A 57,671-nucleotide genomic window follows, 5' to 3' on the forward strand; every position below is an offset into this window, starting at 1 on the left:
GACGGGGACGGGGACGCGCGACTCGGGGCGTTGGAGGTGTTGGTCGAGCGGTGGCCGGAGGATGGTGAGGTTCGCCCCCTGCTGTTCGATCTGGCCCGTTGCGATGAGGGCAGCGGAGTGCGCCTCGATGCGTTGAAGGTGTTGGTCGAGCGGTGGCCGGAGGATGGTGAGGTTCGCCCCCTGCTGTTCGATCTGGCCCGTTGCGATGAGGGCAGCGGAGTGCGACTCGGGGCGTTGAAGGTGTTGGTCGAGCGGTGGCCGGAGGATGGTGAGGTTCGCCCCCTGCTGTTCGATCTGGCCCGTGGCGACGGGGACGGGGACGCGCGACTCGGGGCGTTGGAGGTGTTGGTCGAGCGGTGGCCGGAGGATGGTGAGGTTCGCCCCCTGCTGTTCGATCTGGCCCGTGGCGACGGGGACGTGCGACTCGGGGCGTTGGAGGTGTTGGTCGAGCGGTGGCCGGAGGACGCAGACTGTCACGCTCTCCTGGTGGGCCTCGCAAGCGGTGATCTTGGGAGTGCCACAGGCATAGGGAGTCAAGAAACTAGGCGTACCGCGTTGCGCATTCTGGTACTCGCAAAGCCATCGTCTTCTGAGACAAAGACGGCACTCGATCGTGCGATTGGCGATCAGGATGAACAGTTCCGACGGTTCGCCGAGCAGGTTCGGCGAGGCTTGAGCTGACGAGGGGATGTCTTCAGCCCCTTGGCCTATGGGATACCTGAGGGGCAGACAGGCCCTAGAGGCCAGATGGTCCAGGTCAAATACGTTGCACCGCGCGGTCTGTAAATCTGCTGGCACAGCCTTCCCAGGTTCGACTCGTGGCGCCGCTACGAGGACCCTTTATCGCGCAGTCTGGCGATCGAAGCGTTACCTCACGCTGGGACACCCCGGGGCTCGGGGCAGATTCAGCGGCAGACAACGCCAACAAACGTCATTTTGCCTGGTCAGCGACGTAGCTTGGCAGTCCCCGCAGATGATGCGCGAAAGGGCGGCACCCCCGCACAGGATGCCGCCCTCTCTAGTGATCCGGAACCGCCGCCCATCGGTGAGGGTCGGTCGGGGACGGGCGGCGGTTCCGGGGTTCAGGTGAGGCCGTACGCAGGGCCATTCGGCCCGTACGCAGGCCCCGTTCAGCAAGCGCCGTAAGGCCCTACCGGTGATCGCTCCCCGCGGACTGCGAAGCCGCCCTTCCCGCCTCGAGTCGCGCCACCGGGATCCGGAACGGCGAGCAGGAGACGTAGTCCAGGCCCACCTCGTGGAAGAAGTGGACGGACTCCGGGTCGCCGCCGTGCTCGCCGCAGACGCCGAGTTTCAGGTCGGGGCGGGTTTTGCGGCCCGCTTCCGCCGCGAGCTTCACCAGCGACCCCACGCCGTCCCTGTCGATCGTCTCGAACGGGGAGACGCCGAAGATGCCCTTCTCCAGGTACGCCGTGAAGAACGAGGCCTCCACGTCGTCCCGGCTGAAGCCCCACACCGTCTGCGTCAGGTCGTTCGTGCCGAAGGAGAAGAACTCCGCCGCCTCCGCGATCTGGCCGGCGGTCAGCGCGGCTCGCGGGAGTTCGATCATCGTGCCGATCGCCAGCTTCAGGTTCGTGCCCGTCGCCGCCTCGACCTCCGCGACGACCTGGTCCGCCTCCTCGCGGACGATCTCCAACTCCTGGACCGTGCCCACCAGCGGGATCATGATCTCGGCGCGCGGGTCGCCCTTCGCCGCCTTGCGTTCCGCCGCCGCCTCCGCGATGGCGCGGACCTGCATCGTGAACAGGCCGGGGATGACCAGGCCGAGGCGTACGCCCCGCAGGCCCAGCATCGGGTTCTGCTCGTGCAGGCGGTGTACGGCCTGGAGCAGGCGTAGTTCGTTCTCGTGCGGCTCCTGGCGGGACTCCGCGAGGGCCACCCGGACGGAGAGTTCGGTGATGTCGGGGAGGAACTCGTGGAGCGGGGGGTCCAGCAGACGGACCGTCACCGGGAGGCCGTCCATCGCGGAGAACAGCTCGACGAAGTCCTGCTTCTGGAGGGGGAGCAGCGCCTTGAGGGAGTCCTCGCGCTCCACCTCCGTGTCGGCCAGGATGAGGCGCTCGACCAGTTCGCGGCGGTTGCCCAGGAACATGTGCTCCGTACGGCACAGGCCGATGCCCTGGGCGCCGAAGCGCCGCGCCCGCATCGCGTCCTCGGCGTTGTCCGCGTTGGCGCGCACCCGCAGGCTCCGCTTGCGGTCTGCGAAGGCCATGATCCGGTGTACGGCCTCGACCAGTTCGTCGGCGTCGTTGGCGCCCGCGTGCATCCGGCCCTCGAAGTACTCGACGACGGGGGACGGGACGACCGGGACCTCGCCCAGGTACACCTTGCCGCTCGACCCGTCGATGGAGATCAGGTCGCCCTCCTCCACCACGTGTCCGCCCGGCACGGTCATCCGGCGGCGCTTCGTGTCGACCTCGAGTTCCTCCGCGCCGCACACACACGTCTTGCCCATGCCGCGCGCGACCACGGCCGCGTGGGACGTCTTGCCGCCGCGGGAGGTCAGGATGCCCTCCGCCGCGATCATGCCGTCCAGGTCGTCGGGGTTCGTCTCACGGCGGACCAGGATGACCTTCTCGCCCGAACGGGACCACTTCACCGCGGTGTACGAGTCGAAGACCGCCTTGCCGACCGCCGCACCCGGCGACGCCGCGATGCCCCGGCCGACCTGCTGGACCTTCGCCTCCTCGTCGAAGCGGGGGAACATCAGCTGGGCGAGCTGGGCGCCGGTCACCCGCTGGAGGGCCTCGGCCTCGTCGATCAGGCCCTGGTCGACGAGCTGGGTGGCGATACGGAAGGCCGCGCCCGCGGTGCGCTTGCCGACGCGCGTCTGGAGCATCCACAGCTGACCGCGCTCGATCGTGAACTCGATGTCGCAGAGGTCCCTGTAGTGGTTCTCCAGGGTTGCCATGATCTGCATCAGCTGGTCGTACGACTTCTTGTCGATCGTCTCCAGCTCCGCGAGCGGCACCGTGTTGCGGATGCCGGCCACCACGTCCTCGCCCTGGGCGTTCTGCAGGTAGTCGCCGTAGACGCCCTGGTGGCCGGAGGCGGGGTCGCGGGTGAAGGCGACGCCCGTGCCCGAGTCGGGGCCCAGGTTGCCGAAGACCATCGAGCAGACGTTGACGGCCGTGCCCAGGTCGCCCGGGATGCGCTCCTGGCGGCGGTAGAGCTTCGCGCGGTCGGTGTTCCAGGAGTCGAAGACCGCGTGGATGGCGAGGTCCATCTGCTCGCGCGGGTCCTGGGGGAAGTCCCGGCCGGCCTCGGTCTTGACGATCTTCTTGAACTTGGTGACGAGCTTCTTGAGGTCGGCGGCCTCCAGCTCGGTGTCGACCGTGACCTTCTTGGCCGCCTTCGCCGCCTCCAGCGCGTCCTCGAAGAGCTCGCCCTCGACGCCGAGGACCGTCTTGCCGAACATCTGGATGAGGCGGCGGTAGGAGTCCCACGCGAAGCGGTCGTCACCTGCCTGCTTGGCCAGGCCCTGCACCGACTTGTCGGAGAGGCCGATATTGAGGACCGTGTCCATCATTCCGGGCATCGAGAACTTCGCGCCCGAGCGGACCGACACCAGCAGCGGGTCGTCGGCCTGGCCCAGCTTCTTGTCCATGCGCTGCTCCAGCGCGTCGAGGTGCGCACTCACCTCGTCACGCAGTGCCGCCGGCTCCGCGCCGCTGTCCAGGTAGACCTTGCAGGCCTCGGTGGTGATGGTGAAGCCGGGAGGCACCGGGAGACCCAGATTGGTCATCTCGGCGAGGTTGGCGCCCTTGCCACCGAGGAGGTCCTTGAGGTCCTTGTTGCCCTCGGTGAAGTCGTAAACGAACTTCACGCCCTCAACGCTCGCGGTCGGCTCGGCTCCATGGAGATCTTTGTTTTCCGACACGGGTCTCGACTCCTCGAGCTCGCGGTGGCTGCCCTGACGGCCAGGAACATACCCAGATCGAAGGCACCTGGGTACGTCCACTTGCGCGTCATACGCCTGTAACCACTCGTCCGCCACCGGATCGAAAGTCACAGCGTGGCAAGCGAAGACAGGCCGATGTTTTCACTTCTTGAACGCAAGAAGGTGCTCACTACCGTAAATCCCGCTCATACGAGCGGAAGTAAGCCCGTTTGATTTCGATCGATGAACGATCAAGGCGTGGCACTGAGTGCCACTCTTTGGAGAAGTGCAGTCGATCACGAACCGCTCATCTGAGCGCAACCCTTATCAGGGGTGGCGATAATCACGCTGCCACAGACGCCGGGATTTCACCATGCGGACGCGTATCCGGACCGGAACCCCGCCGGAAACAAGGTGGTCACACCGGTCATACCCCCAGCGCCAGCAGACGCTCCTCCACCCGCTCCGGCGCGTACAGGTGCTCCACCACCATCGCCCCCGCCCCGATCAGCCCCGCCCTGTCTCCGAGCCGTGAGGTGACGACGTCCAGATGAGCGGTGGAGCGCGGCAGCGCCCGCTGGTACAGCAGCTCCCGCACCCCCGTGAGGAAGGGAGTTCCGGCCAGATCCCCCGCGATCATCAGAACTCCGGGGTTGAGAAGCGTGACGACGGTCGCCAGGACGTCCCCGACCTGCCGGCCCGCGTCCCGCGCGAGCGCCGCCGCCCCGGGGTGTCCGGACGCCAGCAGGTCCCGCACATCCGAGCCGGACGCCGCCGGCACTCCGGTCTCCGCCAGCCGCCGGGCCACGGCGCCACCGCTGGCGACGGCCGCGAGACAGCCGTAGGAACCGCAGCGGCACAGCGCGTCGGCGCCGGCCGGGACCCGGATGTGGCCGAGGTCGCCGGCGCCTCCGTCGATGCCCCGGTAGACCGAGCCGTCGACCACGACTCCGGCGCCGATCCCCGTCGAGACCTTGACCAGCACGAACGCCGAGCAGTCGGGGTGTGCGGTGCGCTGTTCGCCGTACGCCATGAGGTTGGCGTCGTTGTCGACCAGTACCGGCACCGCGTCCGCGCCCGTGTGTTCGGCGAAGGCTCTCGCCAGGCGGCCCCGTATGTCATAGCCGTCCCAGCCCGGCATGATCGGCGGCTGCACGACCCGGCCGGTGTCGGTGTCGACGGGGCCCGGTACCGCGAGGCCGATCCCACAGACCTCGTCCGCGCGGTGGCCCGCCTTCTCCAGGAGCTCGGCGAACCAGTGGCCGAGTTCGCCGAGCACCGTGTCGGGGCCGTCCCCGATGACCAGCGTGCCGGCGTGTTCCGCCAGGATCTCGCCGGTCAGCGAGAGGACGGCGGCGCGCGCGTGTCGGGTGTCGAGGTCGGCGGCGAGGACGACGGCGTGCGAGTCGTCGAACTCGAGCGTGATGGAGGGCCGGCCGCCGAGCGGTGAGTCGACCGGGCCGCCGGCGCCCTCGCGCAGCCAGCCGGCGCGGAAGAGACGGTCGAGACGCTGGCCCACGGTGGCGCGCGAGAGGCCGGTGGCCTGCTGGAGCGCACCGCGAGTCGTGGCGCGGCCACGGCGTACCAGTTCGAGCAGTTCTCCCGCGCCGACCTGACCTCGACCGGTCATGTACACCCCCTTGTGTTTCTCAACCTTGCATTACATATTGAGTTTTGCGTGTTAAATAGACGTAACCCTACGGTAGCCACAGCCGAACCGATCAGTCGGCCATACGTCTTCGGAGAGCCCCGAGTGGATCGCAGTGCCCAGCTCATCGCCCGCCCGGCGGAGCCCGCCGTCGTATACGATCCGCCGCGCACGAGACGGTCCCTGCATGTCAGGGCGGCCCGAGTGCTGGAGGACAACTGGACCGGCCGGTCCACGGTGCCTTCGCACTCCCTGTACCCGCACCAGTGGTCCTGGGACTCCGCGTTCATCGCGATCGGGCTGCGCCATCTGTCACCGCTGCGGGCGCAGACGGAGCTGGAGACACTGCTCGACGCCCAGTGGGGCGACGGCCGGGTGCCGCACATCGTCTTCAACCCCTCCGTGCCGCTCGACGCGTACTTCCCGAGCCCCGACTTCTGGCGCTCCTCGACCGCCGGGAGCACCGCGGGCGCCCCGCGCACCGTACAGACCTCCGGCATCGTGCAGCCACCGGTGCACGCGCTGGCCGCCTGGCTGGTGCACCGCGCCGACCCGGGGCTGTCCCGGGCGCGCGGCTTCCTCGCCCGGATGTATCCCCGGCTGGCGGCCTGGCACCGGTATCTGCTGCACCGTCGGGACCTGGGCGGGGGCTCCCTCGCGTCCGTCGTGCACCCCTGGGAACAGGGTATGGACAACAGCCCCTGCTGGGACGCCCCGCTGAGCCGGATCACACCCGCCCCGGCCCGCACCTTCCGGCGCGCCGACCTCGACCACGGGGCGGCGGAGGACCGGCCGACGGATCTGGACTACGGACGGTATGTGCGGCTGGCGGCCGACTACCGGGACCGCGGGTACCGGGACGGGCCGGGCGCGGGCCGTGGAGTCGACGGGGGCGAGTTCGCGGTCGAGGACCCCGCGTTCAACGCCCTGCTCATCGCCTCCGAGCACGCGCTCGCCCGGATCGCGCGGGAACTGGGCGCGTCCGGTACGGCCCGGCAAGCGCGCGCGGAACGCCTGACGGCGGCGCTCGTCGAGCGGCTGTGGGATCCGGCGGCCGAGATGTTCCTGTGCCGGGACGTGCGGGGCGAGGAGGGACGGGGCGGGGCCGGACGTGGCGGGGCGCTGATCCCCGAGCGCAGCGTCTCCGGGCTGATTCCGCTGCTGCTGCCGGGCCTGCCTCGGGAGATCACGACGGCGCTGGTCCGCACCCTGAGCGGACCGCACTTCGGCCTCGGCGACACCACCCGCCTCGTCCCGAGCTATGACCTGCTCGGCGAGGCCTTCGACCCGCACCGCTACTGGCGCGGACCGGCCTGGTTCAACACGAGCTGGCTGGTGGAGCGCGGGCTGCGCACGCACGGCGAGCGGGCGCGCGCCGATGCGCTGCGGGCGACCGCCCTGGAGCTCGCCGAGTCCACCGACTTCGCGGAGTACGTCGACCCGTACGCCGGCGAGGCCTGCGGGGCGACCGGCTTCAGCTGGACCGCGGCGCTCGCGCTCGACCTGCTGCACAGCGACACCGCGGACACCGGACACACCACGGACACGGCACGCCCCGCGGGCACCACGGACACGGCACGCCCCGCGGGCACCACGGACACGGCACGCCCCACGGACACGGCACGCCCCACGGACACTGCGGCCACGGCGGACACCACAGACACCGAAGTCACAGCGGAAGCAGAAGTCACCACAGTCACGGCAGTCAAGGGAGGGGACCGGGGATGACGGACCGGCATCATCTGCTCGTGCACGGCGGGACGTTCGCCGCCGTCGGCGACGGAGGGGACATCAGCGGCCACCGGGGCGGCGGTTCCCCGGACGGGTTGTTCGTGCGCGACGCCCGGCACCTGAGCCGGTGGCAGCTCACCGTCGACGGCGCGGTGCCCGAGGCGCTGTCGCCGGTCGCCGACGGGGACACCGCGCGCTGTGTGCTGGTGCCGCGCGGCGGTCGCCAGGAGCCGCCCGCGTACACGCTCTTCCGCGCCCAGGCCGTCACGGACGGCGCGTTCGTCGAGTCGTTGCGGGTGACCAGCAATCGCCCGACGCCGACCACGGTCCGCCTCGCGGTCACCGCGGACGCCGACTTCACCGACCAGTTCGAACTGCGCTCCGACCACCGCACGTACACCAAGATCGGCGCCACCCGTTCCCGCCAGATCCTCGACGACGGCGTGGAGTTCGCCTACCAGCGCGGTGAATGGCGTTCCTGTACGACGGTGACGGCCGAACCGGCTCCGGACGGCGTCGAGGAGACCGGCACCGGAGCCCGTCGCCTGGTGTGGACGCTGGACCTGGAGCCGCACGGCTCGGCGGAGCTGACGCTGCGGGTGATGGCCCGCCCGCACGGAGACAGGCGGGCCCGGAGGGTGCCGCGCTCCCCGGCCGCCGTGAACGATCAACTCCTTTCCCTGGAGGGCGAGTTCGTTGAGGGCGTGGCCTTCCCGACGGGCTGGCCGGAGCTGGCCGCGGCCTGTGCGCGCGGTCTCGCGGACCTTGCCTCGCTCCAGGTCCCGGCGAGGGGCCCGGACGGCGAGGAACTGCGGGTACCGGCGGCGGGGGCGCCCTGGTTCCTGACCCTGCTGGGCCGGGACGCCCTGCTGACGTCCCTGTTCGCGCTCCCCTACCGGCCGCACCTCGCCGCCGCGACGCTGCCCGCGCTCGCCGCGACCCAGGCCACCGGGACCCACCCGGAGTCGGTCGCCCAGCCAGGCAAGATCGTGCACGAGGTCCGGCACGGGGAGCTGGCGCACTTCGGGCAGGTGCCGTACGGCCGTTACTACGGCTCGGTGGACGCGACCCCGCTGTTCCTCGTCCTGCTCGGCGCGTATGTCGAGCGCACCGGGGACACGGCTCTCGCCCGCCGTCTGGAGCCGAACGCCCGCGCGGCGATCGGCTGGATGCTGGACCACGGCGGGCTGACCTCGCGCGGCTATCTGGTCTACCGCGCCGACGAGGGCGGCCTCGCCAACCAGAACTGGAAGGACTCCCCCGGCGCCATCTGCTCGGCCGACGGCACCCGCGCGAGCGGCCCGGTGATGGCGGCGGGGGCCCAGGGATACGCGTACGACGCTCTGCGCCGCACCGCGTGGGTGGCGCGCACGGTGTGGCAGGACGAGACGTACGCCGCGCTGCTGGAACAGGCGGCCGCCGATCTGCGGGACCGCTTCCAGCGGGACTTCTGGATGCCGGACCGTTCCTTTCCCGCGCTCGCGCTGGACGGGGAGGGCCGCCAGATGACCGCGCTCGCCTCGGACGCCGGGCATCTGCTCTGGTCGGGGCTGCTGGACAAGGAGTACGGCGAGGAGGTCGGCCGGCGGCTGCTGGACCCGGACTTCTTCTCCGGCTGGGGCGTCCGCACGCTCGCCGCGGGACAACCGGCGTATCACCCCCTCTCCTACCACCGCGGTTCGGTCTGGCCGCACGACAACGCGCTGATCGCCCTGGGGCTCGCCCGCTACGGCCTGCACGACGAGGCCCGCTCGGTCGCCCACGCCCTGGTCGACGCGGCGACCGCGACCGGCCACCGTCTCCCGGAGGTCCTCGCGGGCTACGGCCGCGACACTCACGCGGAGCCGGTCCCGTATCCGCACGCGTGTGTACGGGAGTCCCGGTCGGCGGCGGCACCGCTGGCGCTGCTCACGGCGGTCGGGGGCGCCTGACGCCCCGGTTGGTGAGTGGTTTGCCCGGTGTTTGCCGAGCAGTGGGCAAAAGGGCTGAACACCGGACGGAGGCGAACCGTACGGAAATACGGTGGATCCGGTCCCCCTCGGACCGGCTCCACCGCTCCGCCGGGCTTCGTACGGAAGGACCTTCGGGTGCCTGTCTTCACGCGCTTTCGCCAACCGCCGGCCAAGGCCGACGACACACCCTCCGTCCCACCCAAGAGCGAGCAAGCGACAGAGACGGCGATCGGAGCGACGCCGGACGAGGCCGTACATGATGAGGCCGGAGCTGACGAGACCGAAGCTGACGAGGCCGGAGCTGACGAGGCCGCGCCCGCAGCTGAGGACGACGCCCCCGGCACGGGCAAAAGCACCCCCCTCAGAGTCCGTCTCGCCAACTGGCGTGCCTGGCGCGCCCGTTACCCCACCGCCGCCCTCGTCCTGCACTGGTCGACCACGGTGCTCGCCGCCGTCCTGGTGTTCGCCGCGCTGGTCATGCCGAACAGGATCGCCGCGCTGCAGCCCAACCGGTTCACGCGGCTGCCCGCGGAGGCGATCCTGGCGGCGGTCGTGATGCTCGCCCTGCCGCGGCGGCCGCGGGTGATCCTGGCGGCGGTCTCCGGGGCGGTGCTGGGGGCACTGACGATCGTGAACGTCCTCGACATGGGCTTCCTCGAGTACCTGGGCCGGGGCTTCAACCTCGTGCTGGACTGGGGCCTGTTGGACGACGCCCAGGCGTACGTCGAGGACTCGATGGGCCGGGCGACCGCCATCGGTGCCGCCGTCGGGGCCGTCCTCCTCGTCGTGCTGGTGCTGGTTCTGATGGCCCTGGCGACGGTCCGGCTGAGCAACCTGCTCTCGCGCAACACCCAGGCCGCCACCCGGGCCACCCTGATCGCCGGCACCGTGTGGATCACCTGCTCCGCCCTCGGCCTCCAGGTCGACGGCATGCCGATCGCCTCCGACCGGGCCGCCGGCGCCCTGAAGGTGCAGGCGCGGCGGGTCGTTGACACCGTGCGCGACGAGGCGGCGTTCCAGAAGGAGGCCAGGGCCGACCAGTTCGGCAACACGCCCGCCGACCAGCTGGTGCCCGACCTGCGCGGCAAGGACATGATCTTCACCTTCATCGAGAGCTACGGCCGCAGCGCGATCGAGGACCCGGGCATCGCGCCCGGCGTCGACAAGACGCTCGACGCCAGTACCGCGTCACTGGAGAAGGCCGGCTTCCGCGCCAAGAGCGGCTGGCTGACCTCGGCGACCTACGGCGGCAGCAGCTGGCTCGGCCACTCCACCACCATGTCCGGCCTGTGGGTCGACAACCAGCAGCGCTACCGCACGGTCACCTCCAGCGACCACCTCAGCCTCACCAAGGCCTTCCAGAAGACCGGCGACTGGGACACGGTCGGTGTGATGCCCGGCGTCCAGAAGGGCTGGCCGGAACAGAGCTTCTACGGCCTCGACAAGGTCTACAACGCCTTCCAAATGGGCTACAAGGGCCCGAAGTTCAGCTGGTCGACGATGCCCGACCAGTACGCGCTGGAGGCGTTCCAGCGCCTGGAGCACGGCAAGAAGCGCGACAAGCCGCTGATGTCGGAGATCATCCTGACCTCCAGCCACCAGCCCTGGTCCCCGATCCCGAAGATGGTCGGCTGGGACGAACTCGGCGACGGCTCGGTCTTCGGCCCGATCCAGAAGGCCGGCACCAACCCGTCGGACGTCATGACCGACTCCGCCCGCTCCAAGGAGGAGTACGGCAAGTCGATCCAGTACTCCGTCACCAGCCTCACCCAGTGGCTGGAGCGCTACGGCACCGACGACACCGTCCTGGTCTTCCTCGGCGACCACCAGCCGATCGCCCGGGTCAGCGGCAGCCACGCCAGCCGTGACGTGCCCGTCTCGATCGTCGCCAAGGACCCGAAGGTCCTCGACAAGATCGCCGGGTGGAACTGGACGGAGGGCCTGAAGCCCGCCAAGAACGCCCCGGTGTGGAAGATGAGTTCGTTCCGCGACCGCTTCCTGACGGCGTACGGCTCGACACCGCATCCGTCCAAGGACTGACCGCTCCTGGGCGGTCCGCGACCCGGTTCAGCCCCCGGAGGTGTCCAGTTCGGCGTCCTCGCCGATGCCCGCGCAGTCGTACGGGTCTTTCAGCCAGCCGTCCGGCAGCACCACCCGGTTGTTGCCGGAGGTACGTCCGCGGGGCCCGTCCGCGCCGACGGGCCAGGGCTGGTCGAGGTCCAACTCGTCCAGCCCGGCCCGCAGTTCGGCCAGCGACGAGGTAATGGCGAGCCGCTTGCGCATCTCGGAACCGACCGCGAAGCCCTTCAGGTACCAGGCCACGTGCTTGCGGAAGTCGATGACCCCGCGGGGCTCGTCGCCGATCCACTCGCCGAGCAGGGTGGCGTGCCGGACCATGATGTCGGCGACCTCGCGGAGGGAAGGCCGCGCGATGGCCTCCGTACGTCCCTCGAAGGCGGCGACCAGGTCCGCGAACAGCCACGGCCGCCCCAAACATCCGCGCCCCACGACCACGCCGTCGCAGCCGGTCTCCCGCACCATCCGCAGCGCGTCCTCGGCCGACCAGATGTCGCCGTTGCCGAGCACGGGGATCTCCGGGACGTGCTCCTTGAGGCGGGCGATGGCGTCCCAGTCGGCGGTGCCGCCGTAGTGCTGGGCGGCGGTGCGGCCGTGCAGCGCGATGGCGGTGACCCCCTCCTCGACGGCGATACGGCCGGCGTCGAGGTAGGTGATGTGGTCGTCGTCGATGCCCTTGCGCATCTTCATCGTGACGGGCAGGTCACCCGCCCCGCTGACCGCCTCCCGCAGGATCGCCCGCAGCAGGTGGCGCTTGTACGGGAGGGCGGAGCCGCCGCCCTTCCTGGTCACCTTCGGGACGGGGCAGCCGAAGTTCAGGTCGATGTGGTCGGCGAGGCCCTCCTCCGCGATCATGCGGACGGCCTTGCCGACGGTCGCCGGGTCGACGCCGTACAGCTGGACCGAGCGCGGCTTCTCGGTCTCGTCGAAGTGGATCAGCTGCATGGTCTTCTCGTTGCGCTCGACCAGCGCCCGGGTCGTGATCATCTCGCTCACGAACAGCCCCTTGCCGCCGCTGAACTCCCGGCACAGGGTGCGGAAGGGCGCATTGGTGATCCCGGCCATCGGCGCCAGCACCACGGGCGGCGCGACGACGTGGGGGCCGATCGAGAGCGGGTCGGTCATCAGGGGGCTCCGGAGCGAACGTACGACAGAGGGCAAGAGGCCATTGTCCCTCACTCGGCCGAGAGCTCCGTCAGCTCCGCCCGACCGAGGGCTCGCCGCCCCGCGTGAAGATCATGTAACAGTCATTAGTTAGACGCACTATCGAAGTCGGCGTACTCTGGAGCGCATGCCCGAGCTCAGCCACCGTCGACGGATGCTCGTGCTCGCGATCTGCTGTATGAGCCTGCTGATCGTGAGCCTCGACAACACCGTCCTGAACGTCGCCCTGCCCTCCATGCAGAAGGACCTGCACGCGAGCACGGCGGGCCTGCAGTGGACCATCGACGCCTACACCCTGGTGCTCGCCTCGCTGCTGATGCTGGCCGGTTCCACCGCCGACCGGCTGGGCCGCAAGCGGGTCTTCATGGCGGGGCTGGTCGTCTTCACCATCGGCTCGGCGCTGTGCTCCATCTCGCCGAACCTCGACGCGCTGATCGCCTTCCGCATGGTTCAGGCGGTGGGCGGATCGATGCTGAACCCGGTCGCCATGTCGATCATCACCAACACCTTCACGGACCCGCGCGAGCGGGCACGGGCGATCGGCGCGTGGGGTGCGGTGGTCGGTCTCTCCATGGCCGCCGGGCCGCTGATCGGCGGACTGCTCGTGGAGTCGGTCGGCTGGCGCTCGATCTTCTGGATCAACCTGCCGGTGGGTCTGGCGGCTTTCCTGCTCACCCTCCGCTACGTCCCCGAGTCCCGCGCCCCGAAGGCCCGCCGCCCCGACCCGGTCGGGCAGGTCCTGGTGATCGCGCTGTTCGGTGCGCTGACGTACGCGATCATCGAGGCGCCGAACGCGGGCCTGGTCGCGGTGCTGCCCTTCGCCGTGGTCGCGCTCGCCGCGCTCGCGGGCCTGCTCTGGTACGAGCCCCGGCGGGACGAGCCCCTGATCGATCTGCGGTTCTTCCGGTCGGCTCCGTTCAGCGGCGCGACGGTGATCGCGGTCTGCGGGTTCGCCGCGCTCGGCGGGTTCCTGTTCCTGTCGACGCTGTACCTGCAGAACGTGCGAGGCCTGGACGCCCTGCACGCGGGCCTGTGGATGCTGCCCATGGCCGTACCGACGTTCCTGTGCGCACCGCTGTCCGGGCGCCTGCTCGGGAGCCTCGGGCCGCGCGTGCCGCTGCTGATCGCGGGGGTCGCGATGACGGCGAGCGGTGTGCTGTTCGCCGCGTTCGAGGCCGAGACGTCGAACGTCACGCTGTTCGTCGGGTTCGTGCTGTTCGGCATCGGCTTCGGGTTCGTCAACGCGCCGATCACCAATACGGCGGTCTCGGGGATGCCGCGCAGCCAGGCCGGGGTGGCCGCGGCTGTCGCGTCCACGAGCCGGCAGCTGGGGCAGACCCTGGGGGTCGCGGTGATCGGCGCGGTACTGGCGGCGAGGATCGGCTCCTCGTCGTACCGGGAGACGTTCGTGTCCGCCGCGATGCCCGGGTGGTGGGTGCTCGCGGGATGCGGGTTCGCCGTGCTGGTGGTGGGGGCGTTGACCAGCGGGCGGTGGGCTCGCGGGACCGCCGAACGGACGGCGGAGCGGCTGTCGTCGACGGAGGTGCGTCAGGCCGCGGGGGTCGGCGCGCGGGTGCCGTAGGGCCCGTGGGGCGTAGGTCCTGTGGGGCGTAAGGCCCACGGGGCGTGGCCAGCGCCTGGGAGTCAGCCGCGAGTCGAAGCGGCCTCGCTCTCCAGCGCCAGCTCCAACTCCCGCTCCCCTCCCCCTTCTCCGTCCCCTTCCCTTTGCCTTTCTCCTTCCCGTTCCAGCGCGATCGTGTGCAGCCGCTCCAGGCGGCGCCGTGACTTCTCGTCCGAGGGCACGTACGTGACCATGCGCGGACCTGCCTCCGGTCCCAGCCACAGGTCGGTGTGGTCGACGACGACACGGCCGACGTACCGGTTGAGGAACTCCTTGCGCCGCACCCGGTGCGTGCCGACCTCGTGCCGCTCCCAGGCCTCACGGAAGTCCGGGGACTCCGCGCTCAGTCGCTTCAGCAGTAACTTCCAGGCGGGCTCGGCGAGATGCCCCGCCATCGTGGCGCGGAACCGGGCCGCCATCAGCCGCTGGGTCTGCTCCAGGTGCACGATCGAGGAGCGCCACTCCGTGTGCGTGTAGCAGAGGATCATGCAGTTGCGGTCCTCGGGCGGCACCGCCTCCAGGTCGCACAGCAGCAGCCCGTAGGTGCGGTTGTAGGCGAGGATGTCGTACCGGCTGTTCTGCACACAGGCCGGCACCGGCTCCAACTGCTCCAGCACCGTCCGCAGCGCCGGGGTGACCGTCGAGCAGCTGGTGGCCGGCGTCGGGTCCACGGCTCCGGCGAGCTGGAAGAGGTGGGCTCGCTCACTGGGATCGAGCAGCAGGGTGCGGGCGAGCGCGTCCAGGACCTGGACGGAGACCTGGATGTCCCGGGCCTGCTCGAGCCAGGTGTACCAGGTGACCCCGACCGCGGAGAGGTGGGCGACCTCCTCGCGGCGCAGTCCCGGGGTACGGCGTCGGCGGCCACGGGGCAGGCCGACCCGCTCGGGGGCGATGTGCTCGCGGCGGTGGCGCAGGAAGGCGGCGAGTTCGTGCCGCCGGATCTCCGACACGGCCGTACCGCGCGGGGTTTCGAGCGCCGTCTCCTGGGCCGTGGTCGTCATGTCCACCAGCCTGCCACCCCCACGGACCCTGTTTCCAGGTGGTTCCGCTACCAGGATAAGAAGACTCTGGTACCCCTCTCCGAGCGGTCCCAGGCTGATGAGCGTGACCGAAACCATCCCTTCGCACCAGGTCCGCTCCTCCTCCGTGACTCCACCCGCGCTCGGCGGACTCGGACTCTTCACCGTGCTGCTCGCTGCGGCACTGCCCCTCATCGACTTCTTCATCGTCAACGTCGCCCTGCCCACGATCGCCGCGGACCTCTCGGCGGGCGAGTCGGTCCTCGAACTCGTGGTCGCCGGATACGGCCTCGCGTACGCCGTCCTGCTCGTCCTCGGGGGCCGTCTCGGCGACCTGTTCGGGCGACGGCGGTTCTTCCTGGGCGGCATGGCCGCCTTCGGCCTGACCTCGCTGGCCTGCGGGCTCGCGCCCACCGCCTGGACCCTGGTCGCGGCGCGGATCGCGCAGGGCGCGGCGTCGGCCGCGATGCTGCCGCAGGTGCTCGCCACCATCCAGGCGGCCACCGCGGGCCCCCGCCGTGCCAAGGCGATGGGCCTGTACGGAGCGACGGCGGGCCTGTCCATGGTGCTCGGCCAGATCCTCGGCGGCGTCCTCGTGGCCGCGACACCGCTGTCGTTCCTTTTCGGCGCGGGCGGCGGCTGGCGGGCGGTGTTCCTGGTGAACGTGCCGGTCGTCCTCGTCGGTCTGGTCCTGGCGGCCCGCACGGTCCCGGAGACCCGGGCGCGGCGTCCGGAGCCGGTGGACGTCCCGGGCACGGTCCTGCTGGCGGCCGCGCTCCTCACGTTGCTGGCCCCGCTGACCGAGGGCCGGGCGGCGGGCTGGCCGCTGTGGACGTGGCTGTCGCTGGCGGCGTTCCCGTTCGTGGCGGCGGCCTTCTACGCGGTGGAGCGCAGGGCGGACCGGCTGGGCCGTACGCCGCTTGTGCCGCCGAGTCTGTTCGCGCTGGTGTCGCTGCGACGCGGGCTGGTGGTGATCCTGCCGTTCTCCGTCGGGTTCAGCGGCTTCATGTTCGTGATCGCGGTGGCCCTGCAACAGGGCGCGGGCCTCAGCCCCGTGCGGGCGGGCCTGGCGCTGGCTCCCCTGGCGGTGACGTTCCTGTTCACCTCGATCGCCGGACCACGGCTCATCGCCCGGTACGGCACCCGGGTGGTGACCGCGGGCGCCCTGCTCCAGGGCGTGGGCGTGGCCCTGATCGCGCTGGCCGCGTGGCGTTCCTGGCCGGACCTCGGCCTGCTGGCCCTGCTGCCGGGCGGCGCGGTCGCGGGCGTGGGGCAGGCGCTGCAACTCCCGGTGATCTTCCGGATCGTGCTGTCCGAGGTGCCGCCCGCGCGGGCCGGCGTCGGCAGCGGGGTGATGACCACCGCCCAGCAGTCCGCCCTGGCACTCGGCGTCGCCACGCTCGGCACCCTGTTCCTCTCCCTCGTACCGGGCCTGGGTATGCGGGACGCCCTGGTCATCACGCTTCTCGTGCAGCTGGCGGCGATCGCGCTGACCGGTCTGCTGAGCCTGCGCCTGCCGAGGACGATCGACTGAGGGCCGGAGACCGGGGCCCGGAGCCCCGGAGACCGACCCGGGGACCCGGGGACCCGGAGACCGGGGACCCGGAGACCGGGGCCCGGAGACCCGGTGCTGGGAAACCGGGGCCCGAAGGCCGGCCCCGAAGGCCGGGGCCCACAACACGAGTTGGCCGAGCCGCGAGAAACAGGTGAAGGAACCCCCGTTGATGTTGGTCTTGCTGCACACTCCTTGCTGCGCCGACAGACCCACAGGGCGCGGCCTCTGGAGGCAGCATGCTGGAGAGCAACACGAGCAAGGTGAGCCGCTGGGACCAGCACGGGCGCGAACACGTCGTGCGGGTGCAGCGTGCGGGAACGCAGCGCACGATCAGATGTGACACGTGCGGCTGGCGCAGACCGGCGCAGTTCCTGCCCTGGCTGAAGGCGGAGGAACATCTCACGGAGGCCCACCAGGCGACGGAGGATCCGTCGGCGACCTGACCCCTGGCCTGCCGGCGGTCAGCCCCCGTACGCCAGCCTCGCCCCCAGCACCACGAACGACCCCGCGAAGCTCCGCCGCAGCCACGTCATCACGCGCGGCCGGGACACGATGTGCCGGCGCACGGACGCCGCGAGCAGCCCGAGCGCGAGGAACACGACGAACGTCACCAGCATGAACACCCCGCCGAGGACCAGCATCCGCCCCATCGCGTACGGCTCCTCGGGGCTGACGAACTGGGGCAGGAAGGCGAGGAAGAAGATCGTCACCTTGGGGTTGAGGACGTTGATCAGTACCGCCCGGACGATCACCGCGCGGGAGCCGGACGGCTCGGCGCTCTGGTCGAGGTCGATCGCGCGCTTGTCGCGCACCATGACCCACGCCATGTACAGCAGGTACACCACACCGGCGTACTTCAGGATCTGGAACGCGGTCGCGCTCGCGTGCAGCACGGCCGCGACGCCGGTGACCGTGGCCAGCACGTGCGGCACGATCGCCAGCGTGCAGCCGAAGGCCGCGACGGCACTCGCGCGGCGGCCACGGGAGAGCCCGGCGGCCAGGGTGTAGACGAGCCCGGTACCGGGCGTCACGACGACGACAAGGGTGGTCAGCAAAAACGCGATGCTCATGCGTTCACCCTGGACATGCGTCGGCCCTTGATACAGGTCCACAACGGCACCCGTATCAAGGGCCAATTCAACAGCCGATCAAGCGGTCGGCACTCCTAGGACAGGACCTAGCAGCCGATCAGCCGGCTGGCCAGGTAGCCCTCGATCTGGTCCAGCGACACCCGCTCCTGCTTCATCGAGTCACGCTCGCGGACGGTGACCGCGTTGTCGTCCAGGGTGTCGAAGTCGACGGTCACACAGAACGGCGTGCCGATCTCGTCCTGGCGACGGTAGCGGCGGCCGATGGCGCCGGCGTCGTCGAAGTCGATGTTCCAGTTCTGGCGCAGCGCCTGGGCGAGGCCCTTGGCCTTCGGGGACAGCTCCGGGTTGCGGGACAGCGGCAGCACCGCGACCTTCACCGGGGACAGCCGCGGGTCGAGGCGCAGCACCGTGCGCTTCTCCAGCTTGCCCTTGGCGTTGGGGGCCTCGTCCTCGATGTACGCGTCGAGCAGGAACGCCAGCATCGCGCGGCCGACACCGGCGGCCGGCTCGATGACGTACGGCGTCCAGCGCTCGCCGGCCTCCTGGTCGAAGTAGGAGAGGTCCTGGCCGGAGGCCTTGGAGTGGGCGCCGAGGTCGTAGTCGGTGCGGTTGGCGACGCCCTCCAGCTCACCCCACTCGTTGCCGCCGAACTGGAAGCGGTACTCGATGTCGGCGGTGCGCTTGGAGTAGTGGGAGAGCTTCTCGGCCGGGTGGTCGTACCACCGCATGTTCTCCTCGCGCAGGCCCAGGCCGGTGTACCAGTTCCAGCGCTGCTCCATCCAGTACTCCTGCCACTTCTCGTCCTCGCCCGGCTTGACGAAGAACTCCATCTCCATCTGCTCGAACTCGCGGGTGCGGAAGATGAAGTTGCCGGGCGTGATCTCGTTGCGGAAGGACTTGCCCATCTGCGCGATGCCGAACGGCGGCTTGCGGCGCGAAGTGGTCTGCACCTGGGCGAAGTTGGTGAAGATGCCCTGCGCTGTCTCGGGACGCAGGTAGGCGACGGAGCCGCTGTCCTGGGTCGGGCCGAGGTGGGTGGAGAGCAGACCCGAGAACTGCTTGGGCTCGGTGAACTGGCCCTTGTTGCCGCAGTTGGGGCAGTTAACGTCCGCCAGGCCGTTCTCCGGCGGGCGGTTGTGCTTGGCCTCGTAGGCCTCTTCCAGGTGGTCCGCGCGGAACCGCTTGTGACAGGAGGTGCACTCGGTGAGCGGGTCCGTGAAGGTGGCGACGTGGCCGGATGCCTGCCAGACCTCGGGGGCCAGGATCACGGACGAGTCGATACCGACGACGTCCTCGCGCGATGTCACCATGTAGCGCCACCACTGGCGCTTGAGGTTCTCCTTGAGCTCGACACCCAGCGGCCCGTAGTCCCAGGCGGCGCGCTGTCCGCCGTAGATCTCACTGCAGGGGAATACGAAGCCACGGCGCTTGCTCAGGCTGACGATGGTGTCGATCTTGTCGGCGGCCACGGTGCTCTCTTCATTACGACGACGGGCGACGAAGCGAGATGCTTCAGGACGTGCTTCGGAGCATTGCTTCAGAGCGAATGCTTCAGGTTACCGGCGAGGGCTCCCCTCCAATCAAATCGGTCCGGGCTCCGAGCACCGCCACCCCCCTTCCGATCTGCTTTGTTGACAATCATTTCCACTTTAGTTGAAAATGACTGTCATGAACGTACGACGTCGCCTCATACCCACGGCCGCCGTGACCGCCGTCACCGCGCTGAGCCTCGGTACCCTCTCCGCCTGCTCCACCGACAGTGCCGCAGCGGGCAACACGGACAAGTTCGACGTCGTCGCGTCGTTCTACCCGTTGCAGTTCCTCGCCCAGCAGATCGGCGGGGACCATGTGAACGTCACCAGCCTCACCAAGCCCGGCCAGGAGCCGCACGACCTGGAGATCAGCGCCCAGCAGACCGCGCAGCTCCAGGAGTCCGACGCGGTGCTCTACCTCAAGAACCTCCAGCCCGCCGTCGACGACGCGGTGGGCCAGTCCGGGATCGGGACGAAGATCGACGCCGCCTCCCTCACCACGCTGGAGAAGCACGGCAACGAGGTCGGCGGCCACGCGGCCGAGCACGACGACCACGCGGACGAGGAACTGGCCGGCCTCGACCCCCACGTCTGGCTCGACCCGGTGCGCTACGCCCAGGTCGCCGAGGGCGTCGGCAAGGCCTTCGAGAAGGCCGACCCGGACCACGCGGCCGACTACAAGAAGAACACCGCCGCCCTGGTCAAGAAGCTCGGCGCCCTCGACACCCGGTTCAAGGACGGCCTGACGAACACGAAGACCAAGGTCTTCATCACCACGCACGCCGCCTTCGGCTACCTCGCGGAGCGCTACGGCCTGACCGAGGAAGCCATCAGCGGCCTCGACCCCGAGTCGGAGCCCAGCGCCAACCGCGTCAGGAACCTTGAGAAGATGGCGAAGGCCGACGGCGTCTCCACGGTCTTCTACGAGACGCTCGTCAGCGACAAGACCGCGAAGACCATCGCAGCGGACGCCGGGCTCAAGACAGACGTCCTCGACCCGATCGAGGGCATCACGTCCAAGTCCGCGGGCGACGACTACTTCCAGGTCATGGACTCCAACCTCAAGGCGCTGAAGACCGCACTGGGCGCCCAATGATCCCCACGGAGGACCTCGTGAGCGAGCCCGTCGTATCCCTGCGCGGCGTCCGCGCCGAGCTGGGCTCGCGCCCCGTCCTGCGCGGCATCGACCTCACCGTGGACCACGGTGAGGTCGTCGCGCTGCTCGGCGCCAACGGCTCCGGCAAGTCGACCGCGATCCGCACCGTCATCGGCCAGGTGCCGCTCACCGGCGGCGAGATCAGGCTGTTCGGCACCCCGCGCCGCGACTTCCGGGACTGGGCGCGCGTCGGCTACGTCCCGCAGCGCACCACCGCCGCGGGCGGTGTGCCCGCCACGGTCACCGAGATCGTCTCCTCCGGCCGGCTGTCCCGGGCCCGCTTCGGCGTGCTGCGCAAGGCCGACCGCGAGGCCGTACGCCGGGCCCTGGACCTGGTCGGCATGGCCGACCACGCCAAGGACTCCGTCAACGCCCTGTCGGGCGGCCAGCACCAGCGCGTGCTGATCGCCCGCGCCCTCGCCGCCGAACCCGAACTGCTGATCATGGACGAGCCGATGGCGGGCGTGGACCTGGCCAGCCAGGAGGTCCTCGCGCAGACGCTACGGGACCAGGTGGCGTCCGGTACGACCGTGCTGCTCGTCCTCCATGAACTGGGCCCCCTGGAGCCCCTGATCGACCGGGCGGTCGTCCTGCGCGACGGCTGCGTGACGCACGACGGCCCGCCCCCGCAGGCCCTCGGCCAGCACGCCCTGCCCGGCCACGACCACGTACACCCGCACGCGGCTCACGACGCCGAACCGATCCGGACGGGACTGCTGAGCTGATGGACCTCCTGAACTACGCCTTCATGCAGCGGGCCCTGCTCGCCGCCGTCCTGGTCGGCATCACCGCCCCCGCGGTCGGCATCTACCTCGTCCAGCGCCGCCAGGCCCTCATGGGAGACGGCATCGGCCATGTGGCGATGACCGGCGTCGGCCTCGGCTTCCTGCTGTCCGCCTCCCCGGTGTGGATGGCGATGGCGGTCTCCGTCCTCGGCACCGTCGTGATGGAGCTGATCCGCTGGTACGGCAAGACCCGCGGCGACATCGCCCTCGCGATGCTCTTCTACGGCGGTATGGCGGCCGGCGTGATGTTCACCAACCTCGCGCCGGGCGGCTCCAACGCGAACCTGATGTCGTACCTGTTCGGCTCCCTGTCGACGGTGAGCCCGGCGGACGTGACCGCGATCTGCTGGCTCGCGGCGCTCGTGCTCCTCGTCACGGTGGGCCTGCGCCGCCAGCTGTTCGCGGTCAGCCAGGACGAGGAGTTCGCGCGGGTCACGGGTCTGCCGGTGCGCGCGCTGAACCTGCTGACGGCGATCACCGCGGCGGTGACGGTCACGGTCGCCATGCGGGTCGTGGGCCTGCTGCTGGTGTCGGCGCTGATGGTGGTGCCGGTGGCGGCGGCCCAGCAGCTCACCCGCAGCTTCGCGGCGACGTTCGCGTTCGCGGTGGCGATCGGCGTGAGCGTGACGATCGGCGGGACCGTCACGTCGTACTACCAGGACGTACCGCCCGGCGCGACGATCGTGCTGCTGACCATCGGGGCGTTCATCGCGCTGACCGTGCTGGCGACCCCGCTGGCCCGGCGCCGCGCGCGGGCCCTCGCCGCCCGGCAGCCTGCCGGGGACCCGGCGGAGTGTGTGATTCCGGCCGGCCGTGAAGCCGGCGGGAAGGTCGGCGTCTGACCGTTGACAGGCCGGACTGGCACAATGGCCCGGCAGGTGCAGACGTGAGGAGGCTTTCGGTGACGACCGCTGGACCGCCAGTGAAGGGCCGCGCGACCCGGCAGCGGGCCGCCGTGGCGGCGGCGCTCGACGAGGTCGACGAGTTCCGCAGTGCGCAGGATCTCCACGACATGCTCAAGCACAAGGGCGACTCCGTCGGGCTGACCACGGTCTACCGCACGCTCCAGTCGCTCGCCGACGCCGGCGAGGTCGACGTCCTGCGCACCTCCGACGGCGAGTCCGTCTACCGCCGCTGTTCCACCGGCGAACACCACCACCACCTGGTCTGCCGCGTCTGCGGCAAGGCCGTCGAGGTCGAGGGCCCGGCGGTGGAGAAGTGGGCGGACGCCATCGCGGCGGAACACGGCTTCGTGAACGTGGCCCACACGGTGGAGATCTTCGGCACGTGTGCGGAGTGCGCCGCCAAGTCATAGCTGCGGGCAATCGTGCCGCTGGGGCGATGGGGGTCCCCCCGGTCGAGCGAAGTCGAGAGTGGGGGAGGGTGGGCGCAGCGGCACCCCGCAAGCGCCGGGTTGCGCACACCCACCCCCCAGCAGCAACACCGGGCGCCTGTAAGGCCTACTCCTGCTTGCCCTCCATGGCGAGCAGCTCCTCATTAGGGATGGCTCCACCAAAGCGCCGGTCACGCGAGGCGAACTCCACACACGCCCGCCAAAGGTCCCGCCGGTCGAAATCCGGCCAGAGCACGTTCTGGAAGACCATCTCGGCGTAAGCGCTCTGCCAGAGAAGGTAGTTGGAGGTGCGCTGCTCCCCGCTGGGCCGCAGGAACAGGTCCACGTCCGGCATGTCCGGGTAGTACAGGTACTTCTGGATGGTCTTCTCGGAGACCTTCGACGGGTCGAGCCGACCGGCCTTCACATCCTCCGCGATGCCCTGCATGGCGTCCGCGAGCTCGGCCCGGCCGCCGTAGTTCATGCAGAAGTACAGCGTCAGCTTGTCGTTGTCCTTGGTCTGCTCCTGGGCGATCTGGAGCTCCTTGGCGACGGACTTCCACAGCTTGGGCATCCGCCCCACCCACCGCACCCGGATCCCGAGTTCGTCGAGCTGGTCCCGGGTCTTGCGGATGAAGTCCCGGTTGAAGTTCATCAGGAAGCGCACCTCGTCGGGCGAGCGCTTCCAGTTCTCCGTGGAGAAGGCGTACAGCGAGATGCTCCCGACGCCCATCTCGATCGCGCCCTGCAGCACGTCCAGCACCCGCTCGGCACCGACCTTGTGCCCCTCGGTGCGCGGCAGCCCGCGTTCCTTCGCCCAGCGTCCGTTGCCGTCCATGACGATCGCCACATGCTTCGCGATCAGCTCACCCGGGAGCTTCGGCGCACGGGCTCCGGACGGATGCGGTTCCGGCGTCTTGTACTCACGGCGCTGGCGCCCCAGGATCCCGCGTACGGCCATGTGGTTCTCGTCTCCCTCTGCCTGGTTCGGCGCTTACTTTTCCACGTAACGGAGCGAGCGCAGCCCGCGCTCCAGATGCCAGTGCAGATAGGCGGACACCAGCCCGCTGCCCTCCCGCACATGCCGCGGCTCGCACGCGTCCGCGGTCTCCCAGTCTCCCGTAAGCAGCGCCCCGAGGAGTTCCAGGGTCTGCGGCGACGGTACGACGCTCCCGGGCACCCGGCAGTCCACGCAGACCGACCCTCCGGACGCGACCGAGAAGAACCGGTTCGGACCGGGCATACCGCACTTCGCGCAGTCGGTGAAGGTGGGCGCGTACCCGTTGACGGCGAGGGAGCGGAGCAGGAACGCGTCCAGGACGAGGTTCGGGGCGTGCTCGCCGCGGGCGAGCGTCCGCAGCGCCCCGACGAGCAGCAGATACTGCTGCACCGCCGGCTCGCCCTCGTGGTCGGTGAACCGCTCGGCGGTCTCCAGCATGGCCGTCCCGGCGGTGTACCGCGTGTAGTCCACGACGATCCCGCTCCCGTACGGCGCGATGGTCTCGCTCTGTGTGCACAGCGGCAGCCCGCGCCCGATCAGTTCGCTGCCCCGCGCGAAGAACTGCACGTCGACGTGGGAGAAGGGCTCCAGCCGGGCCCCGAACTTCGACTTGGTCCGTCGTACCCCGCGGGCCACGGCCCGTACCCGTCCGTGACCGCGCGTGAGCAGGGTGATGATCCGGTCCGCCTCACCCAGCTTCTGGGTGCGCAGCACGATGCCGTCGTCACGGAACAGACTCATGGGCCCATTCTCGCCTACGCCGGCTGTCCCCCGTCGCCCCTGTGTTTCAAGGCACCTCACCGCGGCTGCGCGCGTTGGCGTACGCCGTCATTGTGCTCAGCCGCTCGGCCTGGGTGGCCTGCCGTACGGCGCCCGGGTCGGCGTCCCACTCCCGGCCCCCGCCGTACGGTCTCAGTTGCACATACGGCCCCTCGTGCCCCATGACGATCCCGACCCGCTCGTTCCGGGTGTCCACGACATACGCCCCCACAGGCGGCTTCACCGCAACACCGCGGCGAGTCGCCGTGCGGTCTCCACGGAACACCGCCCCAATTCCACGAGCGGACAGGGCGCCTCCCGCGCGAGACTCACCGGATCAAGCCCCAGCGACGGAAGAATAATTCCCGCCATGAGGAGTGCCTCGCGCAATTCTTTCACCGTTTCCTCCGCCGCCTCGACGCAGTACGCCGAGTGCTGTGACTCCACAGACCCCACCGTGCTCCCCTTCCTTTTCGAGTTTCACTCTTCTCATCTCCAGAGTGCCCTGCGGGACCTACACTCGGCAGGAGTCTGTGCACTACAAGTGCCGGTCAGCGGAAGGTGGTTGGCTGTGGCCAATGGTTCACGCCAAGCGGTGTGGGAGTTCTTCGGAACGGAGCTGAAGCGGCGACGGGAGGACGCGGGGATCACTCAAGTGGAGCTGGGCTTGAGGGTTTTCGTGTCCGGTGGGTACATCGGACAGTTCGAACAGGCCATTCGGAAACCGCAATTGGATGTCGCGCAACGGATTGACGAGGCCCTACAAACCGACGGTATTTTCGAGCGACTGTGCCGACAGCTCATCGATGATCCTCGGTATGCGGATTACTTCGCGAAGGCGGCCGAGCTGGAGGCCCTGGCAACGAAGATCTGCGAGTTCGCGCCGGCGCTGGTTCCGGGCCTGTTGCAGACGGCGGAGTACGCACGGGCGATCACACTCTCGATGAACCCGTTCGCGCCGGACGAGTACATCGAGGAGAAGGTGTCCGGGCGCGTGGAGCGGTCGAGGATCCTCAAGGACGCTACAAGGCCCGAGTATTGGGCGATCCTCCACGAGAACGTGCTGCGGATCCCGGTGGGTGGGTCGGCGGTGATGGCCGAGCAACTGGAGTACGTCGCCGCGCTGGCGCGCAAGCGGGCCGTGCTGGTGCAGGTGTTGCCGTACGCGGCGGGGGCGTACGCCATGACCGGGATGATCACGTTCATGGACTTCGAGGACGCGCCTCCAACGGCCTATACAGAAGCCGTGTATTCGGGGAACCTCCTGGACGATCCGGCCGTGGTGATGCGAGCGCAGTCGGCATACGATCAGCTCAGGGCCGCCGCGCTGTCGCCGGAGGCGTCCCTGACCCTGGTCGAATCGGCGGCGGAGGACCACAGACGATGCACCGGTACGACCTGACCAACGCCCGTTGGCGAAAGAGCACCTACAGCGGCGGCAGCGGCGGCGAGACATGCGTCGAGATCGCGTACGACTTCCCTGGCGCCGCCCGCTGGCGCAAGAGCACCTACAGCGACGGTAACGGCGGCAGCTGCGTCGAGGTCGCCGACGGAGTCCCCGGCGTCGTGCCTGTCCGGGACTCCAAACTCGCCTCGGACAGCCCCGTCCTCGTCTTCCCCGCGCCCGCCTGGACGGGCTTCCTCGGCCTTCTCCGGTAGCGGCGCTTCCTGGGCGCACCGGACCTCCACATAACGAACGCGTTCGTTACGATCGGTGGATGACTGCGAGAAGAGAGCCGATCAGCCGCAGGGAGCGTCCGGCCAAGCCCGCCCTTTCTCGGCGGTGGATCGTGGACACCGCTGTGCGGATCATGCGCGCCGAGGGACTGGAGAAGGTGACCATGCGCCGGCTGGCGCAGGAGCTGGACACCGGCCCAGCCTCGCTCTACGTCTACGTGGCCAACACCGCCGAACTGCACGCGGCCGTGCTGGACGCCCTGCTGGGCGAGGTCGATCTGGCCGCCGACAGCGCCGGGGACGGCTGGCGCGACCAGCTCCGAGCCGTACTGACGTCCTACACCCTCGTACTGTTCGAGCACCCGCAGCTCGCCCGGTCGGCGCTCGTGGCGCGCCCCAGCGGCGAGAACTACCTGCGGCTGGTGGAACGGATCGTGGATCTGCTCTCCCGCAGTGGCGCCGCCCGTGAGCAGGTCGCCTGGGGTGTCGACAAGCTGCTCCAGGACGCCACGGCCACGGCCGCCGAGCAGTCGACGCAGGAACACGACCCCACGGCGGGCGACGACTGGAACGCCACCACCCAGGCCCTGCACGCCGCCGACGAGACCACTCACCCGGCGATCAAGGCGCACATGCCCGCTCTGCTCAGCGGCACCCCCAGCGACCGTATGCGCTGGAGCTTCGACGTTCTCGTCAACGGCATCACACACACGCCCGTCCCCGGCACGGGCGACTGAGGCACCTCCCGCCGATCATCCGGCGGACCCGCGCCCCGCCCAGGCCCTTCATGCGCCGCTCGGGGTCGGCGGGTACGCCACTCTCCCTTCTGGGGCCCCACGCGCCGTTCACCGAACTTGTTCGCAACGAACATGTTCGTTACGGTGGAGGTGTCCGATCCGCCGCATGCGTACCCGCACATCCTTTTCTGGAGGCCCTCATGACCACCCACTACCCCATCGCAGTCATCGGCGGAGGCCTTGGCGGGCTGACCGCCGCCCGCGTCCTGCATGTCAACGGGATCGAGGCGACGATCTTCGAACTGGAGGCGTCCGCGCAGGCCCGCACACAGGGCGGCATGCTCGATATCCACGAGGAGAACGGGCAGCAGGCCCTGCACGCCGCCGGCCTCCACGACGACTTCCGCAAGATCATCCGCGAGGGTGGCCAGGCCACGCGCCTGGTCGGCCCCGACGGCACCGTCCACGTCTCCGCCGAGGACGATGGCGACGGGGGCCGCCCCGAGGTGGACCGCGGCGAGCTGCGTGACCTGCTGCTGAACTCCCTGCCGGACGGCACGATCCGTTGGGACAGCAGGGTGACCGGCGCCCGGGCACTGGGCGACGGACGCCACGAGGTGACCTTCGCCGACGGTTCGACCATCACCGCCGACCTGCTGATCGGCGCGGATGGCGCCTGGTCCCGTGTCCGGCCGCTCCTCTCGGACGCGAAGCCCGCCTACACCGGCATCTCCTTCGTCGAGACCGACCTGGTGGACGCCGACACCCGCCACCCTCGCAGCGCCGCCGTCATCGGCGACGGATTCTTCATCGGCCTTGGGCACGAGCGTGGTTTCCTCGCCCACCGGGAGACCGACGACAGCCTCCACGTCTACGCCGCGCTCAAGACCGACGAAGGGTGGCTCGACACCGTCGACTTCACCGACCACGCCGCCGCCAAGGCCGCCGTCCTCGCCCACTTCGAAGGCTGGCACCAGGACCTGCGCGCCCTGGTCGCCGACGCGGACACGATCATCCCCCGCCGCATCCACGCCCTGCCCGTCGGACACCGCTGGGAGCGGACCCCGGGCGTGACGCTGCTCGGTGACGCCGCCCACCTGATGTCCCCGTTCGCCGGGGAGGGCGCCAACCTGGCCATGCTCGACGGAGCCGAACTCGCTCTGGCGATCGCCGCCCACCCCGGCGACACCGAGGCCGCCCTGACCGCGTACGAGGAGGCCCTCTTCCCGCGCGGCGAGGCGTCCGCCGACGAGTCCGCCACCAGTCTGGAGACCATGTTCGGCGAGCGGGGCCTGGAGCAGACGGTCGAGTTCTTCACCACCGGACCGGCCGCCGAGTGACGGCCGGGGGACAGCACGGACACCACCGCGTCAGAGAGTCTCCCTACGGCAAGGCGCCATCGCTCGATTCGACGATGACGCCACACCTGTTGTGCCGGAATCCCTGACCTGTGGGCGCGCCCTGGGGCAAACCCCCGTAACGACAGGGCAGTTGGCCGGATGGGGCGGGCGGCGGTTCTCCGCGAGGCTCGTCCGCATGACGCAGATCAAGAGAAACGCGGCCCTGGTCGCCACCTCCGCCGTCCTCCTCGGTCTCACCGCCCCGTTGACCACGTCCGCCTCCGCCGCCGCCCCCTCCCTCCAGTGGACGAAGTGCGCGGGCACCGGACTCGACCCCCGCCAGCAGTGCGCGACCCTCGAAGTCCCGATGGACTACGCGCATCCCGACGGCCCGAAGATCGACCTGGCCGTCTCCCGCATCCCCAGCGAGAAGCCGTCCGCCCGCCGGGGCGCCCTGCTGCTCATCGCCGGCGGACCGGGTGGCACCAGCCTCGACGACCCCTCGGGCAAAGGGCAGCAGCTCCCGCAGGACGTCCGGGACGCCTACGACCTGATCGGGTTCGCGCCGCGCGGCAACGCGCCGTCGACGCCCGTCAGTTGCGGGCTCGACCACGCCGACCTCGCCCTGACGGCGCTGCGGCCCTGGCCCGCCTCCGACGGATCCGTCACCCAGAACATGACCACCGCCCGGCGCATGTCGGAGGCCTGCGCACGCAATGGCGGCGAGTTGATGCGGCACATCAGCACGGTCGACAACGCCCGCGACATCGACCGCATCCGCGCCGCCCTCGGCGAGCGCAAACTGTCGGCGTGGGGTGTCTCGTACGGCACGTACATCGGCGCCGTCTACAACCAGCTGTTCCCGCACCGCACCGACCGCATCGTGCTGGACAGCAACGGCAATCCCGACCCCGTCCGGGCGGAGCGCGCCTGGCTCGAAGCGTTCGAGGTCGGCGTCGAGGACAACTTCCCCGAGTTCGCCAAGTGGGCTTCCGCGCCCGGCAATCCGTACCGCCTGGCCGACACGGCGGCCGAGGTGCGCCCGCTGTTCCTGCGGCTCGCCGCCCGGCTCGACCGCGAGCCGATCCCCTGGCCCGGCGCCAACCCGGAGGAGCTGAACGGCAACGTGCTGCGCCAGACCATGCTGAACAGCTTCTACGACCCCGACGACTACCCGGCCCTGGCCCAGCTGATCCTGGCCGCGCAGGGGGGCGCGGTGCCGCCCGCGCCGCAGTCCCCTCCGGATGAGGTGCTGCAGAACTTCACCGCGGTCGGCGCCGCCACCATCTGCAACGACAGCGCGTGGCCCAGGTCGGCCGACGTGTACGAGAAGGGCGTGGCGGAGAGCCGGGCCAAGTACCCGCTGACCGCCGGCATGCCCCGTAACGCGATGGTGTGCGCCGCCTGGCCGTGGCAGCCGCAACAGGGACCCGTGCGGATCACCGACCGCGGCCCGTCCAACGTCCTGCTCGTCCAGAACGAGCGCGACGTGGCGACCCCGCTGAGCGGCGCCAAGAAGCTCCGCGAGGCCCTCGGCCGCCGTGCCGTCATGGTCACCGTGAACTCGACCGGCCACGACGCCTACCTGGGCAACGGCAACGCGTGCGGCGACGAGACGGTCTCGCGGTTCCTGGCCACCGGCGAGCGGCCCGCGCGGGACACCTACTGTCGCTAGATGTGTGCGGCCCGGCGGCTGCCGTACCGGCGGGCCAGCGCGTGGAACGCTTCCTTCGGCTCCCAGTGCCAGTCCGAACTCGGGTCGTCCGGGCGGTCCTTGAGGGGCTTGGTGATGGTGTAGCTCGCCAGGTCGAGGTCGTGACGCGGGTCGTCCGGGCGGTGCGGGGCGTCCGCGGTCACGAACTCGAAGGCCATCGCCGCGTAGAGGCCCATCGACTCGAAGACGTCGAGCAGATCGGTCAGGTAGGCGGCCTGGACACGCTCACTGCGGACCGGGTCGCCCTTGATCTCCGGCGGGTTCTTGTCGTAGTCGACGATGTCCCAGCCCATACCGGCCGTCTGAGGCGCGCCGACGTACGCGCAGGTGCCGAACTCGGTGATCGCGAGGGGCTTGCCCCAGCGCAGGTACCGCTTCAACTCCCTTACGTAGTCGTCCCGTTCGCGGAAGTACGAGTAGTAGTCGATGCCGACCACGTCGAACAGGTTCCAGTCGACCCGGTCGTCCTGGGCGGCGGCGTAGCTCAGCCGGCCCCGGAAGACCGAGCGGCCCACCTTCGCCGCCTTCGCCGTGAAACGGTCCAGGCGGCGCTGCATCAGCTCCCAGTCGACGGTGCCGTTCCGCAGGTTCTCGATGCGCTCCATGACGTTCGCCCCGGGCACGATCCCGGGGACGAACAGCCAGAACTCGCAGCCCACGCTGAGCTCCACGCTCGCGCCCTGCCGCCGCAGCCGCTCCGCGAACCGCCCGCTCTCCGCGAGGTGTTCGAGGATGTCCCGCTCCGGAACGTCCCCGAGAGTCGGCTGGAGCCAGACATGCAGTCCGAGTTCGGCCGCCTCGGCGGCCGTGGCCGTGAGGCGCTCCACGCCGTCGCCGGTGACGTCGACGGTGTCGGCGTGCAGGTCGTCGCGGACGGCACGGAGGTCCGCGCGCATCCGGGCGGTGCTGAAGGCCGTGGCCGGCGTCTCCCCCTCCCCCACGGTGTAGACGACACCCCGGCGCCGCAGCCCGCGCCCGGCCCGCCCGGCCGCCTCCGCGCGCCCCGGGGGCAGCAGCGCCGCGCCCCCGAGCGCCGCGGCCCCCGTCAGGAACTGTGCCCGGTCGATCCCCTTGGTCTTCTCCATACCGCCACTGTCCCGGGCACGAAGGCGCCCGTCCGTCCCCCGATGGTCTACGTCACCACAACCAAGGAATGACAACGGGCGTCGCTCACTGCGGACTTCGTCGACGCGCCTGGAACCCGTACCGTCATGGGTGGGCCCGCGCCCCGCGGTTACTGCGGTGATGCACGGTGACCGGCCAGGGTGGCGGACCGCCGGGCACGCCGATGAGCGATGCCGTCACCCCCGGGCGCGGCGGCCCGCCGCCGGGCGCCGCGTATTGCGGAGACGTTTCCCCCGCCGCGCCCGGCCTGAGGGCGCGTTACAGCCCCGAGTCATATCTATCCAACGTATTGACATAGCAATTGGCTCGGATCAGTCTCTACACATGGCCGAACGTGACCTCCCGCTGTACGAGCAGATCCGCAGAGAGCTGGAGGGAAACATCCGGGACGGCCGGTGGCAGCCCGGAACCCGGGTGCCCACCGAAGCCGAACTCGGAGAACAGTTCCGTGTCTCGCGGATCACCGTGCAGCGCGCGCTGCGCGACCTCGCGGACGCCGGGCTGGTCGTCCGGTACCGCAGGCACGGCACGTTCGTCGCGCAGACCGCCGACGAGGAGAACCTGCTCCGCTCGGCGGGCGTGCTGACCAGCGGGCCCGAGGCCCACGGCGACCACCGGGTGATCGGCGCCAAGGTCCTGCCCGCGGGGAGCGCCGACCTGCGGCTGCCCGGCCTGGACGACAACGACGCCGTCGTGCAGCTCGAACGCCACAAGCTGAGCGCGGACGGCAGCCGGGTGACCAGCACAGAACTCGCCGTGCTGCCCTTCCGGTTCGCCCCTGATCTGCTGGAACAGGACCTGGTCACCATCACGAGCCACATGTACCTCCGCGACCGCGGAGTGCCGCTGCAACGCTCACGGCTCTACGTGGAGCCGTACGCCTTGGACGAGAAGCACGCCGAGCTCTTCGGCCTGAAACCGGGTACCGCGGTCTTCCGCTGGCTACGCGTCACCTGGGCGGAGAACGACAAGGTGGTCGAACACCTCGAAATGATCCTGCCGACCGACACATCCCGCTTCTACGTGGAGACCTCGCTTCCCGGCCCGCTCGGCTGATCCCGTCTGCCCCCCTCCCCCCGGCCCACCCCCCTCGCGCAACGCGTGAGGCCCTCAGGCCCCACATCGCTTTCCCCCCTCCCTCCCGCCTCCTCCGGTCGCGGGAACGGCACTTCCAACCCTCATTGCAGGAGGTAGCAATGCCTTCCCCCCGATCAACCCTGCCCGCCCTGTGTGCCGCGACCAGTGTCCTCGCGCTCACCTTCGCCGTCACCGGCTGCGGCTCTCCCAGTGCCGCCGCCGGCGGCGGCAAGGGGGGCGCCCTGGTGGTGGCCGGCTACGGCGGTTCGTTCGAGACTGCGTTCCGCGACTCGGTGCTGCCCACGTTCGAGAAGACCTGCGGCTGCAAAGTCACGTACATCCCCGGCTCTTCCACCGACACCGTCGCCAAGCTGAAGGCACAGCGCGCCAGCCCGCAGATCGACGTCGCGCTGGTCGACGACGGCCCCCAGGCGCAGGCACTGGAGGCCGGACTGCTCACGTCGATCGACACCGGTGTGGTGCCCGTGGACGACGTGGTGAAGATCGCCCGCATGGAGAACGACTCGGGGGTGGGGTTCGGGCTGACGGCCACGGGCATCGCCTACAACCCCGAGTGGTTCAAGGAGCACGGCGTCCCCAAGCCCACCACCTGGGAGGACCTGGCCAACCCCAAGCTGAAGGACAAGGTGGTCCTCCCGTCGATCACCAACACCTACGGGGTGGGTTTGCTGGTCGGCGCGTCCAGGGCGAACGGCGGCTCGGAAAAGGACATCGACCCTGGCCTCACGGCGGTGAAGAGAATCGCCAGGAACGCGGCCACGTTCGACACCACCGCCGACGTGTCGAACTACTTCCTCCAGGGCCAGGCCGCCGCCTCGGTGTGGGGGAAATCGCGGACCTCGACGCTGTCGGAAAAGGACTTCCCGATCGAGTTCGTCTACCCGAAGGACGGTGCGATCGGCCTGGTGACCACGGCGAACGTGGTCAAGAAGGCACCACATGAGGAGCTGGCCCAGAAGTTCGTCGCCCGTCTTCTGGAACCGTCCGTCCAGCAGGCGCTGGCCAAGGTGACCTACGACAGCCCGGTGGTCCAGGGCGTCAAGGAGGACCCCGCCCTGAAGAACACGATCGTCAGCGCCGACAAGGCGGACTCCCTGCTGAAGCTCGACTGGAAGACGGTCAACAAGAACCGTTCCGCCTGGACCGACAAGTGGAACAAGCAGGTGGAGAGCAAGTGACCGTGGAGACGGACCCCGTGGGCCCCGTGGGCAAGGAGAGCGTGCCGACCGGGCCGGACACCGCCGCGCGGGCAGGGAGCACACGCGGGCGGCTGGTCCTCAAGGGGATCCACAAGTCCCTCGGCGGCAAGGAGGTCGTGCGCGGCATCGACCTGGTGATGGAGCCCGGTGAGTTCCTCACCCTGCTCGGTCCGTCGGGGTGCGGCAAGAGCACCACGCTGAACATGGTGGCGGGCCATCTGCTGCCCGACTCCGGCGTGGTGGAGGTGGACGGCCACGACATCACCCGGCTCCCCGCGAACCGGCGGGCCATGGGCATGGTCTTCCAGTCCTACGCCCTGTTCCCGCACATGACGGTGACGGAGAACATCGCGTTCGGCCTGCGGATGCGCAAGGTCGGGGCCGCCCAGCGCAGGCGCAAGGCGGCCGAGGCCCTGGAACTGGTGGGGCTCGACGGCATGGGCGAGCGGTACCCGCGCCAGCTCTCCGGCGGCCAGCGTCAGCGCACGGCCCTGGCCAGGGCGCTGATCGTGGAACCCGACCTGCTGCTGCTCGACGAGCCGTTCTCCAACCTCGACGCCCAGCTCAGGGTGCGCCTGCGCGAGGAGGTCGCCGCTCTCCAGCGCCGAGTGGGCACCACCACGATTCTGGTCACCCACGACCAGGAGGAGGCGCTCGCGGTGTCGGACCGGATCGCGGTGATGGCCGAGGGGACGATCCACCAGCTGGACGACCCCGAGACCGTGTACCTGCGTCCGGCCACGGACTTCGTGGCGCAGTTCGTCGGCGAGGTCAACGTCCTCGATGGTCTCGCGGCGGGGGCTGCCGCCGACGGGCACCGCTGCCGGATCGGTGACGCGCACCTCGTCACGGCGACACCGGTCGGCGCCGCGCCGGGCGACGGCGAGGCAGTACGGCTCTACGTGCGGCCGGAGGCCGTGCGGGTGCTGGCCGTACCCGAGAAGGGCCGCTCGGACAGGGCACCCACCAACAGGACCGCGGAGCCGGGGCTCCCCGGGACCGTCGAGGCCACCCGCTTCCTCGGCACCCGCATCCGCTGTGTGGTGGCCACGGCAGCAGGACGCGTCGAGGCCACGATGCCGTTCGGTTCCGAAGTGCCCACGCTGGGCGAGGAGGTGATTTGCGCATGGCAACCACAGCACGCGTCACTCGCGGCCCGGCCCTGACGCCCGACGACTCCGCGCCGACGCCGGACGTGCCCAGGCCGGTCAAGGAGCGCGGCCCCTGGCGCACCGGCCTGCTGCTGGCCTCCCCGGCCATCGTCGTGCTCGCCCTGCTCTTCATCGCACCGCTGTTCATGCTGGTGTACAACAGCTTCCGCACCCAGGCGGGCGCCCCCACACTGCACAACTACACGCGGTTTCTCGGGGACGGCTTCTACCGTGGCGTGCTGTGGCACACCCTGTGGATCGGCGCACTGACCACCCTCGGCTGCCTCGTCGTGGGCTACCCGTTCGCCGTCTATCTGCGCGGGCGCTCCCCCAGGACGCGCAACTACCTCTCCCTCGTGCTGCTGTCGCCGCTGCTCATCTCCATGGTGACCAGGGCGTACGGGTGGCTGGTGCTGCTCGGGCCGAAGGGGCCGATCGCGGACGCGTTCCGCGCCGTGGGCCTGGACGCGCCGAAGATGCTGTACAACGACACCGCGGTCGTCGTCGGCATGGTGCACGTGATGCTCGCCTACATGGTGCTGCCGCTGATGGGCAGCCTGGACCGGGTCGACCCGGCTCTCACGCCCGCGGCCAAGGGCCTGGGGGCAAGCGGCTGGACATCCTTCTGGCGGATCACCGTCCCGCTGTCCTTGCCGGGGATGCTCGCCGGTTCGCTGATCGTGTTCAGCCTGACCGTTTCCAGCTTCGTCACCCCGGCGATTCTGGGCGGGCCCACGGTGAAGCTGATGCCGTACTTCGTCTATACCGAGGCCACGACCAATCTGGACTGGCCGTATGCGGCGGCGATCGGCTTCATCCTGATCGTGGTGACGACGATTCTGACGGCCGCGTACGCCCGGCTCCTGCGCGGGCGCGGAGGAAAGGAGGTGTTCGCGTGAGCACGGCAACCGCGGTGAGCAAGGCGGCGGGCGAGTCCACGAGCAAGCCAGTGGGCAAGTCGCCCACCACGGGCGTGGGCGGGCGCGCGAGGAGCCTGCTCGGAGCCGCGTTCGCAGCGCTCGTCGGCCTGTTCCTGCTGGCTCCCGTACTCGTGACCATCGCCTCGTCGCTCACCACGACCAGCTACGTCACCTTTCCGCCCAAGGGGCTGACCCTGCACTGGTACGGGGAGCTGCTGAACCGCCCCGAGTTCCTGGACTCGTTCCTGCTCAGCATCGGCGTGGCGGCGGGCGCGGCCGTGGTGTCCACGGCGCTCGGGCTCGCCGCGGGGCTGGCCATCCACCGCTACCCCTTCCCGGGGAAGTCGGTGCTGGACAGGCTGTTCTCCAGCGCGTTCGCCGTGCCGACGATCGTGCTCGGCATCGGGCTGCTCCAGTGGTACGCCCAGCTCGGCATGGCGTCCAGCCCTCTCACCCTGCTGCTGGCGCACCTGGTGCTGACCGTCCCGTACACCGTGCGCCTGGTCCTGGCCGGCCTCGCCGGGCTCGATCGGTCGGCGGAGCTGGCCGCCGCCGGTCTGGGCGCGAAGGCACCGCAGGTGTTCTGGCACGTGACACTGCCCGCCGTGCGCGGGCCGCTGATCGCGGGGGCGTTCTTCGCTCTGATCACGTCCTTCGACGACCTGACGGTCGCGCTGTTCGTGGTGACCACGGACATGCAGACCCTGCCGGTGCGGATCTTCAACTACCTCCAGTACAACTACGACCCGACCGTGACCGCCGTCGGCACCGTGATGGTCCTCTTCGCCGCGGTGGCCGTCGTCATCATCGAGCGCGTCGTCGGCATCGCCCATCTGTTCGGGGCCGACCCCGAGCACTGACCCCGAGCACTGTCCCCGTGCAGGTGCTCGCCATACAGGGCCTGCACACAACGTTCCCGCACGACGTCCCGCGTCAGGTTCTGTTCTGGTGTGCCCGGAGGCTCGTGCGCCGGAGACTGAAGGAGAATTCTCTTGCGAGTTGTCGTCATCGGAGCCGGAGTGGTGGGCGCGGCCGTGGCGGCCGAACTGGCCGCGCGTGGCGCCCACGTCACGGTGCTCGAAGCGGATCACCCCGGAGCGGGCACCACCGCGAACTCGTTCGCCTGGCTCAACAGCGCGAACAAGGAGCCGGAGCCGTACTTCGCGCTCAACCTCGCGGGTATGCGCGCACACTATGAGCTCGCCGGGGACGGCGCGCCGTGGTTCTTCCCTTCCGGGAACCTGGAGTGGGCAGTGACGGACCGGCACAAGGAAGTGCTGGCCGAACGGGTGGCACGGCTCAAGGCCAGGGACTACCCAGTGGAGTGGATCACCGCGGAACAGGCCGGGAAGCTGGAGCCGGACCTCGCGGCGGCACCGTCGCACGCCGTGTTCGCTTTCTTCCCCGAGGAGGCGTACACGCTGCCCGTGCTGCTGCTGTCCCGGCTGCTGGGCGGAGCCAGGGACCTGGGCGTGACGGTGGTCGGCGGCGCCGGAGTGACCGCGATCGAACACGGCCCGGCGGGAACGACCGTGATCTGCGCCGACGGCAGCCGCTACCCGGCGGACACGGTGGTGAGCTGCGCGGGCCGGTGGACGCAGGGAGTGGCCGAACTGGCCGGCGCGCACATCCCCATGGTGGACCCGGATCTCGCCGGTTCGGCGTCGGTCGGCTTCCTCGCCACCACCGCACCGGCGACCGCGCGCCTGTCCCGGGTCCTGACCGGCCCACGGCTCAATGTCCGCCCCGACGGGGGCGGTCGCCTGATGCTCCAGGCCCTGGACCTGGACGCGTCCGCGGACCCCGCCAAGCCGTACGCGCCCGACGGCGAGATCGCCACCGAACTCCTGGCCCGCCTGCCCGAGGTGCTGAACGCCGCCGAGGGCACCGTCATGGAGAAGGTCCGGGTCGGCCAGCGCGTCATGCCGGGCGACGGTGTCACGGTGGCGGGCTTCCCCGCCACCGACGTTCCGTTCTATGTGGTGGCGACCCACAGCGGCGTCACCTTGGCCCCGCTGCTCGGCCGCCTGGTCGCGGACGAGCTCTACGGCAACGAGTCCCCCCTGCTGAAGGACTTCCGCCCCGGCCGCTTCACCTCGGGCGAGGTTCTGCCCCCGCCGCCTCCGGCACGCCGCCCGGGCGAGCAGTGAGACGGGCACGCCGGTGCTCCGGGACAGCGGCTCCCCGCTCGACTCGTCCACACGCTTGTCGTTCACGCGGGTCCCGTTTACCGGTCAACTCGGCTATGTAGCCCTTGACTTCGGGTTCCAGGGCTGCGTCCGGCATCCGCCGGGCGCCCTCACGGACGATCTCGTCGATCAGGGAGCCGATCGGCCCACTCGATGACCATCAGAGGATCATTCGGGAAGGTACGCCCTTCGCGCGCCTTGCCGACACCGATCCACAGGTCATGAGCACTGCTCGCACCAATGAACACCGCTGGCCTTTCCGGCGTCCTGGCGACTGCCACGGTCTGACAGTCGCCAGGATCCGAGATGGCTACCTCGGCCATCCGGTCCGCTTCGTACCGCAGCGACGCTAGGCCCCCCGGAACCGCCGGACATACCGCGCCTGCCAAGGCGTCTCGACCGCGTGCCGGTCGTAGTGCTCGCGGACGTAGGCGACGGCCTGCTGTGGCGGTACGCCGTCCAGGACCGCGAGACACGCCAGCGCCGTCCCCGTACGCCCCCGGCCGCCGCCGCAGGCGAGTTCGACGCGCTCGTCGGCGGCCCGCTCCCACGCCTCGGTGAGTACCGCGCGGGCGGCCTCCCGGTCCGTCGGCAGCCGGAAGTCGGGCCAGCGGATCCAGCCGGACTCCCAGGCGACCTCGGGCGGCCGCTTGCCGAGGAGGTAGACGCCGTACGACGGTGTCGGCGCGCCCGGATCGAGCGGGCGCCGCAGGCCCCGGCCCCGCACCAGCCGCCCGGACGGCAACGGCATTACACCGACGGCCAGTTCGCCCCACGGCTCCCGGTCCACCCGGCTGTCCTCGCGCTCTTGTCTCGTCACGAGACCATTCGAACCCGGTGTCGGATCCCGGGCAACCGAATCCGCCGAGACGGTGGTCTGGAGGGCGAGGGAGGGTGCTTGATGCAGGCCGAACAAGAGGAACGGTTCCAGGAATTCGTCAGAGCGCGGTGGTCCCGTCTCGTACGGACCGCCTATCTGCTGACCGGCGACGCACACCACGCCGAGGACCTGACGCAGACCGCGCTGGCGAAGGTGTACCGCTCCTGGCGGCGCGTGTCGCGCAGTGACAATCCGGATGCCTACGTCCGGCGGGTGCTCGTCAACTGCAACAGTGACCGGTTCCGCAAGCGGCGGGTCACGGAGGCGCTGACGGCGGCTCCGCCGGAGGTGGCGGCGCGCGACGCGATCTCGTGGGCCGACGAGCGCAGCGCACTGCTCGGCGCGCTGGCCGGGCTGCCGCCCCAGCAGCGGGCGGTGATCGTCCTGCGGTACTGGGAGGACATGTCGGGGGCGGAGGTCGCCGAGGCCCTCGGCTGCTCCCCCGGCACGGTGAAGAGTCAGGCGTCCAAGGGACTGGCGAAGTTGCGTACGTATCCGGGGCTCGCGCAGGTCATGGACGGATCCGACCGCGCCCACACCGGCAAGGAAGGGACGCCGTCCCGGCAGGGGGGTACCAGGTGAACGACGAACAGCGGCGGGGGCAGGGCGGCGAGGGGGACGCCGGCGCGGACATCGGCGAGGACGCCGGCGCGGACATCGGCGGGGACGCCGGCGCGGACATCGGCGGGGACTTCGAGGAGCAGGTGCGTGAGCTGCTCGCCGAGGGCGCCTACACGATCCGGCCGTCGCCGGCCCCGTACCCGGAGATCCGCCGCCGGGGCGTGGTCGAACGGCGGCGCCGGGTGGCGGCGGCCGGGGCGGTGCTGGTGACGCTGGCCGCGATGCCCGTGGGCGCGTACGCGTTGGGCGTGCCGGGCGGGGATGCCCGGACGGCGGCCTCGAAGCCGTCGGCGAGTGCCACGCTCGCCACCACCCCGACGCCGACGCCCTCGCCGACTCCGACCGGGCCCGCGGGGCCCGCCACGCCCGGGCAGCTTCTCGACGGGATCACACTGGCGCAGGCCTCGGACGGGCTGGAGAAGTGTCTGGCCGACGACCGGAAGTACGCCTCCGGCCGTATGAACGACACGGACCTCGGCACGGCCGACAGTTACCGGATCATCCTGGCGATGAACAGCACCGGCGACTCCAACGCGCCCGGCGACGGCATCTTCGTCGTCGCCGTGAAGGAGAAGCCGAAGCAGACCCGGCTGATCTGCGACATCAAGCCCGGTGAGGACTCGGGGATCAACACCAGCGTCGGCGGTGACCGGCTGCCGAACTCACCGCCCGTGCTGGCCGACATCAACGGCGGCAAGCTGTACCAGCAGTCGTTCATGGACAAGGGCGCCTGGAAGCTGCCGTTCCGCTGGGGCGTGATCGGCACGGTCGAGCCGTCCGTGGCCAAGGTGACCGTCTCCTACGGCGGCGCCACCAGCGACGCCGCCCTCGACCACGGCTGGTTCGTCGCCTCCGGCACCCTGAACCAGCAGGTCACCGTCGCCCCCCGCATCAAGGGCTACGACGCCGACGGCACGCTGCTCTACGACTCCGACGACGACAAGTCGTACGAGAAGACCCTCCCGTAGGACCGATGCTCCGGGAGCGCCGCACAGGGGTCGGCGCCCCCGGAGCCGGTCAGGCGGCCGTCGACCGTCGACCACCAACCCTCGACCGTCACACGCCCCCCGGTGTCACCACCCCCGACTCGTACGCCACGACGACCAGTTGGGCCCGGTCCCGCGCCCCCAGCTTCCCCATGATCCGGCTGACGTGGGTCTTCGCGGTCAGCGGACTGAGCCCCAACGCCCCTGAGATCTCGGTGTTGTTGAGCCCGCGCGCGACCAGCGCGAGCACCTCCCGTTCCCGCTGCGACAGACACTCGGGTCCGTCCCCGGTCACCGGCGCGGACGGGCTGCGCAGGAACCGTGCGATCAGCCGGGCGGTGGGCCCGGGCGACAGCAGCGCGTCCCCGGCGGCCACCGTGCGGATCGCGTCGAGGAGTTCGGCAGGGCGGGTGTCCTTCACCAGGAACCCGGAAGCACCGGCGCGCAGCGCCTCGACGATGTTCTCGTCGGTGTCGTAGGTGGTGAGGACCAGCACCCTCACCCCGGCCAGGTCCTCGTTCGCGGCGATCAGCCGGGTCGCCTCGATGCCGTCGAGGTCGGGCATCCGCAGGTCCATCACCACGAGGTCGGCCCGCGTGCCGCCGGCCAGCCGCACGGCCTCCCGACCGGTGGCCGCCTGCCCGACCACCTCCATGTCCGGCGCCGACTCGACGAGCATCGCGAACGCCTCCCGTACGAGGGTCTGGTCGTCGGCGAGCAGTACCCGGACGGTCATCCGGTCCCCCATTCGGGCGTGGGCGAGGCCAGCGGCAGTACGGCGGTCACCTCGAAGCCGCCCCCGCCCCGTGGTCCGGCGTCGAGTGTGCCACCCACGCTGCGGGCCCGCTCGCGCATTCCGACCAGTCCGAAGCCGGGGACGGTGCCCGGCACGGGTCCGGTCCCGTCGTCGGTGACCGTCAGACGCAGGGCGCCCTGCGCCTCGTACAGCCCGACCGTTACGGCGGGTTCGGGACCGGCGTGCCGGACCGCGTTGGTCAGCGCCTCCTGCACGATCCGGTAGGCGGCGGCACCCACGGCGGGCGGGGCCTGCCGGACCCGGACCCCGTACTCGACGCGGGCGCCCGCGAGCCGCGCGGCCTCCACCAGGTCGGTCAGTCCGTCGAGACCGGGCAACGGGCCGCGGGACTCGCCGTGTTCGGACGCCCGCAGCACCTCCAGCGTCGTACGGAGTTCGCCGCGTGCGCTGCGGCAGGTCTCGGCGATGTCGTCGAGGGCCTTGGCGATAGTCTCCCGGTCGAGGCGCTCGGGGTCGGCGGCCAGGACGTGCGCGGCGACGGAGGTCTGCACACCGATGAGGGTGATGCTGTGCGCGAGCAGGTCGTGCAGGTCCCGGGCGATCCGCAGCCGCTCCTCCGCGACCCTGCGGCGGGCCTCCTCCTCGCGGGTGCGTTCGGCTTTCTCGGCGCGGTCCACGATGGAGGAGACGTACTGGCGGTAGTAGCGGACGTCGATGCCGCAGAGGAGGACGGCGATGATCCAGCCGGAGATGCGCAGGAGTTCGAGGGCCTGCTTGGTGTCGACGGTGAGCATCACGCTCATGGAGATGGCGAGGACGGTGGCGCCCGTCAGCACCGTGCGCAGGGGGCGGCCGGTGACGGCGACCGTGTAGAGCGCGACGAAGGCCGCCAGGGTGGGGCCGTTGTGGTTGTTGTCGAGGGCGTGGTAGGGCACGACCAGCGCCACCACCGCGGCGAGGACGAGCATCGGACGACGGCGACGCCACACGATCGGCACATGCGCGGCGAGCAGCAGCGTCCAGCCGAGGGCGTGTGGGCGGTGGCCCTGGTCGAGTGCGTCCGGTCGGCCACCGCCGTCGCTGAGCAGCACCAGGCACACGGCCGTCACGGCGAGGGCCACGGCCAGCAGCGCGTCGTTGCGGGTGCCGTGCGGGGCGGTGCGGGGGTCGCGGTTGATCGCCTCCATGATCCGCTCGCCCGGGCGGGGGCGGGCCGTCGTCCTCGTCGTCTCGCGCACCGGCTCATCCTGCGTCACAGGGGCGCCCCTCCGGGAGGGGAGGGGCGCCCCGCGGGTGTGTGAGCGGCTCACACCGGCTCCGGCTGGCGGTCCGGGCGTACCGGAGTCCGCGGTGCCCGCGACAGGCTCCCCGGCCACCACACCCGCCGACGCAGCGCCACACTCGCGCTGGTGACCAGGTAGGTGCGGACGAGGAACGTGTCGAGGAGCACGCCCACCGCGATGACGAAACCCAGCTCGACGAGTTGGACGAGCGGCATGCTGGTGAGCACCGCGAAGGTGGCGGCGAGGACGAGTCCGGCGGAGGCGATGACCCCGCCCGTCGTGCGCAGCGCGGTGAGCGCGGCGGCGACCGGTTCCGCGCCGTTCAGCGACTCCTCCCGCATCCGGTGCATCAGGAAGATGCCGTAGTCGACGCCCAGCGCCACCAGGAACACGAAGGACAGCAGCCCCAGCCCCGGGTCCGTGCCCTCGAAGCCGAACACCGGCTCGAACACGAGCCCGGCGATGCCGAGGGCCGCGCCCCACACCGCGACCACGGCGGCGACCAGCAGCAGCGGCGCGACGAGCGAGCGCAGCAGGGCGACGAGGATCAGCAGGACGGAGACGAGGACGAGCGGGACGACGATCAGCCGGTCCCGGGCGTTGGTGTCCTTCAGGTCGAGCTGTTCGGCGCTGGGCCCGCCGACGTAGGAGCCGTCGAGCCGGTCGCGCAGGGCCTCGATGGTGGCGGTCTCGCCCGCGGACTGGGGCGGGGAGCCGGCGGTGACGGAGATCTCCGTCCAGCCTCCTCCGCCGCGGCCGCGCTCCGCGCTGTCGACGCCCCGGGTGCCGCGGATCTCGGCGAGGGTGGCGTCGGCGCGGCCGGTGGGGGTGATGACGGTGAGGGGCTGGGTGCCGTGCCCGGGGTAGGCGGCGGCCAGGGTCTCCATCGCGGCGACCGCGTCGGGCCTGCTGGTGAAGGAGTCCTCCTGCTTGAGAGCGTCGGGCAGGTTCAGCGCGCCCAGGGCGAGCGCGCCGAGCAGCACGGCCCCGCTCGCGAGGACGGTCAGCGGCCGGCGTCCGGCGGAGCTGCCCATCGCGGCGAACAGCGACCGGCGAGCCTTGGGCGTACTGCCGTACCGCGGCACGAGCGGCCAGAACACCCGCCGCCCGAGCAGCACCAGGAGCGCGGGCAGCAGGGTCAGCATGGCGGCGAGCGCGCACAGCACACCCACCGTGCCCAGCGGCCCCATGCCCCGGCTGCTGTTGAGGTCGGCGGCGAGCAGGCACAGCAGCCCCGCGGCGACGGTCCCGGAGGAGGCGAGCACGGCGGGCCCGCAGCCGCGCAGGGCGGCGACCATGGCGTCGTAGGGCCGCTCCACGCGCCGTAGTTCCTCGCGGTAGCGGGAGACGAGCAGCAGCGCGTAGTCGGTGCCCGCGCCGAACACGAGGATCGTCATGATGCCGGAGCTCTGGCCGGACACGGAGGTCCCGAAGCCCTGGTTGAGCCCGTAGGCGACGCCCATCGACAGGTAGTCGGCGACACCCGCGACGGCGAGCGGCACGAGCCACAGGAAGGGGCTGCGGTAGATGAGGATCAGCAGCAGCGCGACGACTGCGGCCGTGGTGTAGAGCAGCGGCCCGCCGAGCGAGTTGTAGACCTCGGCCGCGTCGGTCGCTAGCGCCCCCTCCCCGCCGACGTCGACGCTCAGTCCGTCCCCGCCCCTGGCGATGTCCCGCACGTCGCCCACGAGCGCGTCGCGGGCGTCCTCGTCCGTCCCCGGCTCGGTGCTGGCGACCGGGTACATCACCGTGGTCCCGTCCTCGGACGGAACGCCCCGCGGTTCACCCGTGAGCCGGTGCGCCCCCGCGATCCGCTCCAGCTGCTCGGCCGCGGTCGCCCTGTCCTTCGCCGTCAGCCCACTGTCCCGGTGGTACACGAGCACCATCTCGGTGGCCTCCCCGCCGGGCAGCCGCTCCTGGATCTTCGCCACCTGCGTGGAGTCGGCACTGGCCGGCAGGTAGTCCACCGCCCGGTCCCGCTGGACGTCCGCCAGCTTCGCCGCGAACGGCGACGTGAGCGCCAGCACGACGACCCACAACCCGAGCGCAAGCCACGGCACGCTCCGCCGATGCTTCGCTGTCCAAGCCCCTACGGCCCCCATACGGCGGCCTCCCCTCGGTCGGTGTCCGGTTGGGTTCCAGACTTCCGGCGGGGCGGGGGCGAGTCGTCGGACGGGAGGGCGAGTTGCGGGGTACTGCGCGGGGTGACGGACGGCCGGGACTACTCCCTGGGGAGTAACGGCGGGCGCGATACGGGGGACTGCGACGGACCACGACAGACCATGACGATTACGACGGACTGCGACGGACTACGACGGCGTCCGGGCCGTGGCCAGCAGTCGGGTCACCTCGTCCGCGCAGATGGTCAGCGCGGAGCCCACGGTGGTGAGGGCGTCGCGTTCGGCGGGGGTGTACGGGCCGTCCGCGAGTGCGATGCGAGCGCCCTGGAGGAGGATCGATTCACGGCCGGCGGGAGCCAGGTGGGGCGCCAGCGGGTCGAGGGCCTCGTGGAGCTCTATGGCGAGGCCCGCTCCGCAGGGGCGGTCGTAGAACCGGCCGGTGTCGGCGGCGAGGGCCTCGACCAGGGCCTCCAGCTGGTCCTCGGTGCAGTCGTCGAAGCCGGCGGCGCGGACCGTGGCGGCGGCGGTCTCCAGGGCCGTACGGGAGCAGGTGCCGCCCGCGGCGAGTACCGCGAGGGCGACGGTGTGGACGGCGTCGCGGAGCATCGCGGAGAAGCGGGTGGTGGTCGGATGGTCGAGGACGTCGGTGCCGAAGTGATGGCGGCAGGCGGCGCACTCGACGACCGGCCCGGTCTCGCCGCGCGGGACGACGGGCATACCGAGGAGGGTGAAACGGCGGCGCCCGGTCAGCCGCTGGTAGTTGCGGTCACCGCCGCAGCCGGGGCAGAAGAATTCGCCGTCGCCGACGGTCGTCCACGCGGTACGGGTGCCCAGGAGGCGCGCAGGCCTGACGGCACGGCCGTTTCGTCCCCGTCCTGGCAGCACGTCGCACCTCCGTAACCACGCGGCAACATCGCAGCGCTTGCGTGATGTTAGCCACATCCATGAGGTGGAGTCAGTACCCCGGAGGAGACCTTTCCGTGACCTCCACAGGGAATGGCCGGTATACGACGGGGCCCCGCCCGCCTTACAGAAGGCGAACGGGGCCCTAAACCGCTGGTGAGGGTGATCAGCGCGCCGCGCGGTTGACGGCGGAGACGACCGCCTTCAGTGACGCACGTGTCGTGTTCCCATCGATGCCGATTCCCCAGATGACCTTGCCGTCGATCGCGCATTCGATGTAGGAGGCGGCCTGCGCGGAGGCGCCCTCGCTCATCGTGTGCTCCTGGTAGTCCAGCAGGCGGGCGTCGATACCGATGCCCTGCAGCGCGTGGAAGAACGCGGAGATCGGACCGTTGCCGGTGCCGACCAGCATGGTCTCGACGCCGTCCACCTCGGCCTCGACCGTGAGCGTGTCCACGCCGTCCTTGTCCGTCGTCGACTGCCCGTTCCTGACCTGGATACGACCCCACGGGTTCTCGGGGTTCGGCAGGTACTCGTCCTGGAAGGTGGCCCAGATGGCGCCGCCGGTGACCTCGCCGCCCTCGGCGTCCGTCTTCGCCTGGATGAGCCTGGAGAACTCGATCTGCATCCGGCGGGGCAGGTCCAGCTTGTGGTCGTTCTTCAGGACGTACGCGATACCGCCCTTGCCGGACTGCGAGTTGACCCGGATGACGGCCTCGTAGGAACGGCCGACGTCCTTCGGGTCGATCGGCAGGTACGGCACGGCCCACTCGATGTCGTCGACGGTGACGCCCTTCGCGGCCGCGTCGGCCTCCATGGCGTCGAAGCCCTTCTTGATGGCGTCCTGGTGGGAGCCGGAGAAGGACGTGTAGACCAGGTCGCCCACGTACGGGTGGCGCGGGTGGACCTCCATCTGGTTGCAGTACTCCCACGTACGACGGATCTCGTCGATGTCGGAGAAGTCGATCTGCGGGTCGACACCCTGGGAGAACAGGTTCATGCCCAGAGTGACCAGGTCGACGTTGCCGGTGCGCTCGCCCTGGCCGAACAGACAGCCCTCGACGCGGTCGGCGCCGGCCATCAGCGCCAGCTCGGCGGCGGCGACGGCGGTACCGCGGTCGTTGTGCGGGTGGATGGAGATGACGACGTGCTCGCGGCGGGACAGGTTGCGGCTCATCCACTCGAAGCGGTCCGCGTGCGTGGACGGGGTCGAACGCTCCACGGTGGCGGGCAGGTTGAGGATGATCTCGCGGCCCGGTCCGGGCTGCCAGACGTCCATGACCGCCTCGCAGACCTCCAGCGCGAAGTCCAGCTCGGTGTCGGTGAAGATCTCCGGGCTGTACTGGTAGCCGAACTCGGTCTCGGGGCCCAGCAGCTTCTCGGCGTACTCGACGACCAGCCGCGTGCCGTCGACGGCGATCTGCTTGATGTCGTCCTTCGAGCCGCGGAAGACGACCCGACGGAAGACGGGGGCCGTGGCGTTGTACAGGTGGACCGTGGCGCGCTTGGCGCCCTTCAGGGACTCCACCGTGCGCTCGATCAGGTCCTCGCGGGCCTGGGTCAGTACGGAGATGGTGACGTCGTCGGGGATGGCGCCGGGCTCCTCGACGATGGAGCGCACGAAGTCGAAGTCGGTCTGGCCGGAGGCCGGGAAGCCGACCTCGATCTCCTTGTAGCCCATCTTGACCAGCTGGTCGAACATCCGGCGCTTGCGCTCGGGCGACATCGGGTCGATCAGGGCCTGGTTGCCGTCACGCAGGTCGGTGGAGAGCCAGCGGGGGGCGACGGTGATCCGGTTGTCCGGCCAGGTGCGGTCCGGGATGTCGACCTGGTCGTACTGGCCGTACTTGTGGATCGGCATGGAGGTGGGCTGCTGGCGGTTCGCCATGATGCGGGGGCTCCTCGAAGGCGGGTCCTGAGGGACGGCCGACGGCGCAAGCCAAAACTCCGCGGGGAGGGGGCCGGCCTCGGTTACAGGCCCTCGCCGCGGCAGCTAAGGAGAAGCAGCCCGAAACGCATGATGCTGCGTAGCGTAGCCGAGCCGCCCCGGATGCGCGGGCCCGTATCAGTATGCGGGATCGCCCGCGCAAGAAGGGGCCAATGGGACAAAGAGTGCGCTATACCACTTCGCTACCCACCGTGAGGTCCGTTGTCGGCACATTTCACCAATCATGGTGGCGGGTAGTGACAGCGGTATAACTCAGTGCAAGGGTGCCCGGCATGACCACCAACGGGGGCTTCGAGCCCGTCTTCTGCACCATCGTGCCACCCCATGTCCTCGACAAGCTCGCCCGCAACGAGGACCCGGCCCTGTCCGGCCCCGCCCGGCGGACACTGGTCCGCGACGCCCAGGAGCGCGGCCGCCGCCGGGTGAGCGCCGAGTTCGGCCTGGCCACCGCTCCGAGGGCGAAGGCACCGACCGACCAGCCGCTGCGCACCCTCTACGACGCCGGGCACACGACCGACCTGCCGGGCACCGAAGTGCGCGCGGAGGGCTCGGAGCCCGGCCAGGACGCCACGGTCAACCGCGCCTACTCCGGCCTCGGCGCCACCTTCGACCTCTACCTCAAGGCCTACGGCCGCCACTCCATCGACGGCGACGGCCTGCCGCTGGACGCGACCGTCCACTACGACGAGAACTACGGCAACGCCTTCTGGAACGGCGAGCAGATGGTGTTCGGCGACGGTGACGGCGAGATCTTCCTCGACTTCACCATCCCGATCGACGTCATCGGCCACGAACTGACCCACGGCGTCACCCAGTACACGGCGAACCTCACCTACTACGGCCAGCCGGGCGCCCTCAACGAGTCGATGTCCGACGTCTTCGGCTCGCTCATCAAGCAGTACACCCTCGGCCAGACCGCCGCCGAGGCCGACTGGCTGATCGGCGCGGGCCTGCTCGCCCCGAGCGTCACCGGAAAGGCCCTGCGTTCCATGAAGGAGCCGGGCAGCGCGTACGACGACGACGTCCTCGGCAAGGACCCGCAGCCCGCGACCATGGACGACTACGTCCGCACCGGCCGCGACAACGGCGGCGTCCACATCAATTCCGGCATCCCCAACCACGCGTTCTACCTGGCCGCCACCGCGCTCGGCGGCTACGCCTGGGAGAAGGCGGGACAGATCTGGTACGACGCCCTGACCGGCGGCGAGCTCACGGAGCGGGCGTTCTTCGGCGACTTCGCCAAGCTGACCGTCCGGGCCGCGCGCGAGCGCTTCGGCGACGGCGGCGAGGAACTCCAGGCGGTGGAGAAGGCGTGGGAGCAGGTCGGGGTGCGCATTCTCTGACTCCGTACTAGACAGGAACCATGCGTATTCAGGTGCGGCGCACGGGCGGGTTCGCGGGCATCGAGCGGCACGCCGAGGTGAACACCTCGGGGCGGCCCGATGCCCACGAATGGCACGCCCTCGCCGAGAAGGCAGTGGCCGAGGGACGGGGCACGCCGCCGATCGGGGTGCCGGACGGCTTCGCCTACCAGATCACGGTCGACGGGAAGACGGTGTACGCGGCCGACCCCCGGCTCACCGACGAGCAGCGCAAGCTGATCTCCCGGGTGCTCAAGGAAGGCGCGTAACTCGTTTGTCGCGCCTGCCCGTTGACTTCGCTACCCGCCAGTACCGATGATCCGGCGCATGGCGACGAACCCGATACCCCAGTTCCCGGACGGCTTCCTGTGGGGCGTCTCGACCTCGGCCCACCAGATCGAGGGAGCGGCGGACCAGCGCGAGCCGTCCGTCTGGGACGCCTTCTCGGCCGAGCCGGGGCGGGTGAAGGACGGCTCCACCGCGGCGGTGGCCTGCGACCACTACCACCGTCACGGCGAGGACGTGGCCCTGCTGGCCGGCCTCGGTGTGGGCGCGTACCGCTTCTCGATCTCCTGGCCGCGGGTGCGCGCCGAGGGCGGCCTGGACTTCTACGACCGTCTGGTCGACGAGCTGTGCGCGGCGGGCGTCCGCCCGGTCCCAACCCTCTTCCACTGGGACCTGCCGCTGGCCCTCCAGGAGACGGGCGGCTGGCTGGAGCGGGACACGGCGTCGCGCTTCGCGGAGTACGTGTCGGTCGTCGCCGACCGCCTCGGTGACCGCGTGAAGAAGTGGATCACGATCAACGAGCCTGCCGAGCACACGCTGTTCGGCCACGCGCTGGGCGCGCACGCGCCGGGCAAGCAGCTGATGTTCGACGCCCTTCCGGCCGCCCACCACCAGTTGCTGGCCCACGGTCTGGCCGTACGGGCGCTGCGCGCGGCCGGTGCCACGGACATCGGGATCGCGAACTCGCACGGGCCCACGTGGCCGGCGTCGCGGGAGCAGGCCGACCTGGAGGCGGCCGGCTTCTACGACCTGCTCCTCAACCGTCTGTTCTCGGACCCGGTCCTGCTCGGCGAATACCCGGAGGGCCTCGGCGAGTTGATGCCGGGCGACGCCGCCGCCGACCTCAAGATCATCGGAGAGCCTCTCGACTGGTACGGCGTCAACTACTACGCGCCGACCCGGGTGGGTGCCCCGCAGGGCGCGGACATCGAGTTCGGCGGGCTGACGATCCCCGCCGAACTCCCCTTCTCCGTGTGGGAGATCGAGGGTGTCCCGGTGACGGACTTCGGCTGGCCGGTGGTCCCGGCGGGCCTGACCGAACTGCTCACCGGTTTCCACGAGCGGTACGGCGACCGGCTCCCCCCGATCGTCATCACCGAGAACGGCTGCTCGTACGAGGGCGTCGACGACCAGTCCCGGATCAGCTACCTCGACGGCCACATCCGCGCCCTGCACGAGGCGTCGGAGGCGGGCGTGGACGTCCGCGGCTACTTCGTGTGGTCGCTGCTGGACAACTTCGAGTGGGCGGAGGGGTACGCGCGGCGGTTCGGGCTGGTCCACGTGGACTTCGAGACGCTGGAGCGGACACCGAAGTCGTCGTACGGGTGGTACCGGGCGCTGCTGCGGGCCCAAGGCTGACGACCGCTCTCGGGGAGCCCGAATGCCTCCAACCGCCGTGCGTGCCGGGCCTGGAGGACATGATCCCCGGTGGAACCCCCGTGACCAAGAACTGAGCGAACCGTCTTCGTATCTCGTCCACTTGTCTCCGATTCTGTCCATTCCGTCCATATGGCTCCCCTGCCGTCCCCCGGCTGCTAAACAGTGGCCACAGCGAACCGGGGGGTACCGCGCGATGCGACGCGAGTCGATCGACGACTTGGTGGTGGTCGTCCCCGGCATCATGGGCAGCCGCCTGATGCTCGGGGGACGTGAGGTGTGGGGGCCCTCTCCGACTGCCGTCTGGCAGGCCGTCCGGACGTTCGCCGGTTCGGTGAGGGAGCTGGCCCTTCCGAGGGACATCGGGGACGACCACCCCGGTGACGGTGTCGTGCCGACGGGCCTGGTTCCCGGCCTGCACGCGTTACCAGGGGTGTGGCCGCTCACCGACGGCTACGACACGCTGACCTCCTGGCTGCGGCGCGAGTTCACGCTCCGACCGGGGGCGAATTTCCTGGAGTTCGCCTACGACTGGCGGCTGTCGTGCCGCTACAACGCCCGCCGCCTGGCCCGCCGGGTCGACGAGGCGCTGGGCCGATGGCGGGCGTCGGCCCCCGAGCGCGCGGACGCACGGGTGCGGCTGATCTGTCATTCGATGGGTGGCCTGGTGGGCCGCTACTACGTCGAGTGCCTGGGTGGCGCGGAGGTCACCCGCCGGCTGATCACCCTGGGAACTCCGCACCGGGGGTCGGTCGGTGCGCTGGACTCTCTGGTGAGCGGGGTCCGACTGGGGCGCCGGGGGCCGCGGGCGACCCAGTTGACAGGCTTCGCCCGTACCCTTCCCTCCCTCCATCAACTCGTCCCGGACTACGCCTGTCTGGAAAGCCACCGGGGACTGCTGAAGCCACGGGAGGTCGCCGGCGGGCTGCCCGGAGTGGACCCCGCTCTCCTGAAGGACGCGGGGACGTTTCACGCCGAGATCCGCGACGCCGCCTTGGAGCGCGTCGGGCGAGGCGGCAGCGACCGGCTGTGCCTGCCCGTGGTGGGGGTACGGCAGCCCACGGTGACCACGGCGGCCCTGGAGGGGGAACTGCTGTGGCTGCGCGACACCATCGAGGGCAGGGACGAGGGCGGTGACGGGCGGGTGCCGCGGTTCGCGGCCTACCCGGCCGAAGTCGCCCCGGACAGCGGGTCCGCCAGGACCGCCTTCGCCACCCATGGGGCGCTCAAGGCCCACATCGGCGTGCGCGAGAGCCTGTTCGATCAGCTCGCGCCCGCGCCGCGCGTCCACCGGAGCACGGGCCCGGCGTATCCGATGGGCGTGCGGGTCCCGGAACAGTCGCCCGCGGCCGAGCCCCTGCCGGTGGAGGCGCGGGCCTCCGGTGACCGGGCCGGGTCCGATGAACTCGCCGTCCGCGCCGAACTGACCGGCCCGGACGGCATCCCGCGCCACCGCACCCTGCGCAACCTCGGGGGCGGCCACTATTCCGGGCGGTTCACGGACCTGCAGCCGGGGGCGTACCGGGTGACGGTGCATGCGGCGGGGGACGCGGCAGCGGGGGCCGTGACGGCGCTCGCGCTCATCAGTGACGACGAGAACGGCGACACATGGCACAAGTGAACAGTGCGCACGGCAACGGGACATTCCTGGCCGTCGTGTACGAGGCCTACGACGATCAGCGCTTCACGCCGCTCGACGGGGCCGTGGCCCAGGTGGGCGAACTGGCCGACGTACTGGGCACGTTCGGCTACCGCCCGACCGTACTGTCCAACCCGGACCAGGCCGCTCTGCTCTCCGGCCTGCCCGATTGGTCCACCGGGTGGGCCGCGGACGGGGCGCACGGGCCCGCCGTGGTCGCCTGGTCCGGACACGCCGAGCGTGGGCACCGGGCGGACCTTTGGCTGATCACCCGCAGGGCAGGGAGCCTGCGGAGCAGGGATGAGTACGTCACCACCGACGACCTCGTCAGCCGAGTGCTGGAGAGCGGCGCCGACCAGGTCCTCGTCCTCCTGGACACCTGTCATGCCGGGGCCGGCGCACACGCGGCAGTGGAGGAGGCGCTGAGCCTCATGGCCAACAGGACGCTGCCGGCGCCGCGCCGGGCATGGCTGGGTGTGCTCGCCGCCTGCCAGGAGGGTGAACAGGCCGAGGGCGGCAGAGGGGCCCTGTTGGAGGCCGTGCTGCGGACGCTGCGTCACGGCCCCGCCCCGGAAAGCCGGTACCGCCACGAGTGGAGCGTGCGCAACAAGGGCATCAGCGGCCACACCCTGGCTCAGACCGTCATCGACGGGTGGCCGTCCGAGAACGGCCAGAACCCCGTGCAGGCCTGCGCGGGGCATCCCGAGCCGATCTTCCGCAACCCGCTGTGGCGTGCTCACGCGGGCGAGGCGCTGGTGGCACACCTTGTCCTCGCGGCGAAGGGCATCGACCCCACGGAGGAGGGCTGGTTCTTCACCGGCCGCAGGCGCCTCCTCGGCGAGATCACCGAGTGGCTGGCCGAGGGCCGGCCGGGCATGCTGCTGCTGATGGGAAGCGCCGGCTGCGGGAAGTCCGCCGTCGCGGGGCGCATCGCCGCCCTGTCGCACCCCGAGGAACGCAGACAGATCCTCGAGAACGCCTCTCTCCTCCCCGGCGAACCCGACCCCGGGAGGCGCAGCGTCGACGCGGCGGTGCACCTGCGAGGCATGCGTGTGCAGGACGTGGCCGAAGCACTGGCCGAGAAACTGGGCCTGCCCGCTCCCGAGACACCGGCGGGTCTGATCGCCGAACTGGAATGCCTGGAGAGCGCGGGAGCCCGCCGGCACGTCCTGGTCCTGGACGGCCTGGACGAGGCCGCGCCGGACCAGGCCGGCCCGATCGCCGAGCAACTGCTGGTCCCCCTCAGCCGGCTGTGCACCGTCCTGCTGGCCTCCCGTGACCGTCCCTTCCAGCCGCACGCCGAGCCCGGCGAGACCCTCGGCGCGGCCCTGACCCGCGCCGCCGGTGCCGCGGTCCGGGTCGTCGACCTGGACGAGGAGCCCGACACCGGCGACGACATCGCGGCCTACGTGGCCAAACGACTCGAAGCCGACGGTGTCCCCACCGGCATCGCCGCCGAGATCGCCCCCGAACTGGCGGGCCGTGCCGCCCGCGGCCGGGGTGGCTTCCTCTTCGCCCGCATCGTCGCCTCGGCCCTCGCCCGCCACCTGTCCGCGGACCCGGCCCACCCCTGGCGCGACCGGATTCCGGACGGCATCGAGGACGCCCTCTCCCAGGACCTACAGGCCGACGGTCCCCTGCCCGCCGCGGCGAACGACCTGCTGACCGCCCTCGCGTGGGCCGCCGGGACCGGTATGCCCGCGCACGGTGTGTGGCAGGCGGCGGCGGGGGCCATCAGCCGCCGGGGCGCGACGTACGGCCCCGAGGACATCGACTGGGTGTTGGCGCGTTACGGCCGGTACATCGTCGAGGACAGCGACGCGGACCAGGCGGTGTACCGGCTGTACCACCGGGAGCTGGTGGCGCATCTGCGGGAGGCGGACGCCCGACGCGGACGGGACGGGGAGGACCTGCCCGGTGAGGTGGCGGTCCTTCGGGCACTCGTGGCACTCACACTGCGCCAGACCGGGGGCGGGGCCCGGCCCAAGGACGCGAACGCCTATCTGCGGCAGTATCTGCCGGAGCACGCGGTGGTCGCGGAGGAGACCGGGGTCTCGGCGTTGCGGGAGCTGGCCGAGGTGAACTCGGCGGCCTATCTCCCGGTGCTCGCCGTGGTGTTGCGCGCGTTCGCCTGGCGCCGGGACCGGGCCGGGCGGGGAGAGGAGGCCATGTGTCTGGCCGACGAGGCCGTCGCCCTCCACCGCGACCTCGCCAAGAGCGACCCCGCCGCCCATCGGCCTCAACTGGCCATGTCGCTCAACATCTTCTGCGTGCTGCTGGCGCAGAACGGGCAGCGAGAGACGGCCACGGCCGTGGCCGAGGAGTCCGTGGCCATCTTCCGGGAGCTCACGGCGGCCAGTCCGGCCGCCCATCGCGGCGATCTGGCCGACTCTCTGAGCAGCCTCTCCAACCTGCTGGCCGAAGCCGAGCGCCATGACGAGGCGCTGGAACTGGCCGAGGAGGCCGTCGCCCACTACCAGGAGCTCGCCCGGACCGGGCCCGACGTCCACCGTCCGGGTCTGGCCGGCACGCTTGTCAATCTGGGGCTGAGGCTGCGAAGTGTGGGGAAGCAGGACGAGGCCCTCGACGCGGTACAGAAGGGCACTGACCTGTACCGCGAACTCGCCCGGGAGAACACGACAGCCCACCGTCGAGAGCTGGCCGCGGCTCTCTCCAACCTCGCGAGCGAGTTCGTGGACGCCGGGCGGCACAAGGAGGCTCTGGGGCTCGCCGAAGAAGCCACCGCCTGCCACCGCGACCTCGCCAAAAGCAACCCCGCCGCCCACCATCCCGACCTGGCCGTGTCACTCGGCAACCTCTCCGTGCACCTGGCGGAGTTCGAGCGGCACCAGGAGGCGCTCGAACTCGGCGAGGAGGCCGTCGCTCTCCAACGCGAGCTGGCACGGGCCAACCCCGCCGCGCACCGCCCCTCCCTGGCCTACGCCCTCGATCGGCTCGCCATGCGCCTGGGAGACAACGGGCGATACGACGAGGCCCTCGCCGTCGCCGAGGAAGGCGTACGGCTGCACCACGAGCTGGCCACGACCGACCCCGACGCCCACCTTGACGACCTTGCCCGGTCACTCGGCCAGTTCGCCGACCGCCTCGGGGACGTCGGACGACACGACGAGGCCGTGGCCGCAGCCGAACAGGCCTTCCAGATCTACTCCATGCTCGCCAGGACCTCCCCTTCCGCCCATCGTCCCAACCTGGCCTGGTCGCTCCGCGCACTCGCCGTGCGTCTGGCCAAAGCCGGACGGCGGGAGGAGGCCGTGGTCCCTGCCGCGCGGTCCGTCAGCATCCGTCGTCGCCTCGCCGAAGCCAACCCCGGCAAGCATTCCGATGGTCTGGCGGCCTCCCTCAGTGCACTTGCCGCCGTACTGCCACCCGAAGCCGCCCTTCAGGCGGCCGAGGAGTCCGCTCACATCCGCCGCCACCTCGCCCTCGCCAACCCCGCCGTCCACCAGGCCGATCTGGCGGACAGTCTGCAGAACCTGTCCATCCGGCTTGCGGAAACCGCCCGGTACGACGAGGCCATGCCGGTGGCGCAGGAATCCATCGGCCTGTTCCGCGAGCTGGTCGAGTCCAACCCCGCCGTACACCTCCCCCGTCTCGGCGTGGCGCTGGGCAACCTGGGCAACTTTCTGTCGCACCGCGGAGATCCCGAACAGGCCGTACGGCATCTGGAGGAGTGCGCCGGGATCCTCCGCCGCCTCACCCTGGCCAACCGCGCCGCTCACCTTCCGGACCTGCTCACGGCACTCAACAACCTGGCGGTCAATCTGACGGAAGCCGGACGCCCGGAAGAGGCCGTGGCGCCCGCCGACGAGGTCGCCCGGATCCGCCGTGACCTCGCCCTGGCCGACGCCACCACTCACCTGCCCGACCTGCTCACGGCACTCAACAATCTCGCCCTTCATCTACAGGCGGCCGGACGGCCGGAGGAAGTCACCGGGCGCTTCGAGGAGATCATCGAATCGTGCCGGGGCCAGGCCCACGTCGCCGCGGCGCTCGCCTGCCAACTCGCCACGCACCACCTGTCGATCGGTGCCCCGGACGCCGTGGTCGACCTGCTGTGCCCGCTCCTCTCCGGCACCGCCGAGGACCTCGACGCGGAGGTCACCTTCATGACCCGCCGTCTCCTGCGCCGCGCGACCGAGGCCGATCCCACGTTGCGCGAAATCGTGGCGCGTCGATGCGGCGAGGACGGTGCGGCACCGGAGTGGCTGGAGGTGAGCGAGGCCGCGCTGCGGTTGACGGAGTCCTGGCTGACCACGCCGACACCGGCCGAGTCCCATGCCTTCCTGCTCGCCCACCCCGAACTGCTGGAGCCGGAGTCCGTACAGGCCGTACGGGGATGGGCGCTGCTCAATCCGGCGGCCCTCGAACGCGCGGAGCGCCTGGAGCGGATCGCGGCCGGCACCCCGGTGGACACCGTCTACCGACCTCTGCTGCTGTGGACGATCGTCGCGGACTGGTTCACGGGCGGCGAGGACGCTTCCCTCTCGGCCGACCACTGGACCGCTTCCGCCGAGTATCTGACCGCCCACGCCACGGACCTGCTCACCGCGGAGGCCGACCAGGTCCTGGCCGAGATGGCGGCGAGGGCTCCGGAAACAGCGTTTGTGGCCGGCTACCACCGCGCCCTCCTCGGACTGGCCACCCAGGACGGGATCGAGCCCACCTACGCTCTGGTCCGCGGGCCGCACGCTCTCCAGAACCGCATCCGCACGGCCCTGGACGCCGCCGATGCGAAGGCACTGGAGTGGCTGGCGGATCTGGAGGCCAGTCTCTTCTTCGCCGTCTGGCCGGCCATGGTGCACCGGCTCACGGCACAGATCCTCTCCGGTGCCCCGGCGTCCTTGGCAGCGCTGTCCGACATCAGCGTCCTGCACCCTCCGACCCCGGCCGACCGCAACCGGGCCGCCGCCGATCTGGCCGCGCTCCTCGCCACCCGCCCGGACAAGGCCCCGGCTCTCGGCGCGCTGCTACAGGCGGTACTGACCGCGGGGCCCGGACAGAGCACGGACCCGGACCGGACACAGGACGCCCAGGGCCAGGCCCGGCCGGGGGCGGGGGAGGGAGAGGAAACGACCGGTGCGTGACAGCGGTCAGGGACTCGAGCTGGTCTGCGCCTGCTACCTGCTCATCGTGTACGTCACCAGCCGGGGCCTGATCGCCGCTCCGCGCTACCGCCTGTTCCAGGCCCGGCTGCGGGACTGCCGGGCCAGAGCCGAACTGCTGGCCGTCACCTCTGCCGAAGGATCGGCCGAGGAGGTCACCGTCGTCGCCGTGCTGACCCGCCTGAACGACCTGGACCGAGGGGGCACCGTCGTCTGGCGGCTCAGCTCCCGGTTCGGTGTGATGGCCATCCCCCTGTCAAAGCTCGCCGCCGCCTGGCGAGTTCTGCACGCCGCGGAACGCGGGCTCCTGTCGGTGGAGACCGTCGCGGAGTTCCACGCGCAACGCCAGTGGCTGCTGCATCGACCGACCGCCGCCTCCGAGCCAGCCGACACCGAGCTGGCGGCGAGGCTCGCCGCCGACTCGGCCGCCGACCCGCACGATCCCGAGGCCCGTGCCCTGCTGCTCGCCGCCGTGCGGCGCGTCCACGATCTGGAGGACACGTCGTCGGAACGGGACTACGAACAGCAGCGCATCGCCCTGTGGTTGGCGACCACCGGCCTGGCAACGATCCTCTTGGTCGGCACTGTGCTGGACCACCACAACACGATGCTCCTCGGCGCGCTGGGCGGCTTCCTCTCCCCTGTCATCGGTGTCCTGCGATCCCAGCGCGCGTCGTCCTGGGGCGTCCTGGTCCTCGCCCCGGTCGGCGGTGCCCTCGCCGCAGTCGGCGGCCTGCTGCTCGTCCGCATGCTCGCCGATCCGGACCTGAACCTCCTCGGTCAGGTCTTCCTGGCGAACTCGTGGGACGCCCCGGACCGCCCCCTGGCCCTGGCGATGGCCCTGTTGTTCGGCTTCTCGGGCACCTTGTTCTCCCGCCTGGCCCTCACAGCCACCGGCCAACTGACAGGCCCATCACC

47 protein-coding genes (1 of these 47 running past the window's edge) are annotated in these 57,671 nt (G+C 70.7%); 30 read left to right on the forward strand and 17 right to left on the reverse strand.

Translation table 11 applies throughout. The features are described 5' to 3' along the window. On the forward strand, positions 1 to 681 hold a 681-nt coding region (locus tag AB0H86_RS13570), incomplete at its 5' end, for a hypothetical protein (RefSeq protein ID WP_362436767.1). A 469-nt stretch (positions 682 to 1,150) separates the two neighbouring features. On the opposite strand, the gene ppdK is transcribed toward AB0H86_RS13570, so the two are convergent. Together ppdK and AB0H86_RS13580 are read right to left on the reverse strand one after the other, a co-directional pair. Further along, a complete protein-coding gene (gene ppdK, locus AB0H86_RS13575; protein WP_362436769.1) occupies positions 1,151 to 3,844 on the reverse strand; it encodes a pyruvate, phosphate dikinase in 2,694 nt (897 codons plus the stop codon). Positions 3,845 to 4,325: 481 nt separating this feature from the next. Continuing rightward, positions 4,326 to 5,528, reverse strand: coding sequence for an ROK family protein (locus AB0H86_RS13580; RefSeq protein WP_362436771.1), 1,203 nt, complete (start codon positions 5,526 to 5,528; stop codon positions 4,326 to 4,328). Between the two features lie 123 nt (positions 5,529 to 5,651). Here AB0H86_RS13580 and AB0H86_RS13585 point away from each other — a divergent pair, with 123 nt between their 5' ends. The 3 genes from AB0H86_RS13585 to AB0H86_RS13595 all read left to right on the forward strand — a co-directional run bounded on the left by AB0H86_RS13585 (position 5,652) and on the right by AB0H86_RS13595 (position 11,269). Further along, positions 5,652 to 7,274, forward strand: coding sequence for a hypothetical protein (locus AB0H86_RS13585; protein WP_362436773.1), 1,623 nt, complete (start codon positions 5,652 to 5,654; stop codon positions 7,272 to 7,274). Then, positions 7,271 to 9,208 (forward strand): glycogen debranching N-terminal domain-containing protein, encoded by a 1,938-nt coding sequence (locus AB0H86_RS13590; RefSeq protein WP_362436775.1) that lies wholly within the window; start codon positions 7,271 to 7,273, stop codon positions 9,206 to 9,208. The genes AB0H86_RS13585 and AB0H86_RS13590 overlap by 4 nt, the downstream gene beginning before the upstream one ends. Before the next feature lie 156 nt (positions 9,209 to 9,364). After that, a complete protein-coding gene (locus tag AB0H86_RS13595) occupies positions 9,365 to 11,269 on the forward strand; it encodes a CDP-alcohol phosphatidyltransferase (RefSeq protein ID WP_362436777.1) in 1,905 nt (634 codons plus the stop codon). Positions 11,270 to 11,296: 27 nt separating this feature from the next. Here the strand turns inward: AB0H86_RS13595 and dusB are convergent, their stop codons facing one another. After that, positions 11,297 to 12,430 (reverse strand): tRNA dihydrouridine synthase DusB, encoded by a 1,134-nt coding sequence (dusB, locus tag AB0H86_RS13600; protein ID WP_362436779.1) that lies wholly within the window; start codon positions 12,428 to 12,430, stop codon positions 11,297 to 11,299. Positions 12,431 to 12,596: 166 nt separating this feature from the next. On the opposite strand from dusB, the gene AB0H86_RS13605 reads away from it, so the two are divergent. Beyond that, a complete protein-coding gene (locus AB0H86_RS13605) occupies positions 12,597 to 14,051 on the forward strand; it encodes an MFS transporter (RefSeq protein WP_362436781.1) in 1,455 nt (484 codons plus the stop codon). Between the two features lie 62 nt (positions 14,052 to 14,113). On the opposite strand, the gene AB0H86_RS13610 is transcribed toward AB0H86_RS13605, so the two are convergent. Then, positions 14,114 to 15,091 (reverse strand): helix-turn-helix transcriptional regulator, encoded by a 978-nt coding sequence (locus AB0H86_RS13610; RefSeq protein WP_362436783.1) that lies wholly within the window; start codon positions 15,089 to 15,091, stop codon positions 14,114 to 14,116. Positions 15,092 to 15,188: 97 nt separating this feature from the next. On the opposite strand from AB0H86_RS13610, the gene AB0H86_RS13615 reads away from it, so the two are divergent. Further along, complete coding sequence (locus tag AB0H86_RS13615; protein ID WP_362436785.1) at positions 15,189 to 16,643, forward strand: MFS transporter; 1,455 nt, start codon at positions 15,189 to 15,191, stop codon at positions 16,641 to 16,643. Between the two features lie 257 nt (positions 16,644 to 16,900). Beyond that, positions 16,901 to 17,107 (forward strand): hypothetical protein, encoded by a 207-nt coding sequence (locus AB0H86_RS13620; RefSeq protein WP_362436787.1) that lies wholly within the window; start codon positions 16,901 to 16,903, stop codon positions 17,105 to 17,107. An 18-nt stretch (positions 17,108 to 17,125) separates the two neighbouring features. On the opposite strand, the gene AB0H86_RS13625 is transcribed toward AB0H86_RS13620, so the two are convergent. Then, on the reverse strand, positions 17,126 to 17,734 hold the full coding sequence (locus AB0H86_RS13625; RefSeq protein ID WP_362436789.1) for a LysE family translocator: 609 nt from the start codon (positions 17,732 to 17,734) through the stop codon (positions 17,126 to 17,128). 107 nt (positions 17,735 to 17,841) lie between these two features. Next, on the reverse strand, positions 17,842 to 19,224 hold the full coding sequence (locus AB0H86_RS13630) for a glycine--tRNA ligase (RefSeq protein ID WP_362436791.1): 1,383 nt from the start codon (positions 19,222 to 19,224) through the stop codon (positions 17,842 to 17,844). A 199-nt stretch (positions 19,225 to 19,423) separates the two neighbouring features. Here AB0H86_RS13630 and AB0H86_RS13635 point away from each other — a divergent pair, with 199 nt between their 5' ends. From AB0H86_RS13635 to AB0H86_RS13650, 4 genes are read left to right on the forward strand one after another with little or no spacing between them, the layout of a single operon-like run. Then, a complete protein-coding gene (locus AB0H86_RS13635; RefSeq protein WP_362436793.1) occupies positions 19,424 to 20,383 on the forward strand; it encodes a metal ABC transporter substrate-binding protein in 960 nt (319 codons plus the stop codon). Beyond that, positions 20,380 to 21,168, forward strand: coding sequence for a metal ABC transporter ATP-binding protein (locus AB0H86_RS13640; protein ID WP_362436795.1), 789 nt, complete (start codon positions 20,380 to 20,382; stop codon positions 21,166 to 21,168). The genes AB0H86_RS13635 and AB0H86_RS13640 overlap by 4 nt, the downstream gene beginning before the upstream one ends. Then, positions 21,168 to 22,070 (forward strand): metal ABC transporter permease, encoded by a 903-nt coding sequence (locus tag AB0H86_RS13645; RefSeq protein ID WP_362436797.1) that lies wholly within the window; start codon positions 21,168 to 21,170, stop codon positions 22,068 to 22,070. Before AB0H86_RS13640 ends, AB0H86_RS13645 begins: the two co-directional genes overlap by 1 nt. Positions 22,071 to 22,129: 59 nt before the next feature. Then, complete coding sequence (locus AB0H86_RS13650; RefSeq protein ID WP_362436799.1) at positions 22,130 to 22,543, forward strand: transcriptional repressor; 414 nt, start codon at positions 22,130 to 22,132, stop codon at positions 22,541 to 22,543. Between the two features lie 145 nt (positions 22,544 to 22,688). Here the strand turns inward: AB0H86_RS13650 and AB0H86_RS13655 are convergent, their stop codons facing one another. From AB0H86_RS13655 to AB0H86_RS13670, 4 genes are read right to left on the reverse strand one after another with little or no spacing between them, the layout of a single operon-like run. Next, on the reverse strand, positions 22,689 to 23,522 hold the full coding sequence (locus AB0H86_RS13655; protein ID WP_362436801.1) for an isoprenyl transferase: 834 nt from the start codon (positions 23,520 to 23,522) through the stop codon (positions 22,689 to 22,691). Positions 23,523 to 23,555: 33 nt separating this feature from the next. Then, on the reverse strand, positions 23,556 to 24,302 hold the full coding sequence (gene recO, locus AB0H86_RS13660; RefSeq protein ID WP_362436803.1) for a DNA repair protein RecO: 747 nt from the start codon (positions 24,300 to 24,302) through the stop codon (positions 23,556 to 23,558). 46 nt (positions 24,303 to 24,348) lie between these two features. After that, a complete protein-coding gene (locus AB0H86_RS13665; RefSeq protein ID WP_362436805.1) occupies positions 24,349 to 24,564 on the reverse strand; it encodes a hypothetical protein in 216 nt (71 codons plus the stop codon). Then, a complete protein-coding gene (locus AB0H86_RS13670) occupies positions 24,561 to 24,767 on the reverse strand; it encodes a hypothetical protein (protein ID WP_362436807.1) in 207 nt (68 codons plus the stop codon). The genes AB0H86_RS13665 and AB0H86_RS13670 overlap by 4 nt, the downstream gene beginning before the upstream one ends. Before the next feature lie 124 nt (positions 24,768 to 24,891). Here AB0H86_RS13670 and AB0H86_RS13675 point away from each other — a divergent pair, with 124 nt between their 5' ends. From AB0H86_RS13675 to AB0H86_RS13695, 5 genes are all read left to right on the forward strand, one after another. Beyond that, on the forward strand, positions 24,892 to 25,722 hold the full coding sequence (locus AB0H86_RS13675; RefSeq protein ID WP_362436809.1) for a helix-turn-helix transcriptional regulator: 831 nt from the start codon (positions 24,892 to 24,894) through the stop codon (positions 25,720 to 25,722). Then, positions 25,704 to 25,979 (forward strand): DUF397 domain-containing protein, encoded by a 276-nt coding sequence (locus tag AB0H86_RS13680; protein WP_362436811.1) that lies wholly within the window; start codon positions 25,704 to 25,706, stop codon positions 25,977 to 25,979. Before AB0H86_RS13675 ends, AB0H86_RS13680 begins: the two co-directional genes overlap by 19 nt. Positions 25,980 to 26,038: 59 nt before the next feature. Continuing rightward, positions 26,039 to 26,734 carry a TetR/AcrR family transcriptional regulator C-terminal domain-containing protein gene (locus tag AB0H86_RS13685; protein WP_362436813.1) on the forward strand — a complete coding sequence of 232 codons (696 nt, stop codon included), beginning with the start codon at positions 26,039 to 26,041 and terminating at the stop codon, positions 26,732 to 26,734. A 200-nt stretch (positions 26,735 to 26,934) separates the two neighbouring features. Beyond that, positions 26,935 to 28,074, forward strand: a complete 1,140-nt coding sequence (locus tag AB0H86_RS13690) for an NAD(P)/FAD-dependent oxidoreductase (protein ID WP_362436815.1) — start codon at positions 26,935 to 26,937, stop codon at positions 28,072 to 28,074. Between the two features lie 196 nt (positions 28,075 to 28,270). Beyond that, positions 28,271 to 29,749, forward strand: coding sequence for an alpha/beta hydrolase (locus tag AB0H86_RS13695; RefSeq protein ID WP_362436817.1), 1,479 nt, complete (start codon positions 28,271 to 28,273; stop codon positions 29,747 to 29,749). On the opposite strand, the gene AB0H86_RS13700 is transcribed toward AB0H86_RS13695, so the two are convergent. Then, positions 29,746 to 30,873 (reverse strand): abortive phage infection protein, encoded by a 1,128-nt coding sequence (locus tag AB0H86_RS13700; protein WP_362436819.1) that lies wholly within the window; start codon positions 30,871 to 30,873, stop codon positions 29,746 to 29,748. The genes AB0H86_RS13695 and AB0H86_RS13700 overlap by 4 nt on opposite strands. Positions 30,874 to 31,237: 364 nt before the next feature. On the opposite strand from AB0H86_RS13700, the gene AB0H86_RS13705 reads away from it, so the two are divergent. The 6 genes from AB0H86_RS13705 to AB0H86_RS13730 all read left to right on the forward strand — a co-directional run bounded on the left by AB0H86_RS13705 (position 31,238) and on the right by AB0H86_RS13730 (position 37,431). Next, positions 31,238 to 31,969, forward strand: a complete 732-nt coding sequence (locus tag AB0H86_RS13705; RefSeq protein ID WP_362436821.1) for a GntR family transcriptional regulator — start codon at positions 31,238 to 31,240, stop codon at positions 31,967 to 31,969. Positions 31,970 to 32,109: 140 nt separating this feature from the next. Beyond that, positions 32,110 to 33,189, forward strand: coding sequence for an ABC transporter substrate-binding protein (locus AB0H86_RS13710; RefSeq protein ID WP_362436823.1), 1,080 nt, complete (start codon positions 32,110 to 32,112; stop codon positions 33,187 to 33,189). Next, positions 33,186 to 34,376, forward strand: coding sequence for an ABC transporter ATP-binding protein (locus AB0H86_RS13715; protein ID WP_362436825.1), 1,191 nt, complete (start codon positions 33,186 to 33,188; stop codon positions 34,374 to 34,376). The genes AB0H86_RS13710 and AB0H86_RS13715 overlap by 4 nt, the downstream gene beginning before the upstream one ends. After that, positions 34,337 to 35,260: an ABC transporter permease gene (locus AB0H86_RS13720; protein WP_362436827.1), complete on the forward strand. Its 924-nt coding sequence runs from the start codon at positions 34,337 to 34,339 to the stop codon at positions 35,258 to 35,260. Before AB0H86_RS13715 ends, AB0H86_RS13720 begins: the two co-directional genes overlap by 40 nt. After that, positions 35,257 to 36,141, forward strand: a complete 885-nt coding sequence (locus AB0H86_RS13725; RefSeq protein WP_362436829.1) for an ABC transporter permease — start codon at positions 35,257 to 35,259, stop codon at positions 36,139 to 36,141. Before AB0H86_RS13720 ends, AB0H86_RS13725 begins: the two co-directional genes overlap by 4 nt. A gap of 132 nt (positions 36,142 to 36,273) precedes the next feature. Further along, entirely contained in the window at positions 36,274 to 37,431 is a 1,158-nt protein-coding gene (locus AB0H86_RS13730; RefSeq protein WP_362436830.1) for an FAD-binding oxidoreductase, read from the forward strand. A gap of 388 nt (positions 37,432 to 37,819) precedes the next feature. Here the strand turns inward: AB0H86_RS13730 and AB0H86_RS13735 are convergent, their stop codons facing one another. Continuing rightward, positions 37,820 to 38,221 carry a protein phosphatase gene (locus AB0H86_RS13735; protein ID WP_362437342.1) on the reverse strand — a complete coding sequence of 134 codons (402 nt, stop codon included), beginning with the start codon at positions 38,219 to 38,221 and terminating at the stop codon, positions 37,820 to 37,822. 150 nt (positions 38,222 to 38,371) lie between these two features. Between AB0H86_RS13735 and AB0H86_RS13740 the strand changes: the two genes are divergently transcribed. Together AB0H86_RS13740 and AB0H86_RS13745 are read left to right on the forward strand one after the other, a co-directional pair. After that, entirely contained in the window at positions 38,372 to 38,932 is a 561-nt protein-coding gene (locus AB0H86_RS13740) for a SigE family RNA polymerase sigma factor (protein ID WP_362436832.1), read from the forward strand. Between the two features lie 74 nt (positions 38,933 to 39,006). After that, the gene (locus tag AB0H86_RS13745; RefSeq protein WP_362437344.1) at positions 39,007 to 39,939 is read left to right on the forward strand and encodes a hypothetical protein; all 933 of its coding nucleotides are present in this window, start codon (positions 39,007 to 39,009) and stop codon (positions 39,937 to 39,939) included. Between the two features lie 88 nt (positions 39,940 to 40,027). Here the strand turns inward: AB0H86_RS13745 and AB0H86_RS13750 are convergent, their stop codons facing one another. The 5 genes from AB0H86_RS13750 to leuA form a co-directional block, all read right to left on the reverse strand. After that, positions 40,028 to 40,693: a response regulator transcription factor gene (locus tag AB0H86_RS13750; protein WP_362436834.1), complete on the reverse strand. Its 666-nt coding sequence runs from the start codon at positions 40,691 to 40,693 to the stop codon at positions 40,028 to 40,030. Beyond that, positions 40,690 to 41,901: a sensor histidine kinase gene (locus tag AB0H86_RS13755; RefSeq protein WP_362437346.1), complete on the reverse strand. Its 1,212-nt coding sequence runs from the start codon at positions 41,899 to 41,901 to the stop codon at positions 40,690 to 40,692. The genes AB0H86_RS13750 and AB0H86_RS13755 overlap by 4 nt, the downstream gene beginning before the upstream one ends. Positions 41,902 to 42,020: 119 nt before the next feature. Continuing rightward, positions 42,021 to 44,099 carry an MMPL family transporter gene (locus AB0H86_RS13760; RefSeq protein WP_362436836.1) on the reverse strand — a complete coding sequence of 693 codons (2,079 nt, stop codon included), beginning with the start codon at positions 44,097 to 44,099 and terminating at the stop codon, positions 42,021 to 42,023. 207 nt (positions 44,100 to 44,306) lie between these two features. Further along, positions 44,307 to 45,002, reverse strand: a complete 696-nt coding sequence (locus AB0H86_RS13765; RefSeq protein ID WP_362436838.1) for a TerB family tellurite resistance protein — start codon at positions 45,000 to 45,002, stop codon at positions 44,307 to 44,309. A 184-nt stretch (positions 45,003 to 45,186) separates the two neighbouring features. Then, positions 45,187 to 46,908, reverse strand: a complete 1,722-nt coding sequence (gene leuA, locus AB0H86_RS13770) for a 2-isopropylmalate synthase (RefSeq protein ID WP_362436840.1) — start codon at positions 46,906 to 46,908, stop codon at positions 45,187 to 45,189. A gap of 332 nt (positions 46,909 to 47,240) precedes the next feature. Between leuA and AB0H86_RS13775 the strand changes: the two genes are divergently transcribed. The 6 genes from AB0H86_RS13775 to AB0H86_RS13800 all read left to right on the forward strand — a co-directional run. Further along, the gene (locus AB0H86_RS13775) at positions 47,241 to 48,311 is read left to right on the forward strand and encodes a M4 family metallopeptidase (protein ID WP_362436842.1); all 1,071 of its coding nucleotides are present in this window, start codon (positions 47,241 to 47,243) and stop codon (positions 48,309 to 48,311) included. A 20-nt stretch (positions 48,312 to 48,331) separates the two neighbouring features. Further along, positions 48,332 to 48,598 (forward strand): protealysin inhibitor emfourin, encoded by a 267-nt coding sequence (locus tag AB0H86_RS13780; RefSeq protein WP_362436844.1) that lies wholly within the window; start codon positions 48,332 to 48,334, stop codon positions 48,596 to 48,598. Positions 48,599 to 48,656: 58 nt separating this feature from the next. Further along, positions 48,657 to 49,973: a GH1 family beta-glucosidase gene (locus AB0H86_RS13785; protein WP_362436846.1), complete on the forward strand. Its 1,317-nt coding sequence runs from the start codon at positions 48,657 to 48,659 to the stop codon at positions 49,971 to 49,973. Between the two features lie 214 nt (positions 49,974 to 50,187). Further along, positions 50,188 to 51,612 (forward strand): hypothetical protein, encoded by a 1,425-nt coding sequence (locus AB0H86_RS13790; RefSeq protein WP_362436848.1) that lies wholly within the window; start codon positions 50,188 to 50,190, stop codon positions 51,610 to 51,612. Beyond that, positions 51,600 to 56,735, forward strand: a complete 5,136-nt coding sequence (locus AB0H86_RS13795) for a tetratricopeptide repeat protein (RefSeq protein ID WP_362436850.1) — start codon at positions 51,600 to 51,602, stop codon at positions 56,733 to 56,735. Before AB0H86_RS13790 ends, AB0H86_RS13795 begins: the two co-directional genes overlap by 13 nt. Beyond that, positions 56,728 to 57,671, forward strand: partial view of a hypothetical protein gene (locus AB0H86_RS13800; protein ID WP_362436852.1) — the 5' portion only. The gene runs 13 nt beyond the window's last position; only the first 944 of its 957 coding nucleotides appear in the window; its start codon is at positions 56,728 to 56,730; its stop codon lies off the right edge, out of view. The genes AB0H86_RS13795 and AB0H86_RS13800 overlap by 8 nt, the downstream gene beginning before the upstream one ends.

The sequence above is a fragment of the Streptomyces sp. NPDC050997 genome, assembly GCF_040660135.1.
Classification (GTDB): Bacteria; Actinomycetota; Actinomycetes; order Streptomycetales; family Streptomycetaceae; genus Streptomyces.

Excerpts from the sequence above, each read along its gene's own strand:
- AB0H86_RS13580 (WP_362436771.1), bottom strand. The coding sequence starts at position 5,528 with ATGACCGGTCGAGGTCAGGTCGGCGCGGGAGAACTGCTCGAACTGGTA.
- AB0H86_RS13590 (WP_362436775.1), top strand. The coding sequence starts at position 7,271 with ATGACGGACCGGCATCATCTGCTCGTGCACGGCGGGACGTTCGCCGCC.
- dusB (WP_362436779.1), bottom strand. The coding sequence starts at position 12,430 with ATGACCGACCCGCTCTCGATCGGCCCCCACGTCGTCGCGCCGCCCGTG.
- AB0H86_RS13605 (WP_362436781.1), top strand. The coding sequence starts at position 12,597 with ATGCCCGAGCTCAGCCACCGTCGACGGATGCTCGTGCTCGCGATCTGC.
- AB0H86_RS13610 (WP_362436783.1), bottom strand. The coding sequence starts at position 15,091 with ATGACGACCACGGCCCAGGAGACGGCGCTCGAAACCCCGCGCGGTACG.
- AB0H86_RS13615 (WP_362436785.1), top strand. The coding sequence starts at position 15,189 with ATGAGCGTGACCGAAACCATCCCTTCGCACCAGGTCCGCTCCTCCTCC.
- AB0H86_RS13620 (WP_362436787.1), top strand. The coding sequence starts at position 16,901 with ATGCTGGAGAGCAACACGAGCAAGGTGAGCCGCTGGGACCAGCACGGG.
- AB0H86_RS13625 (WP_362436789.1), bottom strand. The coding sequence starts at position 17,734 with ATGAGCATCGCGTTTTTGCTGACCACCCTTGTCGTCGTCGTGACGCCC.
- AB0H86_RS13635 (WP_362436793.1), top strand. The coding sequence starts at position 19,424 with ATGAACGTACGACGTCGCCTCATACCCACGGCCGCCGTGACCGCCGTC.
- AB0H86_RS13640 (WP_362436795.1), top strand. The coding sequence starts at position 20,380 with ATGATCCCCACGGAGGACCTCGTGAGCGAGCCCGTCGTATCCCTGCGC.
- AB0H86_RS13645 (WP_362436797.1), top strand. The coding sequence starts at position 21,168 with ATGGACCTCCTGAACTACGCCTTCATGCAGCGGGCCCTGCTCGCCGCC.
- AB0H86_RS13655 (WP_362436801.1), bottom strand. The coding sequence starts at position 23,522 with ATGGCCGTACGCGGGATCCTGGGGCGCCAGCGCCGTGAGTACAAGACG.
- recO (WP_362436803.1), bottom strand. The coding sequence starts at position 24,302 with ATGAGTCTGTTCCGTGACGACGGCATCGTGCTGCGCACCCAGAAGCTG.
- AB0H86_RS13680 (WP_362436811.1), top strand. The coding sequence starts at position 25,704 with ATGCACCGGTACGACCTGACCAACGCCCGTTGGCGAAAGAGCACCTAC.
- AB0H86_RS13685 (WP_362436813.1), top strand. The coding sequence starts at position 26,039 with ATGACTGCGAGAAGAGAGCCGATCAGCCGCAGGGAGCGTCCGGCCAAG.
- AB0H86_RS13690 (WP_362436815.1), top strand. The coding sequence starts at position 26,935 with ATGACCACCCACTACCCCATCGCAGTCATCGGCGGAGGCCTTGGCGGG.
- AB0H86_RS13695 (WP_362436817.1), top strand. The coding sequence starts at position 28,271 with ATGACGCAGATCAAGAGAAACGCGGCCCTGGTCGCCACCTCCGCCGTC.
- AB0H86_RS13700 (WP_362436819.1), bottom strand. The coding sequence starts at position 30,873 with ATGGAGAAGACCAAGGGGATCGACCGGGCACAGTTCCTGACGGGGGCC.
- AB0H86_RS13705 (WP_362436821.1), top strand. The coding sequence starts at position 31,238 with ATGGCCGAACGTGACCTCCCGCTGTACGAGCAGATCCGCAGAGAGCTG.
- AB0H86_RS13710 (WP_362436823.1), top strand. The coding sequence starts at position 32,110 with ATGCCTTCCCCCCGATCAACCCTGCCCGCCCTGTGTGCCGCGACCAGT.
- AB0H86_RS13720 (WP_362436827.1), top strand. The coding sequence starts at position 34,337 with ATGGCAACCACAGCACGCGTCACTCGCGGCCCGGCCCTGACGCCCGAC.
- AB0H86_RS13735 (WP_362437342.1), bottom strand. The coding sequence starts at position 38,221 with ATGCCGTTGCCGTCCGGGCGGCTGGTGCGGGGCCGGGGCCTGCGGCGC.
- AB0H86_RS13740 (WP_362436832.1), top strand. The coding sequence starts at position 38,372 with ATGCAGGCCGAACAAGAGGAACGGTTCCAGGAATTCGTCAGAGCGCGG.
- AB0H86_RS13750 (WP_362436834.1), bottom strand. The coding sequence starts at position 40,693 with ATGACCGTCCGGGTACTGCTCGCCGACGACCAGACCCTCGTACGGGAG.
- AB0H86_RS13755 (WP_362437346.1), bottom strand. The coding sequence starts at position 41,901 with ATGGAGGCGATCAACCGCGACCCCCGCACCGCCCCGCACGGCACCCGC.
- AB0H86_RS13760 (WP_362436836.1), bottom strand. The coding sequence starts at position 44,099 with ATGGGGGCCGTAGGGGCTTGGACAGCGAAGCATCGGCGGAGCGTGCCG.
- leuA (WP_362436840.1), bottom strand. The coding sequence starts at position 46,908 with ATGGCGAACCGCCAGCAGCCCACCTCCATGCCGATCCACAAGTACGGC.
- AB0H86_RS13775 (WP_362436842.1), top strand. The coding sequence starts at position 47,241 with ATGACCACCAACGGGGGCTTCGAGCCCGTCTTCTGCACCATCGTGCCA.
- AB0H86_RS13780 (WP_362436844.1), top strand. The coding sequence starts at position 48,332 with ATGCGTATTCAGGTGCGGCGCACGGGCGGGTTCGCGGGCATCGAGCGG.
- AB0H86_RS13785 (WP_362436846.1), top strand. The coding sequence starts at position 48,657 with ATGGCGACGAACCCGATACCCCAGTTCCCGGACGGCTTCCTGTGGGGC.
- AB0H86_RS13790 (WP_362436848.1), top strand. The coding sequence starts at position 50,188 with ATGCGACGCGAGTCGATCGACGACTTGGTGGTGGTCGTCCCCGGCATC.
- AB0H86_RS13795 (WP_362436850.1), top strand. The coding sequence starts at position 51,600 with ATGGCACAAGTGAACAGTGCGCACGGCAACGGGACATTCCTGGCCGTC.